The following is a 57,671-nucleotide window of genomic DNA, read 5'->3' on the forward strand; positions in this document are numbered from 1 at the left end:
GCGAAGCCGTGACGATTGAAGGTCCGGAGGACGCAGCGGATTTCCTGCGCGATCATTGCCCGCAGAAGGAAGGCCGTCATTACCGCAGCGCTTCCGGCCTTTGCGCGGAAGCCGCCGGGCACAACGGCAGGCTGGAAGTCTCCCGTGAGGCGTTCATCGCCGCCATGCTGGAAGCGGGTCTGATGCAGCCGGTTCAGCGCGCTCCTGCAGCGAAAGCGGTGGCCACTCCACGCAGTTATGCCTGATCTGCAAGCGCCGAAGCGTTCATCGAGCGCCCGCCTTCCGGTTTTCCGGAGGGCGGGCGTCTTTCTTTCTGGCCTGTTGCGGCCCGGCGCTATCCCTGGCCTTTCGGCCGAAGGTCCTGCCTATCGGAGGATCTGGAAAAAGATCGCGGATACGGCGGCAATGCCGGTGGCCGTGACGAAGATATTGCTGATGTGGCCCTTATACTTCGCCATGGCCGGAACCTTGTGGATGGCATACATGGGCAGCAGGAACAGGATCGCCGCGATAAGCGGTCCGATGAGCGCCTCGATAAGTCCGAGAATGGAAAGATTGAAGATCGCGACGATCCAGACGCTCAGGATGAAGAACAAAACAATGAAAACATTGAGCGCCTTCGGATTCGTCTCGAACCCCATGTTGCGGGCCTGCTGGTTAATGATGCCGCGCATGCCTTCTCTCGCGCCGAGATAGTGGCCGAAAAACGAACTCACGATCGCCGCGAAAGCCACCACCGGTCCCAGAAACGAAATGACCGGATTGTCGAACTCGTTCGCGAAGAAGGAGAGGACGGAAATGTTCTGGCTCTTCGCCTCGGCAAACTGTTCCGGCGTCAGGCACATGATGCATGAGAAGACAAAGAACATCACGAACACCAGAAGCATGGATGCCGTTACGCCGAGAATGGCGTCGCTCTTCCTGACGGCATTCGCGCCATGGTCGCGCCGCTGCAGCTGCGCAAAACTGGATATCGCCGGGCTGTGATTGAATGAAAAAACCAGTACCGGAAGCGTAAGCCAGATCGTGACGATAAAATCCTTCGCGGACGGAACTTCAAAAAGCGCGCCAAAATTCCACCGCGGAATGAGGTAGACGGAAAGGCCGAACAAAATGAGGATCAGCGGATAGACGAGGAATTCCGTGACCTTGAGCATGATATTTTCGCCGGCCATCATCACGCTCATCATCAACAGGATGAGCGACAGGGACAGAAGCCAGCGGGGCGGGGGCTGAAGATGCATCTGGTTGACGATGAAACTGTCAACCGTATTGGTGATGCCGACGCCATAGATCAGCACGATCGGATAGATTGCGAAGAAGTAGAGCACCGTTATCAGGTTGCCGGCAATCAGGCCGAAGTGTTCGTCGACCACATCCGTAATGTCGGACGTCTCGACGCGCGATGAAAGGACAAACCGGGCAAGGGCGCGATGCGAGAGGTAGACCATCGGTCCGATCAGGATCGTCACGGCCAGCAATGGCCAGAAGCCCGATTGCCCGGCGCTGATCGGCAGGAACAAGATGCCTGCGCCCACCGCCGTTCCGAAAAGGCTGATGCTCCAGAGCGTGTCCTTGTGTTCCCAGGAAACCGGTCCCGGGGTTGATATCGGCTGTTGTTTGTCGGCTGGTTCGGGTACGACGGTCATTGTCGGGGTCTCCTTTCGTTCGTCGACTGATCGACGGGTTGGAAGAACCCGGGCGAACAGTCCTGTGCCGGCGGTATCGGGCTGACGAAAGTGGGATGCTTCCGGTCAGCTCTTGTCTTTTTCGATCCGCCGGAGCCGCTTTTTCTCCAGATATACGGCGTTTTGAAGGCAGGCTTTCAAGTCGGCCTGCAAGCGCAATAAGTGCGCCTCTGGTCGCGGCGCTTGATGGATTGGATCAAACGCGACGCTGCCGGTCTCTCGTGTCCGGTTCTTGCGATCACACTCAAAGATTGCGAATGCCTGAACGTCTTGAGGCGCCGGGAATCGGCACGGCGCGCGACGCTTCCGCGCCCCCGGGCCGATGCCGATCCTGTCATGCGTTACCGCGTTCACTGACCCGTTCAGGTCACCAGGCTCTGCCCGCCATCGACGAAGATCGGCGTGCCCGTGACGTGGCGGGCCTTGTCTGAAGCAAGGAACGACACGACGTCGGCGATCTCTTCGGCAGAGCCAGCGCTGTCGCCCGTCAGGGGGATGTGCGTTTCGGCGTCGATCCCGCTCTTTTCGGCGTTGCGGATCTCAGTATTGTCGCCGATCTCGGTATCGATCGCGCCGGGGCAGATGGCATTGATGCGGATTTTCGCCTGGCCGAGCTCGGGCGCAAGCTGTTGCATCATGGCAAGCTGCGCCGCCTTGGTCGCCGAATAGGCGGTGGCGCCGGGGGAGACGAATTTGCGCGTGCCGTTGATCGAGGAGATGATGGTGATGGAGCCGCCGCCGGCCTTCCTCAGATGCGGAACGCTTGCCCTTATGGTCAGGAACGTGCCGCGCAGGTTGACGGCGATCGTCTTGTCGAAATCATCCGGCTCAAGCTCGTCGACCGGGGCCCAGACGCCGTTGATGCCGGCATTGGCGACGACGGCGTCGAGGCGGCCATAGTTGCAAACCAGTTTGTCGAGCGCTGCATCGATCTCTTCGGCGCTGGTTATGTCAGCCGAAAGCGCGAGCGCGGTACCGCCTTCCGCCGTAATCGCGTCGACGGTTTCCTGGTTTTCCTCTGGCGTGTGACCGAGGACGCCGACGACCATGCCGTGGCGTGCCAGCGCGATCGCCGAAGCGCGGCCGATGCCGGAACCCGCCCCTGTCACGAGTGCCACCTTGTTTGTCATGTCTGTAACTCCGCCTGATTGGACTGATGCCCGATCAACTGCGGAGGCGGTGCATCTGTTCCCGCTTGCGGGTCAGGAGATGACAAGCCGTCGAAGCCGTTCCGCCCGTTCGGCGATGGCCGCGCCGTCCAGCACACGACGGATGTATTCGCGCTGGTCATCGCCCTTGCCCATGAAGACATGGGGATTTCTGAAACGCATCGGGCTTTCGCCGTAACCGGTCGCACCGAAATGAAAGTCGACGGCCTTCGGGTCAACCGGGCCGTCAAACAACAGCGTCGGGTCCGGATCGCCGCAAACCATGACGATGATGCGGCCGTCTGCGCGTTTGATCATTCCTTTCAGGATATCGATCCCGTCCCGCGCGCTGGCGCGCTGGCCGGACGACAGAACGCGGTCGACGCCGCAGGCGATCAGATCGTCGATGGCCTCGTCCGGATCGCGGGTCATGTCGAAGGCGCGATGGCAGGTGACGCCCATGGGCCGGGCGGTTGCCACAGCCTCCCTTGTACGCGCGATATCGATGCAGCCCTCCTCGGTGAGAAAGCCGATGACGACGCCGTCGGCTCCGGCGGCCTTCGCTGCTGCGATATCCTCAAGGATCGCGTCAAATTCGCCGTCGGTATAGAGGAAATCGCCGCCGCGCGGGCGGATGATGACGAAGACAGGAATGGCGCATCGCGCCTTGGCCAGGCGGATCTGGGCGATGCTCGGCGTGATCCCGCCTTCCGAAAGCGCGGCGCAGAGCTCCACACGTTCAGCGCCTGCGGCCTCGGCGGCCAGTGCTTCCTCAAACCCTTCGACGCAGATCTCGATCATGCTCATCCGGCCGCGCCCTCAGCAGCAGGCACAACGGGTGAGGAACGGTTCCTCGAAAGGCCGCCGTCCCACCTCCATCGCCTTGCCGCCGAGATAGCAGGCTACGGGCTGGAGCATGCGATTGCCCGGCCGTTCCTCGCCGCGCACGTCCGAGAAAATGAAATCGGCCTCGCAATCATCGAGTACAGAGATATCGGCCGGCGCGCCGACGCCGAGATGGCCGAGATCGGGACGGCGGATCGAAAGGGCAGGGCGGCTGGTCGACATACCGATCACGTCTGGCAGCGACAGTCCGCAATTGTAGAGCTTGCTCATCACATGCAGGAGATCGTAGCCGGGGCCTTCCACGGCGACGACATGCACGTCGGAAGAGATGATGTCGGGCAGAAAATCCTGGCGGATCGCTGGTTCCGCCGTTTCGTAGGAAAAGGCGCCCATACCGTGGGCGATGTCGAACAACACGCCGCGCTTCCTCGCAGCCGTGATCTCGGGAAGGATCTCGCCGTCTTCCGTCAGCGCCGAATTGGGCGAGGGGCGGTAGCAATGGGTGAGGATATCACCGGGTCTCAACATCGAGACAACATCGGCATAGCTTGGCGGCGGGCCGCCGATATGGGTCATCAGCGGCAGGCCGACCTTGTCGGCGGCTTCCAGCGCCAGTTCCAGCGCGCCAAGCGCCAGTTCGCCGGTCGCGGGGCCGCCAATGCGCACCTTCACGCCGATGATCTTGTCGCGGTTTTCTTCGATCTTGGCCACGCAGCGATCCACGGGCAGCATTTCGCGCAGCGTCGCTTCGCCGATGAACAACCCCTTGTCGAAGCCGAAAATGCCGGGAAATGAGATGTTGAGGAAAGCCACGATGCGATAGGGGGAGTTGGCCATGACATAGTCGCGGAACCCGTCATAATTGCCCGCGCCCGCGCTGCCCGCATCGACCAGCGTCGTTATCGCCGAGCGCCGGGCGATCATGTTGGGATCGACGCTGAGCGAGGTTGCCTTGTGGTAGACATGGGTGTGGAGATCGATGAGGCCGGGGGCAACGATCTTGCCTTTGACATCGTGTACGGATTTTGCGCCGGCGACGGGAAGATCGGCTGCGACTTCGGCGATCTTTCCATCTCTGACGGCAACGTCGAAGACGCCATCCAGACCGTTTCTCTCATCAATCACGCGCCCGCCCTTCAGGACGAGGTCATAGGCGGCAGGCGCTGCGGGTTCTGTCATTTCAAAGGACTCCATATCGTGTCCGCCAATTGCCCGCGGCGGATCATTCTTGTTCGTTCGTGGTGCGCGGAAGTTACAAAGGCTTGTAGGCGACGGCCTCGATCTCGACGAGAATATTGATCATCAGCTTTGCTTCGCTTGTCGTGCGCGCGGGGAATTTTCCCGGCGTGAAGAAGGCCGAATAGGCCTTGTTGAAGCGGCCGAAGTCGCGGGCATCATGCAGCCATGCGGTGGTCTTGCAGACGTCCGCCATTTCACAACCGGCAAGCTTCAGCGCCTTTTCGATGTTCTTCATCACCTGCGTTGTCTGCGCCTCGATATCATGGGCGGCCACCGAGCCGTCGTCCATGACTGGCACCTGACCGGAAACGAAGACGAAATCGCCGGCACGGACGGCAGGGCTCAAGGGAGCAGCGCTCGGCGAGGTCTCGGGCGCATGAAAATGTTCGATCTTGGACATGGTGTGTTTTCCTTTGTCTGTTGTCTTTCAGCCCTTCACCGCGCCGCCGGACAGGCCGGTGATCATATGGCGCTGCAGCCACATGAAGACGATGGCGACGGGAATGGTGGCAACGAAAGTGGCCGCCATCACATGATGCCATTCGACCTGGTAGCGGCCAGACGAGAGAGCGGCGATCTTGAGCGGCAGGGTGTAGTGTTCAGAAGAGCGCAGGATGGCGAGCGCCAGCGCATATTCGTTCCAGGCGCCGATGAAGGTGAAGATCGCCGTGACAGCCACCGCAGGCGCCGCCATGGGCACGAAAACGGTTCGGATGGCGTGGAGGGCGGATGCGCCCTCAAGCCAGGCGGCGTGTTCCAGTTCCGCAGGGATGGAGGCGAAGTAGGAGCGCAGCATCCACACGGCAAAGGCGATGTGGAAGCAGCAGTAAAGTACCGACAGCGCGACCAGCGAATCGAGCGCGCCGATGCCGACGACCAGCCGGAAAAGCCCGATCACCAGCACGACCGGCGAGAACATCTGGGTGATCAGCAGGAAGGTCTGGAACGCCGTCTTGCCCTTGAAATCAAGCCGAACCATGGCATAGGCGGCCGGAACCGAGACGAGGATCGTCAAAACGGTGGTCAGTACGCCGACAACCAGCGAGTTCATCAAGGCCGTGCCGAAATCGACCGTCTGCCACATGTCGACGAAGTTTTCCCAGGCGAAGCGGCTGGGGATCCATTGCGTGTCGCCGGAGAGAACCTCGTCGGCCGGCGTCAGCGCCGTGGAAATCATCACCGCGAAGGGAAAGAGATTGATCAGCAGCAGCGGCGAAAGAACGATCCAGTAGATCAGCGAGCGTCGTCTGTCAGGCATTGGCCTCATCCTTTGAAACGAGCCGCAGGTAAAGCGCGGCAAAGGCCAGAAGGAAAACGAACATCAAGAGCGAGACGACGGAGGCTTCGCCGAGCTTTCCGTATTTGAAGGCGATCTTGTAGAGATAGGTCACCAGAATGTCGGTAGAGTTCGCCGGCCCGCCTTCCGTCAGGATCCAGATGATCGGGAAGGAGTTGAAGACGTAGATCACGTTCAGAACAATCGCGATGTTCACATAGGGCTGCATCATCGGCACGGTGATGGTCTTGAAACAATGCCAGTGCGAAGCGCCTTCCATGCGCGCTGCCTCGTAGAGATCGCCGGGAAGCGAGGAGAGGCCGCCGAGGAAGATCGTCGTCGTGAACGGGATCGAGACGATGATGCCGATCAGGATCATGACCGTGAAGGCGGTCGAGCCGCTGGCAAGCCAGACGACGGGGCCGTCGATGACACCGAGTTGTTCCAGAAGGTGATTGAGGTAGCCGGTCTCGCCATTAAGCGCCCAGCGCCAGACGACCGTCAGCAGCGACAGCGATACCGACCAGGGCAGCATGATGATGACGCGGGCAATGGCGCGGCCGTGGAATTTTTCATTCAGGATCAGCGCGATGCCGGCAGCGCAGATCAGCGTTCCGCCGACGACGAGAAGCGTCCACCAGACGGAGCGGATGGCTGCTTCCTGGAACAGATTGTCGGAAAAAACGGCCTCGAAATTGGCGAAATCATTGAGCTTCGTCACCTTGCCGAAGCGGGTGACCTTGCGCAGCGACGTCTGGATCAGTTCCCAGACCGGATAGATGATGATGAAAGCGGAGAGGATGAGGCCGGGCAGGATGAAAAGCACCGGCACCATCTTTTTCTGCCAGGCCGAAAACGGCCCGGCTTCATATTCGGCGGTGGCCGCAATGCCAGCGCCATTCACCCTGTCCGGATTGGGGGCGGAGTGTTGTGAAGAACCTGGCATTGCGGGTTTCTGCCTTACTCGAGGATGTCGTTGACCCGGGTTTCGATGTCGGCAAGCGCCGCCTCCGGTTCCATCTGGCCGAGATAGGTTGCCTGCAGATCGGTGATCGTGCTGTCGGCGATTTCTTCCCAGCCTGCGACGAGGGGCGCGAAGTGAGCGCCGGCGAGCAGGTCGGTGAACACCTTCAGGTCTTCATTATCGGCGAACATCGGCATCGCCGCCTCTTCCTTGTTGACCGGCAGGAAGCCCTCGGCCTCGTCGAACTTGACGCGCTGGTCGGTGGTGAAGAGGAAATCGAGGAAGGCCCAGGCCTCATCCTTCACATCGGAGTTTTCGAACATCACGATCGAGTCGGTCACGCCGTAGGTGGCAGAAGTCGTGCCGGCGGGTACCTTGGCAAGGCCGTAGTTCAGGTCCGGCGCCTGTTCCTTGATCTGGTTGGACAGGAACGGGCCGGTGATGACCATGCCGAGCTTGCCCTGCTTGAACAGGTTTTCGATATCGGCGCGCTGATAGTCGGTGACGCCCGGCTGGGTGAGGCCCTCGTCAATGAGGGTCATGTAGATGTCCATGGCCTTGGCGCCGGCTTCGGTGTTGACGCCGGACATGCCGTCTTCGGTCAGGATCGTGCCGCCATAGCTCCACATCGGGTAGTAGAAATAGACGTCCGTTTCCGTGCTCTTGCCCTGCAGGCCATAGGCAAAGACGCCATCCTTGCCGAGCGCCTTGATCGCCTTGGAGGCTTCGATCATCTCGTCCCAGGTGGCCGGCGGTTCGGAATAACCGGCCTCTTCGAGCAGGTCCTTGTTGTAGAACATGGCGCGCGCCGAGGCAGCGATCGGCAGGCCGAAGGTCGTGCCGTCGACGACCGACGGCGTCAGAAAAGTCTCGAAGAAGCGTCCCTTGAACGCGTCATCCATATAGTCATCAAGCGGTTCGATCACTTCCTGCTCGGCATAATCGAGTATCCAGCGCGTGCCGATGACGGCGAGGTCTGCGTTCACGCCGCCGGAGATGTCGGTCACCAGCTTCTGCTGCAGGCTGGCCCAGGGCACCATTTCGAGTTCGATTTCGGTGTCGGGATTTTCCGCCATGAACGCGTCGGCAGCCTGCTGGAAATACGGCATGGTCTTCGACGAGTATTCCGGGATGGTGACCCGCACCGTATCGGCGGAGGCCGCGCCGGCCGTGATCATGGCAAGCGAGGATGCGGCAAGCGCAAGGCGCACTGCGCGCGGCAGTGCCTTTCTGGTCTGATGCATAATTGTTCTCCAGTTGGTCCCGGCTTTCTGCCGGTGTTCCCCTACAATCGAAAGCGTATGACGAAGCTTCGAAGTTCGTCAATGCAAAAGATACAAAAAAGTGCAAATTGCTATATTGCGCAAATTCGGGTGCTGTGTAAGCTTTCGAGAAAAGAATTGCTCGATCAAGCGGGACAATAATGAAGAGACTGAAGACGGGAACAGAAACGGCAGATTACCGCGCCATGTTTGCCTATACATGGGACGTTGCGGACTGGAACGACGACGCATTTGTCGAGGAATTGCATCGGCTTGGCATGAATACGCTGACCCTTGCCGCAGCCTATCACGCAGGCAAGTTCACCCGGCCGAAGGGCAAGGGATCGAAGGTTTTCTTTCCGCAGGACGGCCATGTCCATTTCCGCTCGAGACGCGAGAATTACGGCCGGATTGCGCCGGATACAGGCGATCTGGCGCAGCAAAACGACATCTTCGAACGGTTTGCGGCGCGGAATGACATCGCGCTCAATGCCTGGACGGTGCTGCTGCACAACAGTTATCTGGGGGAGAAGTTTCCGGACTGCACGGCCGAAAACGCCTTTGGCGATCGCTACCCTTACTCTTTGTGTCCTTCCCACCCGGATGTGCGCGAGTATGCGGTCAATCTCTGCCGCGAAATCGCCGGCAATCCGGGCGTCAGCGGGCTGTCGCTCGAGACGCCCGGCTTCCTGCCGTTCCGCCACGGCTACCATCACGAATTTGCGCTGCTCGGGTCCATGCCGGGTACTGAAACCTATCTGGGGCTTTGCTTTTGCGCAAAATGCGCAAATAATGCGCAAAAGGCTGGTGTAGACTTCGATGGGCTCAAGCGTCGGGTTCAAGGCCGCATCTGCCTTGCTCTGGAAGCCGATTACGAGCCGGACCCCGAAGCCAATCGGGCGCGCTTCGAGGGCGACCTTGTTACCGATCCCGATCTATCCGCTTTTCTGAAGATGCGCTGCGATGTTGTGACCTCGCTTGTCGGTGAAATTCGCGCCGCCGTGCGTGAGGATGCTGCCGTCTACATCATTCCCTCGGTCAACCAGCCGCTCGGTCTTTCCTATCTGGAAGGCTCTGACCTTGCAGCGCTGTCGAAGGCGGCGGACGGGCTGGAGGTGTGTTTCTACCGGCCGCCCCGGCGAACGGCCATGACCGAGTATGACGAGATCCGTCTGCGTTGCGGATCAGACGCCTCCATTCGTGCCGTTTTGCGGCCGGCAGCGCCTGATTATCCGGAGGAGGGCGGGTTTGCCGCGACCGTTGCGGCACTGGCTGACGCAGGCGTCGATGGATTTGGCTTCTACAATTACGGACATGTCCGCCAGAGCGGTCTCGAATGGGCCGGCCGGGCGATGAATGCTTATAAAAACGGGGAACTGACATGAAGAGACTGGAAGGGCGCGTCGCGCTTGTCACAGGCGGCGTCGGTGGTATCGGCACGGCTGTCGTCAAGGACTTTCTGGCCGAGGGCGCCAGGGTGATAATCGCCGATATCAAGCAGGAGGCCGTTGATGCGGCGGTCGCGGGCTACAAGGCTGAAGGCTATCCGGTCGCCGGCGCTGCCGCGAGCATTACCGATATCGACGCCTTGCAGGCTGCCGTCGATGCGGCGGTCGCGGAACTGGGAGATGTCGATATCGTGGTCGCCAATGCCAATACCGGCGGCGCCACGACCACGCTCGACAAGACCTCGCCCGACCGTTTCCGTCAGGACGTCGCCGATAATCTTGCCGGCCAGTACAACACGGTGCGCGTGGTGATCGATGGCATGAAGGCGAAGAAGCATGGCTCGATCGTCATTGTCGGCTCGGTCAACGGGCTCGCCACTTTCGGACAGCCGGCCTATAGCGCGGCAAAGGCCGGGCTTGTCTCGCTGACCCGCACCATGGCGACGGAATATGGCGAGCATAATATCCGCGCCAATATCGTCTGCCCCGGCACGGTGCAGACGCCGGCCTGGGACCATCGTATCGCGCGAAAGCCCGATGTGCTGGACGGGCTGAAGAAGTGGTATCCGCTTTTGAGGGTCGCCCAACCGGTCGATGTCGCCAAGGCGATCACCTTTCTGGCGTCCGACGATGCCGGCTTCATCTCCGGCGTCACGCTGCCCGTTGATGGCGGACTGATGGCCGGCAATCTCGCCATGTCGCGCGAACTGACCCTGGAGGACCAGTAGCATGGCCGATCTCGTCCTCAACCAGATCAACAAGCAATACGGTGACAATCAGGTCCTGTTCGACATCGACCTGCGTATTCCCGATGGCGAATTCGTCGTTCTCGTCGGCCCGTCGGGCTGCGGCAAGTCGACGCTTTTGCGCATGATCGCCGGACTGGAGGACATCTCCTATGGCGACCTCCTGATCGGCGGGCACCGCTCCAATGCCGTGCCGCCGCAGCGGCGCAACATCGCCATGGTGTTCCAGTCCTACGCCCTGTTCCCGCATATGACGGTGCGCGACAACATCGCCTATGGCCCCAAACTGCGCGGCGAAAAACCGGATGAAATCGCCGCCAAGATCGAGCGGGCCGCCGAGATCCTCAACCTGCAGCCCTATCTGGAGCGCTATCCGCGCCAGCTCTCCGGCGGCCAGCGCCAGCGCGTTGCCATGGGCCGCGCGGTGGTGCGCGAACCCTCGCTGTTTCTCTTCGACGAGCCGCTCTCCAACCTTGATGCGCAGTTGCGGGTTCAGATGCGCACCGAGATCAAGGCGCTGCACAAGAAGGTCGGGCGCACTTCCATTTACGTCACTCACGACCAGATCGAAGCCATGACGCTTGCCGACCGGATCGTGGTGATGAATGGCGGGCATATCGAGCAGATCGGCACGCCGCTTGAGCTTTATGATCGGCCGGAAACGCTGTTTGTCGCCCGTTTCATCGGTTCGCCTTCGATGAACCTTCTGGATGCCGAGGTAGTGTCTTCCGATCTCGGGCCCATGGCCGTGCTGGATGATTCGGTGTCGATGACGCTGCCGGAGGGCATCAGGGCCGAGGTCGGCGAGACGATAAAGGTCGGTATCCGACCGGAAAATGTGGAGCTCGCCGACTATGGCGAGGGCCTGCCGCTGGTCGTCGACCTGATCGAGCAGACGGGGGCTGATACTTACGTTTACGGAAAAATCGCCGGCCAGTCGGTGGTTGCGCTTTTCCGCTGGCGTCTGGAGGCTGAATCCGGTTCGACGCTTTATGTGAAGCCGCAGGCTGGCAAGGAACATTGTTTCGATGCCACAAGCGGCAAGCGCATATGACGGGCATGCAGGCGGCCGAAAGGCCGAAGGAAGGACTGATCCATTGAAGACCGAAGACCTCGATACGCCCGTTCCCGTTATTGACCTTGCAATCGTCGATGCCAATCTGAAGCGGATGCAGGATTATTGCGACCGCCACGGCATTGCGCTTCGCCCGCATATCAAGACCCACAAGATCGCGAAGCTGGCCGAGCGTCAGCTTGCACTCGGCGCAAAGGGCATTACCTGCCAGAAGCTGGGCGAGGCCGAAGTGATGGCCGATGCCGGGATTGAGGATATCCTTATCTCCTATCCGCTGATCGGCCCGGTCAAGGCGAAGCGGCTGGCTGCCCTTGCCGGGCGCGCAAAAATGAGCGTGGCGATCGACAGTCTCGTTGCGCTTGAAACCGTGGCGTCTGCGGCGCAGATGGCCAATGCGGATATCGGCGTTCTGGTCGAGTTCGACAGCGGGCTTGGTCGAACTGGTGTCGTCACTGTCGGCGAGGCTCTGGACCTTGCGCAAAAGGTCACGGATACGCCGCATCTCAGTTTCGACGGTCTGATGACCTATCCGGCAAGCGAGGCTTCCGTGCCCTTCATCAAGCAAGCGCGTGATGCCTTCGCCGCGGCCGGCCTCTCCATCCCCAAAGTTTCCGGCGGCGGCACGGCAAATGCCTTCAGGACCCATGAGTTCGGCGTGATCGATGAATTGAGGGTCGGCACCTATCTCTATAATGACCGGATGATGATGGGGGTTGGCCACGCCGAGCTCGAGGATTGCGCCTTCGACGTCGTCGTCACCGTCGTCAGCCGCCCGACGCCCGATCGTGCCATCATCGATGCCGGCACGAAATCGCTGACCAGCGATCCGGCAGGCAAGGGCGGCCCCGGTCACGGCCTGATCCGCGAATATCCCGATGCCGTGATCGAGCGGCTGACCGAGGAGCATGGCATGGTGGATCTTTCCGCCTGCGAGACGAAGCCGGAGATCGGCGAGCGGTTGCGCATCGTTCCCAACCACGTCTGTCCCGTCTCAAATCTCCACGATTCTGTCCTGGTGCTCGAGAACGGCAGCCTCTCCGAATGGCGCGTCGATGCCCGCGGCCTGACGCGATAGGGGAAGTCATGTCGGCAGCCACGGATCTGCGCACGCTGTTTGCCCGGCGCAATTTCGCGCTTTATACGCTGGGAAACGCGTCAGGTCTGCTGGCGCAGTGGATGTTCAAGACGACGATTGCCTGGCTCGCCTGGGAACTGACGCACAAATCGGTCTGGGTCGGCCTCGCGGTGACTGCCGAGATGATCCCGACGGTTCTTGTCGGGCTTTATGCCGGCGTGGTCGCCGACCGGGCGGACCTGCGCGGCCTGTTGATGCGGATCCAGTTCTCGACGGTCTGCATCTATTCAGCGCTTGCCTTCCTCGCGATGCAGGGGGGGCTGAGCATTCCGCTTCTGCTGTCGCTGATGGCGGTCAACGGCATCGTCGTCGGCTTTGCCCAGCCTGCCAGCCAGGCGGCGATCACCGGGCTTGCCGACAACCGGGAACTCGGGACCGCGATTTCGCTCAACTCGATCCTGTTCAACCTTGCCCGCTTTGCGGGACCTGCGATAGCGGGCGGTCTGATTGCTGCCTTTGGCGGAGCGATCTCGCTCGTCGTGACGGCTGGTTTTGCCGGGGTCTTTTTCGTGATGCTGATGGTCGTGCGGTTCAATGTTCTGCCTCGGCTTTCGGCAGACGGCTCTATCTGGATGAAAATCGCCGAGGGCATGCGCCAGATTTTCGTGGAGCCGACGGTCGCGTTCGTGTTCATGCTCTATGCGACGGCTGCCTTTCTTATCCGTCCGATCAGTGAGCTTCTGCCGGAACTCGCCGATCGCGTTCTTGACGGCGGGGCTGAAACGCTTGCTCTGCTGTCGTCCGCCATGGGCCTCGGCGCCATCATTGCCGGTTTTGCCAACATGATCGGCGGCGCGCGCATGCAGGTGCCGCTTGCAGTGTGGGGCACGCTGCTGGCCGTTCTCGGGGCTCTGGTTCTGGCTTTGACCGCGAATACCGCGATTGCGCTCATCGGCGCCGTCATCTTCGGCGGTGCGCTTGCGGCCGGCGGTGTGGCCTCGCAGACGGTGCTGCAACTCGGAAGCCCCGCACATCTGCGTGGCAGGGTCATGTCCCTGCATGGTATCATTTTCAGGGTCGGGCCGGCCCTGGGGGCGGTGACGCTGGGCGGTCTTGGCGATTACCTCGACTTGCAGCAATCCCTGTTGATCGGTATTGCAGCGATGCTGCTCGTTTGGGTCCTGCTGATGAAGCGACGGGGAGCGGTTCATGGCTGGCGGGGCCGGTTGCGCTAACGCGAGACGGGGAGGGTTTCGATGACGATCAGAGGCAAGAGAATCAGTCAGGCGGACATCGCGCTCAGGGCCGATGTTTCGATAAGCACGGTGTCGCGTGCGCTGGGCGGCGCGACGCGGATCAGTCCCGTGGTGCGCGAAAGGGTTCGTCGCATTGCCGAGGAGCTTGGGTATAGTGAAAGGGAAAGGGCGCAGCCGACCCGCGCTTCCGAAGCCGCAATCAAGACCGTCGTCTACCTGCCGATGCATCCGGTGACCGGCGGTCTGCACCCGATCTTCCAGGAAACCTATGACGGCATGGTCGCTGCCGCCGCCGATATCGGCCTGCGGTTGTTTCCAAAGCTCTTGCCGGAGGAGGATCTGGATCTGGCCTTCGTAACGCGTCAGGCGGAGGAGCACGGGACCGCGACTGCTTTCATGTTCTATGTTGACCCGATACCGGAAGTTGCTGAATTTTATCAAGAAAATGGAAGCCTCGTACTCGTCAACAATGTTGACACGCGGATGCGTTTCGACAGCATCATCGTGGACAATTACGCCGGTATGAAGCTTGCCACACAGGCGATGCTCGATGCCGGGCACCGGCGGCTTCTGTTCGTTGCGGGCAATCTGCGCTACAGCCCGCGCGAACGCATGCGCGGCTTTTTCGACGCCGTTTCGGAATGTCCGGATGCAAGCGGCGAGCAATTGGTGATCGGCCATGACCGCCACGAAACGGCGCTTGAATATTTCAAGCGTTATTTTGGCGAGAACGAAAGCTGGGACTGGACGGGCATGGTCTGCGGCAATGACCTCATGGCGATCGGCGCGATCCAGGCCGCGCGCGAGAACGGGCTGACCGTCCCGGACGATTTTTCGATCATCGGTTTCGACGACATAAGCTGGTCGGCGATGATGGCGCCGCGGCTCAACACGATCTGCTATGATCGGATCGGGATGGCAGAAGAAGCGATCCGGCTTCTGCGGCGGCGCGTGGAAAAACCCGAGGCGCCAGTGATCAAGGCGGTTCAGGGCGTCACCTATACGCCCGGCGGGACGATCGGCCGGATCGGCGCCTGAGCCATCGCGCCATGGAGCGGTGGGCAAGCCGCTCGAGGCTTTCATTTCGCGGTTTGTGCGTGGATATGACCTCGATCATTGTCGCTTTCTTGCTTCCATCAAGAATGGACTTGATGAACAGCAGAAGCGAGGGCCGGAGGGCCCGCGAAAGGCGCATGCCATGATGTCCCGCGAACAGATGAGGCGACTGCTCGTCGCGTTTCCTCTAGTCGGCCTTACGACGGGCCTTGTTGCCCGCTATGCAGGGTATTCCGACCTGTCGGTTGCAGCCTGGTTCGCGGCGACCCTGCCTGTGCTTGCCTTCTTGATCGTTGACGCGGTCGCGTCCTTGAAGCGCGGCGAATTCGGTATCGATCTTCTGGCAGCCCTGTCGATGAGCGGAGCGCTTGCCTTCGGCGAAACGCTGGCCGCGTCGATTGTTGCCCTGATGTATGCCGGTGGAAGCTATCTCGACGTGCTTGCCGACCGGCGGGCGCGACGCGAAATGACGGCGCTTCTGGCGCGCGCTCCGCGCACGGCGCTGCGTTATCGCAACGGACGCACCGAGGAGGTGCCGGTGGGGACGATCCTGCCGGGCGACAGGCTGATGATCCGGCGGGGCGATGTCATTCCGGCCGATGGCGAACTGCTTTCCGGCTCGGCCGTTCTCGATCAATCGGCGCTGACGGGCGAGGCCGAGCCTGTGCGCCAGTCCTCGGGCGGCAGCCTCTTGAGCGGGGCGACCAATGTCGGCAATGCCTTCGACATGACGGCTCGGCGGGCTGCGGCCGAGAGCACCTATGCCGGTATCGTCCGGCTTGTCGAAAGGGCACAGGCCGCCAAGGCGCCGATGGCGCGGCTCGCCGATCGCTATGCGTTGTTCTTTCTTGCTGCGACACTTCTCGGCGTGGCTGCCACCTGGTGGCTCACCGGCGATCCGCTGCGGGTTGTCGCCGTTCTGGTGGTCGCCACGCCGTGTCCGTTGATCCTGGCTGTTCCGGTTGCCATGATGTCCGGCGTCTCCTGCGCGGCCCGGCGCGGCATTCTGCTGAAAGGCGGCAAGGTGATCGAAGCGATTGCCTCGGCGCGTTCAGTGGTTCTGGACAAGACCGGGACGCTGACTGTCGGAAGGCCCGGACTGACGGCCATCCACGTCTCCGATGATTACGGCGAGGACGAACTGCTTCAGCTTGCCGCATCGCTGGATCTTGCCTGCAAGCATCCGATGGCTTCGGCTCTGGTTTCGAACGCCAAGACCAGGGGCCTTTCGCTCAGCCAGCCGGAGAAGGTCGTCGAGACGCCGGGCGAGGGGGTCGAGGGCGTCGTCGAAGGGCGTCGCGTCGTCGTTGGCGGCCGTCATTTCATCGAAACTCACTGTCGTGGCGGAGGGGGCTTGCCGCGTGGCCAGAGGCGCGCGGTGGCGGCCGGCACCTCGGTCGTCAATGTGCTGGTTGACGGAAAGTTCGCCGGTGAGATCCACTTCTCCGACCGGGTTCGCGCGGGCGCACGGGCCGTGTTCGACACATTGCGCGCCAATGGTGTTGAAAACATTTTGCTCGCAACGGGCGATGCAGGCGCTGCCGCACGGCACATGGCTGCCGGACTGGGTTTCGACCGGGTCCTGTCGGACCTGACCTCCGACCAGAAAGTCCTGACCGTGCTTTCCGAACGCAAGAACGGCCCGGTGATGATGGTGGGCGACGGCGTCAATGACGCGCCGGCGCTGGCGGCCGCCGATGTCGGCGTTGCCATGGGCGCGCGCGGTTCGGCTGCTTCCATCGAGGCGGCCGATGCCGTTCTGCTGCTCGATGATCTCGGACTTCTGGTGCCCGTCTTCGCGATTGCCCGGCGCACCATGCGGATCGCCTATCAGAGCATGATCGCCGGCATAACGCTTTCGGTCGTGGCAATGGGCTTTGCCGCAGCCGGCCATCTTGATCCCGTCGCCGGTGCGCTTCTTCAGGAGGCGATCGACCTGGCCGTGGTTCTCAACGCGCTGCGTGCATTGTCTTTCGGGCTAGCGGGGGCCGAAGGCGATGGAGCTACCAGCCGACGGTGACGAAGGGAGCCCATATGCCGGGGTGGCTCCAGGATGGGGCGTCTGGATTGTCGATCATGGCAAGGATAGCCCTGCGCAGCGCTTTCGCGCCGCTGTCATTCCCGTTCGCTTCAGTAAGCGCTTCGAACATGCCGGTTGTCAACGCCACGGTCGCGTCGCTCTGAACTGCCCAATGCGAAACGACGAGACGGCGCGCGCCTGCATAAAAGAACGCGCGCGCTAACCCGGAAAGGCCCTCCGAGCCTTCGCCATCTTCGCCCTGAGCGGTGTTGCAGGCGGAAAGCAGGACCCAATCGGCATCAAGATCGAGCTCCGCGATTTCGCTTGCCGTCAACAGGCCGTCGCGCATTCCCGCCATGCCGTCAATCGCATCGTCAAGCGGGGTCAGGGCGAGAGCCGGCTCCTGCAGCCCGTTGGCTTCGCCGCCCATCAGTCCGTGAGTTGCAAAGGCTATGATGGCGGGGCTCTTGAGGTCGGCTGCCGCAAGCGCGCTTTCATTGGCCGCATCCCCCAGAAGCAGATTGCCGCCGTCATCGGCAACGATTGCGTTGAGGGTCTCCAGTTCGAACCCGGTCTCAGGCAAGGGCGCAAGGTTCAACCAGGCCGGATCCTGGCGGAAATGCGGATTGCCTATGCCGAGGAACGAACCGCCCGTCGCTTCCGGGGCGCCATCGGCGCGAAGCGCGCGCAGTGTCGAAGGCAGGGGCAATGTGGCAAACGCATTGTCGCGGATTGCCCAATGCGCTGCGCGAAAACGCTCCGGTCCGGTCAGTTTTTCCTCCGGCGCTTCGGCAACCATTGCCGCAAACGGTATCGCCTGCAGTGGCCCGTCGGGCGCGATAAGCAGGGTTGTCCCTTCGGGAAGAAGCGTCAGCACCGGGCCGAGCGCCTTTTCATAAAGTGTATGCGCCAGCGCGAGGTCGAAACCGTCCTCGGGCGACGCGGTAGGCGTTTCGCCGAGATCGAACGGCGTCATCGCGCCGCGAACCGGCGCGCGCAGCGGCCCGCGCGGATCAAGCGCCTTGCGCAGTTCGCGTACTGTTTCGTCGAGCCAGTCCCTGTCAACGAGAGTCCGTTCCCAGATCACGTTTTCGGGCGTCACGACGAAGACGTGCAGGCCGCGGTCTGTCAGGAGATAGGTTGCCAGCGCTTCGTCTGGGTGCAGAAACCCGCGCGCCTCGTCAAGGGCAAGCGGCCGGAAGGCGATGTGATCGCGGAATGCCGGATAGGCGGCGTCAAGCTCGGCCTCAACTGCATCCAGCCTTGGTTCGATGTCCGCGAGCAGGTCGTACCGGGTGATCGCCTCGTCGCCGGCGCGTTCCAGGATGCGGTTGCGCTCGGCTATCAGGGCATCGCGCCTGCGCAAAAGCAGCGCCAGCTCATCAGAACCGGCGCTCATCCGCGCCGTCATCGCGGCGATCGCGCGTGCGGCGCTGCTCTGGCGCGCAAGCTGGATCTGCCTGAAGGCGTCATCGAGCATCTTTGCGTAGTAGCCCTCGCCGGCGGATGAGGCGTAGCCCTTGTCGAGCGCATTCTCGAAGGGGAAGAGATATGGTCCGGTCTGGCTGAACCCGTCATTTACATTGACGGCATCCATCGGCCCGGCAATCATGCTCTCCTCCAGAAGGTCGAAGCCGAGATCGACGCCCTGTTCCATGATCTCGGACAGGCGCGCGATCTGTTGCTGCAGAAGGCCTTCGGAGCGCGCAGGAATGCCGGCAAGAAAGGCTTCGGCCGAGCCCGCGGCTGTTTCGGAAAGAGACAGACGCAGGCTGAGATCGTCGCGCAGTTCGCCTTCCACCGTCAGGCCGAGCCGGGCAAGGCCGGCGGCGGCTTCCGCCGTCTCCAGAAGGGAGGCGGCTGTAGAGTAATACACATCTTGGTAGAGCGTGCGCGCCCTGTCGTGCATACGGAGCGCCTCCGCCGTCCGGGCCAGCATCAGCCGCGTATCGGAAAGCTTGTGCTGGGCGAGCGTGTCGGAGGTGAAGACAGCGCCGATTTCGGAGAGGGTGGCAAGCGTATTATCGACGAACTCCAGAGCTGACGGATCATCAAGCACGCTGTCATCGAGGGCGCTGACCATGATCGATACGATCTCGAGCAGGTCGACGCCGTCTTCGTAGACGAGGTTGTCGCCCTTCGCCGAAATGACGGCCATTTCGTTCATCAGCGCGCCGACTTCCGCTTCATCGATCTCCGTCGCACCGGCGACAATCAGAAGCGAACGCAAAACGGCGACGCGGGCCTCGTCGAGGCTCTCGGAATTTTCAAGGGCCGCACGCGCCGTGCCTGAAGCGGCATCGTGGTCGCCAAGCTCCCATTCCAGCACGGCGAGACGGGCCAGCGCCTTTGCACGGAGGCTCGGCGGCGCCGCTGCTATGAGCGCAAGATAGGCGGAACGCGCCTCGATCTCGAAGCCCTGTGCATTGAGCGCCTGGGCGAGAAGATAGTGATAGTCGTAGTTGGCCGCTCCAGTGATCTCTTCGTATTCGGCGATCGCCAAGCGCAGCGGATCGATCGTCAGTTCCGGAGCGGGCACGCTGAAGGAGCGGCTCGTCAGATAGGCATCCTGCACGCGCGTGGCCGCGATCGTCTCGGGCGCGAACCGGTCGGGTTGGCTGGCATTGTAGCTTTCGGCGAGCCCTGTCGCAGCGGCATAGGATGATGCGGCCTGAGCGAGGAAGCCCAATCTCGCCTTGGCCCAGCCCTCGATCCAATAGAATTCCGGATAGCGCGTCACAAGTTCCGGGCGGTGCGCCAACGCGGCCTGGCTCGCATCGAGAGCTGCGGACGCATCGCCCGCATTGACGTAGGTGAGCGCCAGGTAATAGGCGAGGCTTGCGCGCTCGACCGGATTTCCAGGAGCCTGGTCATAGATCTCGATCGCGTCTTCCATTACGTCAGCGGCCGCGATGTAGTCGCCGTCCTGAAACAGGGTCGAAAACCGCTGGAACAGAGACTGGAAATGGGCCGGTTGCTCTTGGGCTCGCGCCGGGTGAACCAGGACCAGGAGAGCGAGGAGCCAGACGGCAAACGGCAACAACCGGCCCGGCGGAGACAAGGGCGCAGGCCTCAATTCGCGCCCTGTCCTTCTGGCGCGATATAGGTGTCGAGCCGGCCTTCGATCTCGCTTGCGGCCGCCTCGTCGGTGACAAGTTCGGAAATCAGGGCGGAGATGTCCTCGCGGGTGATCTCGGACTTGCTCCACAGATGGCTGATCATGCCGATCATCATTTTGTCGAAGCAGCCGCCCTTCCGGTATTTCCAGGCCGTTTCTCCGGCCTCGGTAACGGTCTCCGTCATGCCGCAACGCACGCCCGGCGGCGGATTACGCCAGATCAGCGAAACGATGTCGGCAAGGGCGGAACTGTCGTCTGCGAAATAGGTATGCGCCAGCATGTCCTCGCCGAGATCGGACATGTCGATCGTGTCGAACAGCTCATCCGTCGTCACGCTGTCGCCGCCCTGTCCGGCACGCGGCGCATTGCCATGCAGCTTCTTCGAGGCGACCAGCGCCCAGTCATTCTCCGAGGTATAGAGGGTGAGACGTTCGGCCAGCGGATGAATGGTTTTCATCATCTCCTTGAAGAGGCCGGCATCCACATCGGGCGCGGCGAAGAAAACCTGGCCGAAGACCGGATCGTTGCCTTCCGTGACGCTGTTTCGAAGCGCCATCAGCTCCAGTGCATCAGTCAGTGCGCGGTTACCCATGCTGTGGGCGACGATATGGATCGTATCTGCGCCGGATCGGTCGCGCAGGTCCTCCAGGAACATGGAAAGCCGCCTGCCGCTGAGCCTGACCACGGCAGTATCGGCGACATAGCGCACCGTCTGGCCGGCCGACGGCCAGGAGTAGAGCACCGGAACGCCGCGATAGTCCATATCATAGGCAAGCTGGGCGGCGCGCTTGGCGGCGGCATCGAAGCGGGTGTTGAACCCATGGATGAAGACAACGATCTCCTTGCGCTCGCGCGCCTCGAGTTCACTGTTCATCCGGGCGAAATAGGCGTTCGCCTGCATGGGGTCGACCTTCTGGACCATCACATGCTTGGCGGGCGAGGGGCCGAACTCCAGTTTCCAGATCGAGGGCGTCTCGATCGCGCCCGGCACATGGGTATCGGGAATGGTGACGGTGACGACGCCATATTCGAGGTCGCCGCGACCATAGCCGTAGAAGTCGGCGGGATCGGTATTGCCAGTGCGCGCCCGGTCGGTTGCATAGAAGACGTCGACGGCGCTGAAACCGCCCTCCAGGTTGCTGCGCTTGTTCATGCGCATCGACATGATCGCGAAGTTGGCCTGGCCGGCGAATTCCTCGGCGGCAGCCGTGTCGCCGCGCAACCTGGCGATCTCGGCCTTGCGGTTCAAGAGTTCGGCCAGCACCTGGCCGGCCTGTCCGCCGTTCCGGCGATAGGCGATCTGCGTGTCGAGAACGCGCAAGGCCTCGCGATAGGCTCCCGCCTCGCCGTAGAGATCGGCGGCAAGGTCCAGATAGGGGAGCGGATTGCGATCAAGAACGGCGCTCATCCTGATCGCAAAATCTGCGAGCCCCTCGGCGGCGGCCGCCGCCGCCGCCGTTTCACCCGCTTCCTGCAGGATTTCGAGCCGGAGTGCCGAAAGGTCAAAATAGATCTCCGGATCGGGATCCGGCATTTGCTCAAGCGCGGCGATTGCCGTTTCCACCATGGCGAGCCGCTTAACGGGCTCTTCGACTGCAGCCAGCTCAAGCTCGAAACCGATCGGGTCGAAGGTTTCCGTTTCCTGGGCGAAAGCTGGCGGGGCCGCAAGCAGCGGCAGAAGGGAGAGGAGGGCAATTCGCGCAAGACGCATGTTTCAGGCCTGTGAAATTGACGATTGAACATCTGCTAGTCTATCGTCAGCGATGACTAAGTAAACAGCCGATCTCCTCCGAACGGGCGCAGCGTCGGCCGCCGCTTGATCTGTGAATGCATATTGTTGTTCTTGTTCGGAGAAATCGCATGAAACACCTGTTCCGCCTGTGCTTGCTGGCATTCGTTCTCGGAGCATCCGCAGCGCATGCCGAATCCCGCGCGCTGATCATCGGGGTGGCAGGCTATGACGACCCGAACATTCCCGATCTTCTCGGACCGACAAACGACGCCTTGCTGATGCGCGACGTGCTCGCGACATCCGGTTTCTCCGACATCACGCTTCTGGGCGATATGAACGAGGCGGACGGGCGGCCGACGCGGGCGGTGATTCTTGACGGTTTTTCAGGGCTTGCGGCGCGCGCAAGACAGGGTGACCAGGTCTACATTCATCTCAGCGGCCATGGTTCGCGCCAACTCGATCCCGAGGGCGATGAGACCGACGGGCTGGACGAGATATTCCTGCCAGCCGACACCGCGATCGCCGAAGCCGGATCCGGCCTGGTGCCGAATGCAATCACCGATGATGAAATCGGATCGCTGCTTGCCGAAATACAATCGACCGGCGCCGATGTCTTCTTCGTTATGGATAGTTGCCATTCGGGCAGCGGTACGCGCGCCTTTGCACGCGGCGTGGCCGATCGACAGGTCAGCCCGGCGCTGCTCGGAATCGATCTTGCGGCAGCGCGCGCCGGAGGCTCGGTCCGATCGGTAGATAGCGGACCGGATGCGGTCGGGCAGGCGGAGGGAAGCGGTCGCTTGATCGCCTTCTACGCGACGCGCTCGAACGATGTCGCCCGCGAAGTCGATATGAGCAACGGCACGGTCGCCGATGACAGCGAATGGTTCGGACTTTTTACCGCCGCGATCGCCTCGCGGCTTGAGAGCGGGCAAACGCTCACCTACCGCCAGCTCTTCCAGTCCGTTCTCTCCGAACTGAACAGCGGCAGCGGTTTCGGAATGGGCGCGGTGCAGACGCCGCTCTGGGAGGGCGATATGATCGACGAGCCGGTCTTCGGAAAGGAAGGCCGCGCCGGCCCGACGCGTTTTCTCGTTGACGGAGACGCTGTTGATGCCGGTCGGCTGCATGGACTGGAAGAGGGAACGCTGCTGGCCCTTGTCGCCGATATCTCCGACCCGCAAGATGCCGTTCTCGGCTATGCGCAGGTGGAGGCTGTCGAACCGCGCCGCGCTTTTCTGCGACCGGTTGCCGATGACTGCGTGCCGGAAGCGGGCACGCTTTGCGCCTTTGCCGGCGGTCTGCCCGAGGCGGCGCGTTTCGCCCAGGTCGAGCTGAGCCCGGTCACGCTGACCATCGCCTTCTCGCCAGTGTTCGACGCGGAAACCGGCCAGCCGCTTTCGCCCGACGCACCGGAAAGCGGAATGGTCGCGGCGGCTCTCGAAGACGCATCCGCAAGAACCGGGATCGGCGCGGAATTTCCGGCCGAGATATTCGATGTGCAGATTGCACTCTCGCAGAACACGCTCTGGTTCGGCCCGGCTGCGACGATCGATGGCGCGCCGGCGGGCCTTGCCTTCGGCCTTGCGGAGGATGAGCCGCGCCTCGTGCAGCTTCTCGGGCGCGTCCTGAGGGCGGAACGTCTGGCGCGCACGCTCGATGCGCTCGGGGAAGAGGCCAGCCCCTTCAATCCCTCGCCGGTCGCCGTCGATGTGGAACGCAATGCGAGCCCCATCGAAGCGCTGTCGAAACCCGGCGCGCGGGTTGATCCACGCCGCGAGTGCCAGGCAGCGTTGCGGTCGATGAGGGAAACGGGTTTTGCGCCTCTTCAGGGCATGGACGATCTCAAGCAATGCGATCTGTTGCGGTTCCGTGCCGCCGGCGAGCGAGACGGCCAGCGCGACGTCAACCGGATCCATATCGACGCGCAATACTGCGTCAATGTCGACTATGAGCTTGTGGAAGGCGATCAGGCCCTGCGCGACCTCGGCGATCCCATGGTGATGTGTTCGGACTGTCCGGGACCGGTGCCCTATTCGGCGGGGTATGAGCGGCTTTATGTCCTTGTCAGCGAGCTTGAGGAAAATGCCGAAGCGCTGAACCTGTCCGGCGTTCTGGAAAACTGCACGGGCCGGGAGGGGACGCGCTCGGCCGCCGCCAGTGCGCTTTCCGGCGTTCTCGAAGATGCCGCCCGGCGCGGCAGGACGCGCGGAAGCATGGGGCTTGGCGGCGCCTTGTCGGATGTCTGGGTCGATCGCTATGCGTGGCGGGTCTTGCCGCGCGCTTCCGTCTTTGCCCGTGGTGAGGGGGGTACGCCGTGAGGAGAGACAAGTCGGTGAGGCTTGCCGTATTCACCTTGATCCTGCTGGCCTTGCCGGCTGCGGTTCAGGCCCAGGGGACTGTACAAACGCCCGTTCAGCTTTCGCCGCTGGAGCGCCTGGGCGCCGTCCTGTCTTTCTTCGCCGACAATGCGACGGCGGCCTCCCAGAGGCTGGAGGCCCTGATGTGGGGGCTCGGCGACTTTCCCGCCGAAGTGTCCTTCTTTCTGCGTTCACTGAGCGAAGATGGATTCAGCCTCGCTGCGATCATTTTTCGGGTGGTTCTCTGTCTCGGTATCGGCGCTGCTGCCGAGGCAGTCTTCCGAATGATCTTCCGCAGATTGAGGACCGGCCTCGACCAGAAGAGCCCGGTGCAGAGGGCCATCCATGTTGCCGTTGATTGCGCGGGCATCCTGATCTTCGCGATGGTCGGCGGCTGGCCGCTTTTGATGAGCGTGCAGGCGGATCCCGGTGCACAGCTTTTCGTCGTCACCTATCTGACGGCGTTCTTCGCCATGCGCGGTTTCGCGCTGCTGGCGCGCATACCCTTGTCGCCGCGCCGGCCCGATCTTCGCATCGTCGCACTTTCCGATCAGTCTGCCGGGAGGCTCTACTGGCAGTCCGTCGGTATCTTCGCGCTGGCGATCTTCTTTCTTGCCACCACCTCGCTTCTCCGCCAGGCCGGCATGCCGGCCGATGAGACGCTCACGCTTTCGCTCGTCTCGCGATCTGCGGTCACGCTGCTGCTGATCTTCGCCTGTCTTAGCAATCGTTTCTCCGTGGCGGCGATCCTTGCAACCGATCCGGCAGGGCGCAGCCGCGGCCTGGGGTGGAAATCGCTGAGCGCAGTCTGGCACCTCTTCGCCATCTTCTACATCTGTCTTTCCTGGTTCGGCACGTCGGTGCTCTTGCTGTTGAACCGGCCGCAGGCCGGAACGCTTGCCGTCTTCAGCTTCATGGTTCTGCTGGGGCTCGTCATCGCTTGCCTGCTGATGGATGACTGGGCGGCGCGCGCCGATGCCCGCGATCGAGCAAGGCGGCGGGCAGCGCTAGCGGCAGAGCCGCAGATGGCGCTGCCGGAAGACGTGCCGACCTTCGCCCAGTTCTTCGCGCGCCTCGGGCAGGCAGCGGCGGTGCTCGCGGCGCTTCTGGCGCTGATCCGGCTCTGGAGCGGACCCTGGCAGGGGTTGTCCAATCCGCGCATCACCGCCATCATGCCGTCGCTGACGCAGCTTCTCGTTACGCTGGTTCTCGCTTATGTGGCCTGGCACCTGGTGCTGATCGGCTCGCAGCGCATGCTGCTCAAGGCAGCCTATGCGCAAGGGGAGGCCGAAACCGCGCGCGCCGCGCGTCAGAGCCGGGTTGCGACCGTGCTGCCGCTGGTGCGCAACACATTGCTGATCACGATCGCCTCCATTGCGACCATCATCGCGATCTCGGCGCTCGGCATAGACGTTCTGCCGCTGCTTGCCGGCGCCGGCATCGTCGGTATCGCGATCGGCATGGGCAGCCAGACGTTGGTCAAGGACATCATCTCCGGCATTTTCTTCCTGGTTGACGACGCTTTCCGCGTTGGCGATCTCGTTGATGTTGGCGTTGCCAGCGGCACGGTCGAGCGGGCGGGCATCCGCTCGGTCCAGATTCGTCATCCGCTTGGGGCCATCCACACCGTTCCCTTCGGCGAGATCCGCACCATTGCAAACAAATCCCGCGACTGGGCATCAATGTGGCTGGAGTTCCGGCTGCCGCTGGAAACGGATCTCGACGGGCTGGAGCCGCGCTTTAGGGTTTTGAACGAGAAGTTGCTTGCAGAACCCGTGCATGGCCAGAGCCTTGTCGCGCCGCTCGAAAATGCCGGCATCGTGATGATCGACGATAGCGCGATGGTTTTGCGCATCGTCTACAAATGCAAACCGGGAACGCAGTTCGCGCTGCGTTCGGTTGTCTACGATGCCGTCCGGCGCATGTTCCGCGAGGCCGGCATTTCGATCGCGCCGCGTGAGGTGCGGCTGAGGGCGGAGCCGGACTTCTCCTATACGCGTACCAAGGATGTTGCGCCTGCGGCGAGGAACGACCAGGCGGAGGGTGGCGGAGGCTGAGCGTCGGCCTTCGTTTCGAGTGTTTCCTTCCGCAAAGGCGGATGGCAAAGTGACATTTGGCAGATCTAGATAGAAGCCGGAGGCGGGAATGCGCAATCGACGGGAGCGATCGGAAGACAAGACCGCGCGGCTTGCCGCTGCGGCGACTGCTCTTTGGCTGGTGCTCGGTTCTCTGGTTTTCGCGCCAGCAGCCGGAGCCCTGGAGATATACCGGAACGGAGTGCGCTATGACATTGATGCCACGCTTCCGGACGGCGCCGACTTCGAGGTGGACGGTGTCGACCGAAAGTTTTCGATCGGCCCGGTCGAAGGCAATCTGCGCCTGATTCAGGATACCGGGTATGATGATTGCGCCCGGCTTGTCGATGAGCGCGTGGCGAATTGGCGCAAGTATGGTTTTACGTTATCAGATCAACGCTTTACTTCTGACAGTGAATGTAGCGTCACGATCGGAACCCCCGCTAGCGACGCGTTCGCCAGCTCCTATTATATCCGGATTGACGATTGCGACTGCTTTTCAGCGCTGCATTTTCGCTATTCGCGCGACGACCGGGACGCCTATGAGGCTGCCTTTCCGGAGATCGTCGCCAGCATTCGCGCCAACAACGCGGCCTTGCCGCCTTCGTCAGGGGCAGGCCGCCCCGGCGATGCCGGTTCCGGGCATGCAGCGAGTGCGCTTTCGGGCCTTTCCTGCATCTCGGAGGACCTCTTCGCCCGTATGGACTTGGGCACGCGCAACGAGTTCATGGTAACGGCATTTTCGGCCTGGTCCGCGATGAAGGTCGACGATATCGCCCGCGGTGCCGGAATCTGGGAGAACGAGGGCTACAGTCTCGATCTGGCGGATGGCAGGCTTGAGCGCGTCGCCGGGTTTCTGCCCGAGGCACTCGGTGCCATGGCGGAAGATGTGGAACGTTATGGCGATCGCCTCTGCCCGTTGGTCGTCAGCATGACCACTCAGGATCTGAATTACGGCTATGTCGGGCTCAGCGATCTCCGCTTCACCCAGCGTGATTTCAATTCGCTTTTTCACGACTACCTCCGGCTCGCGCAATCGCTGATGATGCGTCACGGCTGTTATGCGGGCGCACTCGACGGCGCCTTCGGCCCCGCCAGCCGGGCGGCGTGGAACCGCATGCGCCAAGGGTTGGGCCTGCAGCCGCGCGACGGAGAGTTCACCCCCACGGTTTCCGATCTTGCCGCCATTGCCGATATCCCGGTGACGGGCAGGGCCTGCGAAGACGGGGGAGGCGTTGTCGCCGAAAATGGCGAGGGAATCAGGCTTCTCGATTTTCTCTACCCGGCCCACCAATTGCCGCCGCTTGACCGACCGTGGGTGCGTGAAACGCTTGGGCCGGCCTTCGACCAGATGACTGCGCGCGGACGTTTCAGCGGACTTGAGCGGGAGGCTGTCGTCTCGCTTCTGCCGGAAGGGGCGGCGACAGCATCGACGGGCGCGGAAAGTCATGTCAGCGCCGTCGCGGAGCTTTTTGGTTATGACGGTCCGGCCTGGGGGGAGGCGGACTATTTCGCGGCCATGGAATCTGAACGCGCCGCGATCCCCTTCACGGTAGAGGCAGCGGCGCGCCAGAGCCAGTGGCGCGAGGTGCAGACCTATGACGTGCCTATCGGCATGTTTACCACGAGCGATTTCGGCCTCGTCCTCTCAATTTCCGACCGTGACGAGACAAGCCGTGTTGCCAATGTCGTGCTTGCGCATCCAGGCGCATTCGAGGCGCTCAAAGCCACGTCCGGGCCCGCCTATGAATATGTGCTTGCCGAACGCATGCTGCAGGGAGCGACCACCTTCGGCAAGTCCGCCGCAGGCGCTCGTGGTTTGCTGGAGGATGCCGCCGACAAGGGAGCGCCTTACGCCATGGCTCATCTCGCGCTGATGCTGGAATACGGGCAGGGCGGCGCGAAAGATCCGGAGCGCGCCTTGCGGCTTTACGAGGAGGCCGCCGCTGCCGGCGAGGGCTTTGCGATGGCGCAACTGGCAGTGAGGACTGACAAGAACACGTCCGAGGCTATCGCGAAGGCACTCTTTTGGTACGAGGCGCTGATTGGCGTGGCTGAGGAACGGATCGCCGACAGGGGGCCGGACGCCGACTGGGCGTCTGTTTATTCCTGGATCGCAGATTTTCTCGCCAATCGGATGATGGACGGCAGTCCGGCGTTGTTGTCGCCTGCCGGAGACGCGTTGATCACGACTGCTGCGGAACAGTCTGCGGCGTTCGCGGCAAGGCTGGCCGAGACGAATTTGTGCGCTGAATGCGGTGCGGTGCTCGATGAGGCCGAGGGCGCCAAATGGCTGGCGATCGCTGCGGACAACGGCGATACGGACGCGCTTTTCAAGCTGGTGCGGCTGATCGAGGCCTTTCCGCAGCTCTCCGACTACGCTGCGGAAAATTCTCTCAAGTTTTTCAAACAGCGCTATGAGCAAGCCCCGGATGACTTTGACGGCGCGCAGGCCCGGCGAGAATCGGCCGTCGGGGCGGTAGCGTATGATGTCAGGCTGGCGCGGGCGTCGCTTGCCGGTCCCGAAGTGGTGAAAGCGGCGGAGGCGGCGCTGGAGCGCGTCTGTGACGATGATTGGGAAAGTTGCGAAAATGTCGCCAAGCAGCTTTCCGCCGGGCGTTACGGCGCCGATCTCGTATCTGTCGGGTTTGATCGACTGAAGGCTCTGGACTCGCTCGAACTTGTCGATGTCCTTGCCGCATATGGTGATTTCCGAGGGGCTGCGGAGCGGGCTCAGCGCGCCGAGGGTTACGAACTGAGCGGACTGGCCGATCCCCGTTTCGACGAGCAGGCAACCAATCTCCGCGACGCCACGATCCGGCGCCTGGTCGAGAACCGCGCGCCCGGCGACCTGCAGTCTTTGCCGGAGGGGCTTGTTGGCTTTCTCGGCCTGATGGCAGCCAATGGAGACAAGGCGGCTGCGGACTTTCTGAGACTGATCCGCGCCGCCGACCCCGAGGTCGAGCCGCCCTTGCCGGATCTTCAGTCGGCCGCTGAAACCTTCGCCGAGGTGCGCGCGCGCGGCGGGACCAGCCTCGGTCTCGTCAATTCAGCCCGCCGCTACGGCGATGCGCTGCAAGCTTCTGGCGACAATCGCGAGGCTCTCGCGATGGAACTGACCGCGCTTTCCGCAGAGCTGAGGCTCGACCGGCTGCGCGAACTTTCCGACGGGCCGCTTTCCGCCGAGCTCACCCGCGTCTGCCATCTTTCCAATGCCAGCGAACGGGCCTTTGCGCTCGGCTCGGATTCGCTTGCCGTGCTGCTTGCTAAGCAGGCGATCAACCGGCTGCAGGTCGTGCGGGCGGACCTCGCGACTTTGCCGGAGGACCTGCGCGGCTGTTTCCGCGACCTGATCGCCGACAATTATCGCTGGCTGGCCGATCTCTTCATTCAGCAAGACCGGCTGAGTGACGCCGAATTCGTGCTCGGCCTCCTGAAGGATTTCGAGGCTTTCCAGTTTACCGATCGCGATCTCGATTTCGTCGGCGACGCCTTTGCGACATTGCCGCTGACGGAAGAGGAAGCAGTGCTCCAGGCCGCCATCAACGCGCTTCAGCCGCCGAGCATTTCGGATGTACGCGAGCGCGATGCGCTGATTTCTCGGCAGGAGGCGGGAACGCTGACAGATGCCGAGGAAGAGCGCCTCAACGCCCTGAACGCCGATCTTGCTGCGGCGAACGCTGCCTATGAGGCCGGTCTCCAGACCATTTTCGCTGCGCTTTCCGACCTGGAGGAAAGCGCGCCGGCAAGCGAGACCCCGCTTGCGGAGCAATCCGTGCAGGCCACCATCCTTTCAGGACTTGAGACGAATGCGGTAGCGCTGCACTATCTCGTCATGCCGGACCGGCTCAACATTCTGCTGACATCGCGCGATGAGCAGTTGAGCTATACGATCGATAGCTGGAACGGGGAACCGTTTTCCGAGGCGACGCTCAACGGCGCGCTTGCCGATCTCCATCTTGCCTTCAATGATTTCTACAGCGATCCGCGCGCCGAGAGCGAGTTGCTCTACGATCTCCTGATCGACCCGGTCGCCGATGATCTTGCCCGCATCGATCCCGATCTTCTGCTGGTCTCGCAGGATCGGCGCCTGCGCTATCTGCCCTATCAGGCGCTTTATGACGGTGAGCGCTATCTGGTGGAACGTTATGATGTTGCGAGCCTGACCAGCAGCGAGAGCGAAATCACCGGCGTCGCCGTGGCCGAGACGCCCTTCGCTGGCTTGGGACTGACACGGGCGGTCGGCGATTTTTCCGAACTTCCTGGCGTGGCGCTGGAATTCGGCGGACTCTTGAGCGGCGAGGAACGTTATGGCTTCATGGAGGGCGAACTGGCGCTCGACGAGGCCTTCGACAGGGCGGCGCTTTCCGAGGCGCTGACGATCGGCGGGTCGTCGCCGGTCGGGGCGGGAACGGTTCATGTCGCCTCCCATTTCGTGCTCGGCAACACGGAGGACGATTCCTATCTGCTTCTGGGCACCGGCGAGCACCTTCCGATCAGCGAAATCAAGGGCGGAGCGGGGGATTTCGACTTTTCCAATGTTGATCTGCTGACCTGGTCTGCCTGCGAGACGGGCCGCGCCAATCCCGGCTCCGACGGGCGCGAGATCGAAAGCCTCGCCAAGATCACCGGCGAACGCGGCGCCAAGGCGACGCTGGCCACGCTCTGGCCGGTGCTCGATATATCGACGCCGCTGATCATGCAGCGTTTCTACGAGCTCAGGGAGTTCGGCGGATTGTCGAAGGCGGAGGCGCTGGCAACCGCCCAGCGCGAATTCATTCAGCGCCGGATCGGCGATCGTGACGTGCTCGACCGGGAGAGCGTCGTCTTCCAGACCGCGGGCCGCCTCGGCCTTCCCGCCGATCCGGGGTCGCCGATCACCTTTGATTTCGACCACCCGATCTTCTGGGCGCCCTTCATGCTGATGGGGAATTGGCGATGACGATAAGAAGAATGATGCAATTTTCGGTCATTGCATCGGTTTCATTGTTCACCGTTCTGGCCGCTTCTGCAGCCTTCAGCCAACAAGGCACGGCCGAGGCGATCAGCGGGACGTGCTTTGCCGGGGAATTCGAACGTGGCGACAGCAAAATCCGCAACATGATGGTCAGGCTCGACCCTTCGGACAGCGACAGCCCCTACCTGATGACGCTCAGTCTCAGCTATTGGGATGTGCCTAACGAGCGGTTCGGCACCCTGGCCAGTTGTTCAGACGGTGAAGAAGTTCATTGCAGCATCGAATGCGACGGCGGCAATGCCTTTCTGACCCTTGTTGATGGCGGCGGCCTGAATTTCAGAAGCGCACGTCTGCGGCTGGAGGACAACGAACTGATCGATAGTGCGCTTGCCAACGTGTTTGACGCCGATGGCGGCGAGCTTCGGGGCGAATTCAGGCTTGCGCCCGTGGAGGACGAGGCTTGCATTGCCGAGCCGGAGGTGATCTTCGCCGAACTTGAGATCGGCGACATGCTGCCGAGGGTGACGGCGCTGGAAGCCTCGCTCAACCGGTTGGGCCTGTTCCTTGCCTATCCGGACCCGGTCTTCGACGAAAAGACGAGGGCAGCGGTGATCGCCTTCCAGACGCAATACGGCTTTGCGCCGACCGGCGTCGTCGATCAGGCGACCGATCGGGCGCTCAACACGATCGTGCGTTCGACCATCGGCGGCTGCTGAGCCTTACATCTTCTCTTTGATGCCCTTGGAAACGAGCCACCAGTTGACGGGATAGGCGGTGATGAACCCTGCCCACATCGCGATCTGCATCATGAACCAGAACTCCACCGTCGTCACTTCGAGCTTCACGCCAAGCAAGTGGCGGAACAGGAAGAACTGGGCAAAGGCCATGAAGCCGTACATGCCGACCTGCCAGGACGTCAGCGACAGGAAATCGGCCTTCACCGCCTGGATAAGGCCCTGAGCGGGCGTCAGGCCGCGCATCGGCTTGATCGTGAAATACTGGAAGATCACGCCGAAGGAAAAGGCGAAGATGAAGTCGAGGATCCATACGGCGAACATCTTCTCGGCAAAGATCGTCTGCCAGCCGAACCAGACGGCGATGGCCGGGACGAGGAAGGCGAGCCATTCGGCGACCAGATCGCCGAGCGCGCAGCCCGAGCCGCAATGGGCCGCCCCCTTGCCAACCATTACGGCGAAGGGTGTGTCAGTCATGTTCGGCGGCTTCTCATGGTTCTGCATGGCCCGGTGATGGGCTGCGCGGGTGGCGAGCCGGCCATAGCGGAAATAGGCCCACAACGCCGCAGCCGAGCCGAACAGCGTGACAAGGGGCCAGACCACATTCATGATCCACATATGCTGGGGGTTCCTGAAGACATCGACAGCGATGATGATCGCGGATCCGAGGCCGGCGAGGAGGGAAATGATGGCGAGCAGATGAAGCCATCCGGGCATGTTTCATCTCCTTTGGCATTTGGCGCGGTGAAAATCCGCGCGCTTTGAATGAGCATCCTTATGTCTAAAAACCTCCGGGCCGGTCTTGTTCCGAGACGCCTGGCAGGTCCATTCGCCCGACTTCGCTCAAAAGGGGAGAACATTTGTCGCTCCCAGCCGTTTCTTCCGCACAGACATCTGAAAGGAGAAACGCCATGGCTGGTTCAAAGACGAAGCCGCATGAAACGCCGCGCGAGGAGGATTATCGCGATTACGAGGACCGCAATCTCGATGACGGCTGGCCGTATTCGGATGAGGAAAACCGGAAGGGCGAACGCAATGCGCCCTATGACGCCAATCCGGCCAATCTGGATCGGCGCGAAACGCCGGGCGCTCAGGTCTCGGAGGATACCGCTGTCCACACCGCCCAGCGTCTGGCGCCTGAGCCGGACGATACGACGGTTGACGATGACGGCCTGTCGGATGCCATCACCCGGTTGATCGACGAAGATGAGCGCTTCAACGCTGATCTTGTAACCGTCACGGTGCGCGATGGGGTGGCGATGCTGAGCGGCGAAGTGGAAACCGAGCCGGAGCGCCTGAAGCTCGAAACCCTGGTGCTCTCGGTCAAGGGCGTGCGCGATGTGGAAAACGCGATCGTGCTGATCGGCGTCGACAGCCATGTTCCGTCGGATTTTGATGAGTAGCCGAACTTCGTCCGTCAGATGCGAAATAAGAAGCCGCCTCACTGAGGCGGCTCAGACTGCTGTCGTCTGCCAGAAGAAAGGCCGGTCATGAAACCGGCCTTTCTCCGTTCTAGTCAGTTTGGGCAGGCGGCGACGTAACGTTCGCCATTGGCATCGCGATAGTAGCAACGGCCCGGCTCGTTTGCGCGGCCGATCAGCGCGCCGGCAGCAGCACCCACAGCGCCGCCAAGTGCCGCGCCGCCGACATCGCCCGTGACGGCTGTGCCCACGGCTGCGCCGGAAAGTCCGCCGACCGTTGCGCCCTTTTCGGTGGCCGAGCATGCGGTCAGTGCGCCCAGTGCGATAACGAAGAACAGTCGTTTCATGATTTTTCACTCCAGTTGCGAGTTTCGTCGTGACTGGCAGGCCCCACGCCGAAGAACCGAAGAAGCGCCTCCCGATCGCTCGACGGCGGCGGAGATCCGGCTCGGCATAGCGGCTGCTCATGGGCCAACCTGTCGGGGCTGCGATTGTTCCATATTTTTCGGTTTTGAATTCTGGACTGCGTGAAATGACGGCCCGGATGCCGGGAACGCGCCGCACCGCCAAAGGCTGATCAGACAAGATTGATTCTGATCTGCTAGTCTGGCAGAGTTGAAATCTCAGTCTCGTCGCTTCCCGATTCTTCCGGACCTGCGGGTGTTTTGCCCGGCTTTGTCAGAATGTCGGCGCCGGATATGCGGTGCGGATGGAAGGGTGTTGCGCGCGGGATGCGTTTGGGAGGCCGGAGCGCTTGGGAGCGCGCTATCGGCGGGGCAGGAAAACCGACGGCTGGAGCCGTGCGGACAGAAGGGCAGGATCATGAAATACGCCATCGTTGGAACCGGATCGCGGCACAAGATGTTTCGCGGCGCCGTCGCCGAAACCTATGCCGATCGCAACGCGCTGGTCGGGCTCTGCGACATCAACGAGAAGCGGCTGGCGCTCTCGGCAAATGCCGTGCCTGCCGAGGGAAATGGCGTTGCGACCTACCGTGCGGCGGAGTTTCCGCAGATGCTGAGCGAGCAGAAGCCGGACACGGTGATCGTCACGGTGCCAGATTATCTGCACCATGACTATATCGTCGATGCGATGCGTGCCGGCTGCGACGTGATGACCGAAAAGCCGATGACGATCGACCTTGAGAAGCTGAAGGCGATCCTCGACGCGCAGAAGGAAACCGGCCGCAAGGTGACGGTCACCTTCAACTACCGCTACACGCCGGCCCGCACGCAACTGAAGGACATCCTGATGTCCGGCGCGATCGGCGACGTCACCGCCGTCAGCTTCCGCTGGTATCTCGACCGCGTGCACGGCGCCGATTATTTCCGCCGCTGGCATCGCTACAAGGATCAGTCCGGCGGTCTTCTGGTGCACAAGTCGACCCACCATTTCGACCTCGTCAATTGGTGGCTCGGCTCCTCGCCGGTCTCCGTCGCCGCCCACGGCTCCCGTTCCTTCTACCGGGCCGAAACCGCCGAAGCGCTCGGGCTTCACCGGCGCGGGCCGCGTTGTCACGACTGTCCGAGCGCCGGAAGCTGCGACTTCCGGCTGGACCTCGAGGCAGACCAGGCGCTGAAAGCGCTCTATCTCGACGCCGAAGACGATGATGGCTATCTGCGCGACCGCTGCGTCTTCGATGATGACATCACGATTGAGGACACGATGCAGGTGCAGGCGGTCTATGGCACGGGCGCAAGCCTCAACTACACGCTCTGCGCCTATTCGCCCTGGGAAGGGCTGGAAGTGAAGTTCTACGGCACAAAGGGCGAGTTGTCGCACCGCCATGTCGAGGTCCACGGCGTCTTCGGCGGCAAGCGGGAAAAGGCCGCCGGCTCTGAAACGATGACCACGACGCTACACCTTGCCGGAAGGCAACCCGAGACGCTGAAGGTCTGGGAAGGTGAGGGCGATCATGGCGGCGCGGACCCTGTCATGCTCGGCTATCTGTTCGATCCCGACGCCGGAGATGACCGCTACGGGCGCTCCTCATCCCATATCGACGGGGCCTGGTCGATCCTGACCGGCATCGCCGCCAACCGGTCGATCGAAACCGGAGAGACGGTTCGAATCGACAGATTCCTTGCCGAACACGGCATCGATCTTCCGCAGAAGCAGTGGTGATCTCTCGATGAAGCGCGGGGTTTTCGCCCTGTCGGGTCAGCCGACCGGGTCATCCGCGCGTGCCAGCTCGAGCCGATGCAGGAGGTCTGCGATCGGCTCCGGCTCGTGGATGTAAAAGCCCTGGGCGAAATCGACGCCGTAGTCCTTCAGCTTCGCACAGGTGGGCTCGTCGCCGACATATTCGGCAATGGTCTCGACGCCCAGCACACGCGCCACCTCGACGAAACACTTGATCGTCGCCTCGTTGAGCGGATCGCTCAGGAGTTCGCGGATGAACTGGCCGTCTATCTTCAGATAGTCGAGCGCGAAGTGCTTGAGATAGCCGAAGGAAGAGGAACCGGCGCCGAAATCGTCGAGCGCGACAGAAATGCCGCGGTGGCGAAGGTTTTCGATGAAGGAGGAGGCCTCCTCCATATTGGTGATGACTGCAGTCTCCGTGATCTCGATGCAGAGGCAGTGGCAGGTCTCGCTTCCGGCCTCGTCCAGAAGATCGAGCGCCATCTTGTGGAAGGCGCGGTCACCGAGCGATTTCCCCGAGAGGTTGACGCAAAGCCGGGCCCTTTCGCTCGAAAGCCCGGAGGAGGCGATCTTTTCGAGCGCCTTTGCAAGAACCCATCGATCGATATGGGAGACGAGATTGAACCGTTCGGCAGCCGGCATGAATGCGCCCGGCAGAACGATCTCGCCATTGTCGTCGACCATGCGCAGCAGCAGTTCGATATGGCGGATTGACCCGTCCCCATCGATCGGCGCGATGGCTTGGGCGTAGAGAACGAAACTCTCTTCCTGCAACGCTCGTTCGATCCTGGAAGCCCAGCGGGTTTCGCCCGACCGCATCTTCAGGGTCTCGTCGCTTTCTTCCCACGCATGCACGCGGTTGCGGCCTCTCTCCTTGGCGACGTAGCAGGAGGTGTCCGCTGCCTGCAGAATCGCCGAAACGCTGGTGGAGCGCCGGTCGATCGGGACCAGACCGATACTGGTGCCAACCCTGAAATGCTTTTCATCGTGAACGAAGCGGAACTCGCTCATCCGGTCGCAGATTTTCTGGGCAATGCGCTCGCCGTCCGCCGGGCTGCAATGCTCGAGCAGCACCGCGAATTCGTCGCCGCCGAGCCGCGCCAGCGTGTCGCGCTTGCGCAGACAGTCCTGCATCAGGCTGGAAACCTTTTTCAAAAGTGCGTCGCCGACGGTGTGACCGCATGTGTCGTTGACGATCTTGAACTGGTCGAGGTCGATATAGAGAAGAACATTCGCCGTGCCGGCCTCCTGGGCCGTCTCGAACGTTCTCTGCAACCTACGGTCGAATTCGGAGCGGTTCAAAAGGCCTGTCAGCGGATCGTGACTGGCACGGTAGGTCATTTCCCGCGAAAGGCGTCTTTGCTCGCTGACATCGTGGAACACCAGGACCACGCCGAGGATCTGGCCTTCGGAACTTCGGATCGGCGCCGCGGAATCCTCAATCCCGTATTCGAGTCCGTGACGCCCGACAAGAAGCGTATTCTCCGCAAGTCCGACGACGCGTCCGTGTTCCAGGCTTGCGGCGATCGGGTCCGGTGCAATTTCGCGCGTTTCCTCATTGATGATCGAAAAAACCTGGGCGGAAGGCTTGCCCGCCGCCTCATCCGCGCTCCAGCCGGTCATCCGCTCGGCTGCCGGGTTTAGCCAGCGGACCCTGCCTGCCGCATCGGTCGTGATCACCGCATCGCCGATGGAGTTGAGCGTCACCCTCATCAGTTCGTGTTGTTCGGCGAGATCGAGGGTCATTTGCCGCCTGGCGGTCACATCCCAGGCCGCGCCGATGACGCGGCTCGGGCGGCCGGACTTGTCGCGCACCAGATTGGCGGCGATGTGGAGATGGCGATAGGCGCCATCGGACAGCATGACGCGGTATTCCTCATCAAGATGGTCACCGGTTTCGATGGTTCGGTGCACGGCCTTTTCCACTCGCTCGCGGTCTTCAGGATGTACGGCGCGCCTCCAGATATCCCCGATATCGTCCTCGCCCGAAGCATCGAGGCCATAAAGCCGATACATGAGCGCATCCCAATGGGCGACCCGACGATCGATTTCCATCTCCCAGATGCCGATCCCGCCGCTGTCGGTGGCGATCGTCATGCGCTCGCTCATCAGGAAACGTTCTTCCTCGGCGCGTTTGCGGGCGGTGATGTCGGTGTGGGTTCCGATCATGCGCATCGGCGAGCCGTCCTCGGCGCGCTGGACGACGCGGCCGCGATCCAGGATCCAGATCCAGCGCCCGTCCTTGTGGCGCATGCGGAACTCCTCCTCGAAGAAGGGAGCCTCGCCGCGAATGTGGTCGGCATCGGCTGTGCGTGCCCGTTCGACATCGTCGGGGTGGATGTAGTCCAGCCAATGGTCGCCACTATCGGCAATCTCGTTGCGGCGATAGCCGATCAGTCCGCACCAGATGTCCGAATAGTAGGTCTTTCCCGATGCAAGATTGGCGTCCCAGACCCCGATCCGCCCGTTTTCGGTGGCGATGGCCATCCGCTCGTTGACCCTTTCCAGCTCGAGGCGCTGGAGCACCTGCTGGGTCACGTCCTGGGATGCGCCCAGGAGGCGCACCGGTCGGCCGTCCTCAAACTGGACGGAACCGTTGACCCGCAGCCAGATGCGGCGGCCGTCGCCCCGCGTCATCGGCAGTTCCATGTCCCAGCTCGTGCCGTTTTCTATGCTCGAGCGCAAGGACGTCTCGAAAGTTTCCCGCACCTCCGGATCAAAAAAAGAGACCACTTTTTCAAGCGAGGGCTCGAAATCGGATGCAACGCCATGAATGCGGCAGGTCTCCTCCGACCAGTAGACCTTTGCGGTCTCAAGGTCGACTTCCCAGCCGCCGACGCCGGCAAGATTGCCGGTGCGCTCCAGAAACTCGCGGTTCTGGCGCAGTTCCTCTTCCTCGTCCTTCTGGCGTGTGACGTCCTGCAGCGTGCCAAACACCCACTCAGGCTTGCCGCTTTCGGTCCATGTAAGGGCGCGGCCGCGGCCGGCGACCCAGATCCAGTCTCCGGATTTGTGGCGCAGCCGCATCTCGCAGTCATAACTTTCGGTCTCCCCGCGCAGGTGTGCGGCAAGCTGCCCCTCGTGAAGAGCCAGATCATCAGGGTGGATCCGATCCTGCCATGTGCGGATGTTGGGCGATCCCAGCTCTTCACGCTCATATCCGATGATCCGCGCCCAGAGGTGATTGAGCCTGAACTCGTCCGTCTGGGCATTCCATTCCCATGTGCCGGAACGCGTTGCCTCGATGATCTGCTGCAGACGGCGCCGTTCCTCGATCAGTGCGTTCTCCGCTTTCCGGCGCTGGGTGACATCCTCGATCGTGGATATGATCCGCAGCGGATTGCCCGCGCCGTCGCGTTCGAGAATGGCAGAGAGCAGTACATCGAGGACCTGGCCCGACCGCGTGACCATCTGGTAGCGGACGTTTTCGCAATGGCCGTCGAACAGGAAGGCGGGCAGCACTTCCGTTCGCGAAATTCTGGCCGATTCGGGCGTCAGGAAATCGGCCAGCTTGCGGCCGATCACCTCCTCGCGATTATATTTCATCACGTCGAGCCAGCGGTCGCTGACGCTCAACAGCGTTCCCGAGGGATCGGTCGAATGCAGCATTGCCGGCGTCGCGCGGTAAAGCCGCTCGATCTGCCGTTCGGCCGCTTCGAGTTCCCGGTGGGTTTTGACGACATCGCCGATGTCCCGGATGATTTCGGTTGCCCCTGTGACCGCGCCGCTGTCGGAGACCACGGGGCCAAGCGAGACGGAGACCGCCAACCGCGTTCCATTTTTATGCACCCGTTCGGTCCGCAGGTTGCGGTTGGCGCTGATATCCCCGAGCCGTTCCGCAAGGTTGGTCTGCGCGTCGCGGTGTTCCGGCGCGACGATCAGCGAAAGCGGCCTGCCCACGGCTTCTGCGGCTAGGTAGCCGAAAAGTCGTTCGGCGGCGTCGTTCCAGTGGCGGATCGTACCGTCATTATCCATTGTCAGGATTGCGTCGGGACTGTTCTCGAGAATGGAGCGCGCCTCGGCCTCGACGGCTTGCAGCTCCCGTTCGCGAAGAGCCATCAACCGGGCCTCGAGCGCTTTCGCCGCGGCGCGGGCCAAATGGCTCAGAATATCTCTCTGGTTCTGAGAGAGGGTCTTCGGCTTCTGGTCGATGACGCAGAGCGTACCGACCCGCTCGCCATCGGAAAGCTCAAGCGGCACGCCTGCATAAAAGCGGACGCCGATACCGTCAGTGACGAAGGGGTTTTCTGCAAAGCGACTGTCCTGCGTCGCGTCCTCCACCTCCATCAACTGCCTGCCCTCAAGGGCGTGCGTGCAGAAAGAGACGTCGCGCGCGGTCTCCTCCACGCCTTCAAGGCCGTAATTGGCCTTGAACCATTGCGTGTCCTCGTTCAGGAGTGTGATCAGCGAAATCGGCGTGCCGCAGACCAGCGCGGCGGCCTTGGTCAGCGCGTCGAGTTCAGCGGACGGGGCGGTGTCGAAGCGCCTCAACCGATCATAGGTCGAATGCTGGCCCGCACCCGTTTCTTTCGCTCGCTCGGTCATCTCTTGTTTCGTGACCTCCGTCTTCTGCGGCCGGCGCACCCGGCTCTTGCGATCTCCTTTTGAGCTCCGCTCAATATTAGGACGTTTTGGTCGTGTAAACGACCCGTCAGGCCCGACAGATTTGCCTTCGGCGGAAAACAGTCGTCCCGTCTTGCCGCTCCGGCCGGGCCAAAGTGATATTTATCAATGGAGTAGGGGGATTTCTTAAATCCCTGATCGGAGTGGAGAAAATCGCTGTCAGGCTGCAGATTGCCTAGATTTCGATCGGTTCCTGGACCAGATCGACCCCGAAACGGGTGCTGACCTGCTCGCGCACAAACGCTGCGAAGCGGATGACATCCCGGCGCGTCGCGCCGCCATGATTGACCAGGACCAGGGCATGTCCTTCAAAGGTGCCGACAGGGCCGAGCCGCTCGCCCTTCAGACCGCATTGCTCGATCAGCCAGCCGGCTGACAGCTTGACGCTGCCGTCGGGTTGCGGGTAGCGCGGCGCGTCCGCGAAATTCTCGGCTTGGGCAGCGCTGACGACGGGGTTGTGAAAGAACGAACCGGCATTGCCGAGCCTGCGCCAGTCCGGAAGCTTCGACCTGCGGAGCGCCAGAACATGCGCCATGACCTCGCCCGGCAAAGCCCCGGCGGAAAGACGCTCGAGACCGGCATAGACGTTGGACGGCCGCCAGTCTCGCGGTAGCGCCAGGGTCAGCGACAGGATGACGTGCCGGTCCGGTTCGGCCTTGAACCGGCTTTGGCGATAGCCGAACCCGCATTCCTCGCGTGTGAAAACCCGGGTCTGCCGGGTTTCGGTGTCGTAGGCCTCAAGACGTTGAAAGAAATCGGAGAGCTGGGCGCCATAGGCGCCGATATTCTGGACCGGCGCCGCGCCGACCGTTCCGGGAATGCCGGCAAGATTTTCCAGCCCGGGCATGCCGCTTTCGACGGTCCAGGCAACGAATTCGTGCCAGTTCTCGCCGGCGCCGGCCGTGACGATATTGTGCGTTGCGGTCTGGTCCGCCTGGTTTCGCCCTTCGATCTTCATCAGGCCGACAAGGGCCTCGACGGTTTCACTGAGGACGACATTGCTGCCGCCGCCGAGGATCTTGAGCGGCATGTCGCGCTCTCTCGCCTCGTCAACAAGCGCATCCAGATCGTCGGCTGCGTTGATGCGGGCGGCGAGCCTGGCGGCAGATACGAGGCCGAGCGTATTCTCGCGCGTCAGGTCGAAATCGGCAATCAGGTCCATCAGGCAGTCGGTCCGCTTCACGTGGGCTTGGCAATGCCCGTCAATAGTCTCAGCGTCGCCGCCGCGCAAGCGTCGGCCGTTCTGCAAAGCGTCAGATCGTGTCCGGCCGGCACTGACGCTCGTCAGAAAAAAGTCCTGCTCCCCCCAAATGGGGGGCGCGTCTGCAGGGGGCGTTCGCTACTTCTCTTATCCTGAACGCGCGAAGGTCGCGCGGACTGCAACCGGACGAAGACTTCTTCGCGTATAATGAGGGTGAATACCGAATGTCGAAAATGAAGATGCTGCTGTGCGCGGCGCCCCTGATGCTTCTCGCTGCATGTACCGAATCGCTGGATTATGATGCAGAGGACGACGCCTATATCAGCGGCGCGAATACACCTTCGTCCAACGCGAGCGCGAAATCCTCGATCCTGCAATGTCCGTCATCGTGCACGACCACCAAGGGCGGCAAGGTCAACGTTCAGGTCGCCTCGACCTGCGATGCCGCGCGCAGCTATTACAATGAGTACAAGCTTGCCGTTAACAAGTATGGCTCCGCCGGAGCGGAACCCTACTGGGACGCCTATGAGCAGACGGCCGATCTGGCAAACGAGATGTACTCCGCATACGGCTGCCAGCCGGACTACTAAAGCATTCAAAGTGCGGGACCGTGCGGCGTATGCCGCGGCACGGTTCCCTCAGGGCAGAACTGCCGATGTCTGAAATGCTTCTAGATGTGCGGGGTGTCGGAAAAAGCGTCACTTCGTCATCGCAGACGATCGAAATCCTGAAGGCCGTCGACCTCGCGCTTCGACCCGGGGAGCGGCTGTGCATTATCGGGGCATCTGGGTCGGGCAAGTCTTCCCTGCTTGAAATTCTGGGAACGCTTTCGATCCCCGACAAGGGACGGGTGCTGATATCGGGTCGGGACGTGATTGCGATCGGTGATGCGGAGAAGACGCGTCTTCGTCGCCAGTCCATCGGATTCGTGTTCCAGGGCTTCAACCTGATCGATCATGTGAGTGCGGCGGACAATGTGGCCTTGCCCTTGCGTTATCAGGGCATCGGCCGGAAAGCGGCGCTAAGGCGCGCGCTGGCGGAGCTGGACAGGGTCGGGCTGTCCGCGCGCGCCGGCCTGCGCTGCAGCCGCCTCTCGGGCGGGGAAAAACAACGGGTCGCGCTGGCCCGCGCGCTTGTCACCCGGCCAAGACTGATTCTTTCGGATGAGCCGACGGGCAATCTCGATGAAGAGACCGGACGTCACATTCTTCGGCTTCTGATGGACAGCGTCAGCGAAGATTGCGGGCTGGTCATGGTCACCCACAATCTGGAATATGCCCGCCGTTTCGACCGTGTCGTGAAACTTTCGGGCGGATGTTGTCACGATGTCAGTCCTTGAGCCGCTTCTCGCGCGATTGCGGGCCTTCGGGCTCACCCGTCTGTTCTTCGCCGTGGTGACGTTGTCGATGACACTTTCCGGCACCATCGCCAACTATGCTTTGTCGGGCAATGCGCTCAGGCATTTCGACATGCTGCTGGAACTCAACGAAGCGGATACATTCGTGGTGAGCGGCGCAAATGCCGAGGTCGGCACATTGACGGATGGCATGTTCGACCCGGCGGGTCTTGCGCGCTTCGCGCCCGCAGCGCTTGAAGGCCTCCTTCCGCCCGGTTTCGAGGTCGTTTCCTTCCGCAGTTTCCCGGTCGCCATCGGCAGCGGAGGCGCGACCCAGCGCGCCAACGCCTATGCGGTGGGGCGTGGTTTCATGCGGCTTGCCGGGCTCGACATCGGCGCGGCCGGCCGGCTTTCGCTCTCCGATCATATGGAGGATGGCTGTCTCGTCGGCCGGAGGCTCGCCGAGCGGATTCAGCTTGATGCAAACCTTCCGCTCTGGGTGGAGGGCCGGGTCTGCCATGTGGCTGCCGGTTTCGACGCGCCGGCGCGGCCGCCCTTCGCCAATCTTTCCGATTCGATCCTGATCGCAGAGCACGAGGATTCTTTCGAGCAGGTGACTGCGGGCGCTTTCAGCCTTCTTGTTTCGGGGCCGCCGTCAAGCCTCGCCGAGGACCGGCTGGAGGGCCTGCTCTCCCTGATTTTCGACACTTCACGCCTGTCTTTCTGGTCGAGCCTGCCGATCGTCGAACAGGCCCGCGAACTGAAATTCATCGCGACGGCCATATCTGTCGGTCTCTCGGCGATCATTCTTCTTGTCGGCGCGGTCTCGATTGCGGCCCTGATGTCGTTTTCCGTGACCGAGCGCCGCCGCGAGATCGCGATCCGGCGCACGCTCGGCGCAACCCGCAGCCGGATCGTCATCGAGATCGTTCAGGAAACGCTGCTGATCGCTGTCCTCGCGCTTGTGATCGGCATTTTCGGTGGGTTGGCGCTTGCCGACATCTTGCAACAGCCGTTGAGCCGCTATTTCCTTGCCGGGCGCGCAACGGGGGCGGGGATCGATATCACCCGTATTTCGGAAGCGATCGCCGGTTTTCTGGCGGTCACGCTGGTCGCCGGCATCATACCCGCGCTGAATGCGGCGCGCACGGATCCGGCGACCGTGTTGCGGGAAAGCTGAGGGAAAAGACCATGCGCATCATATCTGGGGAGAGCGGCCTTGCCTAAGTCTAGGGAAACGCTGGCAGTTCTGGTTCTGGCGGCGGCGGCCCTTGCGGCCGGGCTTTGGACCGCGCGCGCCAACGTCTGGCCGTTCGCCGGCGACAAGGCGCGTTCGACGACCGCCGACTTGCGACGCGTCGCGATCGGGACGCATGCGTTTGTCCGCCAGGTCGTGCGACACTGCCATGTCGATTATGGCGCTCCCCGATCGATCGAAGTGACCGCGGATGGGCGCGTTGAGGCGCTGGAGAAGCAGAATGCCGCAGTGAAGCGAGGCGATCCGATCGCACGCTTCGATGCGACCAAGCTCGAAAGCGAAAAGAAGAACGTTCTCCTGGAGCTGTCAAACCTGAAGGAGCGGCTCGCGTTTCGCACCGGCCCTTACCGGGAGCAGACCGACGCGATCGCCGCGATCGAAAGACAGGATCTAACTGAAAAACGCGACCGGCTCAGCCAGGCCCTGACGGAAATCGTGGCACTGGAGAAGAGGGGACAGATCGCTCCGAACCGGGTCGAGGAAGCAAGGCTCAAGCTCGGCGAGGCCAAGACCGCGCTTGGTCGTTTCGAGCACCAGCAGACTTTGCGGAAGGCGCAGGACGCGCTGGATGTCAGCCAGTTGCGCTATACCGTCGACAAGACCAAGCAGCGCCTTGGCGATATCCGGGCGGAGCTGGAGCGCGCGATCATTCGCGCCCCGGCGGATGGACGGCTTGTCTGGACGGATCCCGGTTTTGCCTTGAAGGGCGAGGGGACGGTTCGATCCGGCATGACGATCGGCTCCATCGTTGATCCCGAGGTCTATGGCGCGCGGCTGCGTTTTATCGACAGCGACATGAGCGTGGTGGATGGCTCGGCGGTAAGTGTAAGCTTCGGTTCCGGCCGGCCGGAGGCCGCCGCGACAATCGTCGCTACGCAGCTTGTCGACGACCCGCTCGAACAGGCGCGCGGCCGCTTTGAATATGCCGTCGAAATCACATTTCCGGCGACAAGCCATGATGGTGTGCTGCATTCACAGGCCGTTTGCAGCTTCTCCAAGGCGCTTGGTGAACCGGCACCCGCCATTCCCGCAGCGGCGATCATGTTCGACAACGGCAATCCCTATGCACGCAGCGTCGAAGGCGATCAATTCGGGCTGGTCGCTCTTGAACTTGGAGAGGTCTCCGGCAGCTATGTCCGCGTCCTCTCTGGCCTTCAGCCGGGTGATATCGTCCTTGAGCCGTAATTCCTGCCATAAACCCGACTTGGGAGGCCGTATCCGTGCGCCTTCGACCGCGCCGCGCGCTGGCCGCGCCCCTTTCTCGCGGTTTAGAGCCTTCATTGTCAGCGTCATGTTTCTCGCCGCGCTTGCCGGATGTGCCTCGCCGGAGCTGAAGGCGACGCGCGATGACATCGACATGCTGGCAAAGAAGATCGACGGGCCGGTCCCCGCGCCAGCGGCAGGCGCGACGCTTAGCCCGGAGGCGCTGGTCGCGACAGCGAGCGAGCGCGGCCAGGATGTCATGAAGGCCGAGATAAAGAGGGCCGAAGCTGAACTCGCGCTCGACGAGACGAAATCGCGCCGGCTGCCGCGTATTTCGGCCGAGGCACGCGATTATGTCACCTTCCAACGCCAGGGCGGCGTCGCCAGTGATGCCAATGTCATCCTCGGCGTGAACTGGGATATCGCCTACGCGCTGCTCGGTCTCGACAAGCATAATGTCGAGATCGCCGAAAAGCTTATCCCTGTCCAGTATCAGATCGCCCGGCGCAACGCGCTCTCCGGGCTGCTCTCTTCCTACGCCTCGCTGAGCGACCTCGATTTTCAGCGCAGACGCACGCTTTTGGAGGCCGACAAGCTGTCCTGCCAGCAAACCGTGATGCGGGCGGAGAGCCAGCTCGGCAATGTATCGGAGGCCGAACTCAAGGCGCTTGGACAGAAAATCGTCGCCGTCCGCAGGGAGGTTGGCGCGATCACAGCGGCCATGAAGGCGCAGGAGGCAAAGGTCCTTTCGCTCGCCGGGCTTGGCGATGCCGGCTACAGAATTCGCCCGGCGGCCTCCGTCTTGCCGGCGCTCTCCGCCCTGCCTCAGGCCGCCGACACCGACGGCGATGCCTGTTTCGAGCGTTCGGGCAACAAGATCCTCGAGAATCTTCTGGTGGAAGCGGCGGGCGCACAGCTCGATCTTGCAAGGAAATCGCGCTTCACCAAATTGACGGCGGCGTTGCCGACCTTCATGAGCCAGAATGGCGGCCTCAGCTTCCAGTTTCTGGTGGGTTACGTGCTCCCGCTGATCGACCAGGGCGACGCGATGCGCGTGACCCAGAGGGCGCGGTTGAACCTCTTGAATACCATCCTCGTTGCAAAGGAGAACCGCCAGGGTTTCCTGAACCGCTATAATGACATGGCGCTGAACGCGGCGGGCCTCGCGCGCGAACAGGCTCAGGCGCAGCTTGCCGTCGAGACGGCGCGAACGGCGCTTGCCTCGGCGCCGGAGGCCGGTCGATGCGAGGCGGAGGTGGTGGTGCGTCAGGCGCGGCTTGCACGCGAGGAGGCCCTCTTCAAGCTTGATCTGGCGCGCGCCGGGCGCAGGCTCCTGTGCGCGCCGCTTGACGACGAGGCAGGCGCTGAGCCGGTGCTGGCCGAGGCAGAGCGCTAGAAAATATCGCAGTCAAGTGGCAAGATCTGACGTTCGAGAAATGCGTAAAACCAAGTAGAGGAAGTGAGGTCGCGTTTCCGTGCAAGGCGGAACAGTCTTAGTGCGGGCCGCTTCTGGCGGCCGTCACGCCTTCGACCGGTTTGTCGATCGTCTTCTCCGGCACGGCTGATGAGGTGGGCTCATCCCGCAACAGGAGGTCACCGGCTGCAAGCGCGCACAGGCGGGGAAAATGGCTTGCGGCGACGTGATGCCCGGCATCCGGGACGAGCTGAAGTTCGGCGCGCGCGATTCCTTCGCAGAACCGGGCGATAGCCGCCGGCGGGCACATCGTGTCCTGGCCGCCGTGCAGAAAGGCGAGCGGTTGCTGCAGGTCTGCCGCCTCGTGCTCCCAGCCCCGTTCGTTGACGGCGAGATCGGCGACGACGCTGGCCGTCGCCCGCTCTCCGATCAGGCGAAGCCACTCAAGCGCCCAGCCGGTTTCGATATAGCGGTCGATTGTGGCGAGATCGGCCGGGCAGTCGCGATAGGCATGACGATAGGCCCGGGCTGCGAGCGCGGGCGAACGCGTCAGCATCGCATAGGATCGGACCAGCGCCGAGAGCACGAAAGGGCGCTGGCGGATGGCGTTGGAAAGGGCCGCCTGCATGCTGCGATCGGCAACCCCCATGGAGTGCGATGGCGGGTAGGGCGCGCCGGCAATGACCAGGCGAGAGGCAAGTTCGGGATGCCGGTGCGCGAAATGGACCGCCCAGGACACTCCGGAATTGACGGCAACGCAGGTAACCGGCTCACCGATGAAATGCCGCACATATTCCGCGAGCGCGTCCGAATAGGTCTCGAGAAAGCCGAGGGGATGGGTATCCGCTGCGCCGGGTACGAAGAAGCGCGGCACGACGATCCAGCGCAGTCCGTGGCGGCGAAGAAGCGTTACCTTGTCCTCGTAGAAGGTGGACGGCGAGAGCAGCCCGTGGAAGAAAACCAGGGGTCTGCCCCTGCGGTCGCCGAACTCCCAGACCGGCAATTCCTTGCCGGATTCGAGTGCCACGGCGTGCACCAGGACATCCCTGCCGTAGTGGCGGGCGAGAAGCTTGCGCTCCGGCCTGTCATCCAACGGGCGGCTGAGCGTCTCGATGAAATAGGCCATCAGCCTGGTCGAGACGAGCCGCGTCAGCGCGGCCTGGCTGGTGACTTCGAATTTCTGGAAGATGACCTGCAACTGTTTCCGCTTGGTATCGTAGGACGTATTCAGCCTCTCGGCCGCCTGTTTCAAGTCGTGTCCGGCGAGCAGGCTCGACAGAAGGGAGTATTCGCTGTTGGTCAGTCCTGTTTCCGGGTTGGCCGTCAGCGTGTCGAAGAAACGCGGGCCGATGTTCAGCGCCAGCCAGGCGGCGCGAGGCGGAGGATCGGACCAGTAGCGGCTGACGTCGAGCAGCAGAACGAGATCGTTGTTGTGCTCGGAGATGAAGACGCCGTGTTCGTTTACTGCCGGCAGTTGCAGTTCTTGGGGCCGGAAGGCCTCGTCGCTGCCGTAGACGGCGTGCCCCTCGCTGTCGAGAAGGCAGCACGGCATGTCGAAGGCCGGCAGCCGTGTATGAAAAAACTGCTGGACCTCGATCTGGCTCCGGGCCTCGCGGATTTCGGGGTCGTCTTCTTCCCAGCCGCGCGGCAGCGCTGCTGAGCCCAATAGTTTCGGAATTTCGGCGAGCCGGGAAAGATGCCGCCTGAGAGCCGCGCGTGGTAAATTCATGGCGCAGACAGTTGAGCAAATCTTGAAAAAGATCAACGATAAAGGCGAGAACAGGGCGGTCTTTGCTTACCGACCGTTGCGTTGGCGGTACACCGAACGCCGGCCCCTGATGGTCACCGCATTGCGCGCCGGCGGCCGCAGTCGATCTTCAGCGAGAACACGGTGAGCAAGGCGGCGGCCCCACGCGGCCATCCTTCTCTTATCGCGCATCCGCGAAGGCTTTCGACAATAGTTTGCACGCCGCGACGACGTCACTGCCTGCAGGTTTGAGAGGCTTGTATTCAAGCCCGATCCGTCCTCTGTAACCGGCACCGACCAGCCACCTCAGTCGTTCGGCAAGATCGACCGTGCCCGACCCCGGATCGTTGCGGCCGGGGTGATCAGCGACATGGACATGCACCACCTTGTCGATATGTCCGGCGAGAACGGTTTCGATCGACTCGTCCATGACCGCGGAATGATAGAGGTCGTAGAGAAGGCCGATCTCATCGCGATTGACCGCATCGATGATCTCGAAGCCCTCGAGCGTGGAGTGCAGGAAATAACCGGGATGGTCGATCCTTGTGTTCAGCGGCTCGATGCCCAGCCTGACATTGCTTCCGATCAGGATGTTTGCGGCTTTGGAAAAGGTCTCGATCAGAGACGCCTTCTGGTCGGCTCTTTCGATCTGCGGAAGGTCATTGCCGGTCTGGGCGATCAACACCGGCGCCTCAAGTCGGTTGGCGACCTCAACGGATCGCTTCAGGCCTTCCAGCCATTCATTCCGGTTGACCGGGTCCGTGACTGCGATCAACGGTTCGGCCACGAGGCCCGATACGGCGATCCCGCAGGCTTTGGCGATCCGGGCGATCGCCTCCACATCCTTGTTTGACCAGAGCCAGAATTCGAAGGCAGGGAAACCAGCGGCCGCCGCTCGCTCGATACGGTCGGTGAACGTGTCGTCGGGCTCGGCGAACAGCCATTCCAGGCAGGGCGAAAATTCGAGCTGCGGCACGGGATTCTCCTAGATTGCCGGATGCCAGCCGCGTTCTGACAGCGGACGGTCGGGGGCTTCGATGGTGATGAAACTTGCAAGATCGGGGCCGAAGGTGGGCAGCGCCATCGGGCAGGAAACTCCTGGCAGAACCCGCACGTCGAATAGCTCCTTGATGCCGCCTTCGATCCTCAGCCACTCGACGATGTCTCCGTTTGCGGTGTTCACGATCTGCAGGCCGCACCAGGCTTCGGCGCGGCGCTTTTCGAGCTCGTCCTGGAGATTGAGGCCGGAGAAGACCCCCTCGCGACGGGCAAGCGAAAGCCCGACAATGGCATGGCCGTCATGGAAGGAGAGGCCGCGCAGGAAGCCAGGGCAGAAAGCGACGCGTTCACGCGTCCTGTTTTCGAGATCGAGGCGGGTCAGATAGCCGTTGCCGGAATCAAGGAACCAGAGTGCGCCTTGATGAAGGCGCGGCGAGTGTGGCATCGACACGCCCTCGGTGACGATCTCGTCGGTTTCGACATTGACGATGACGCCGCCGTCGCGGCGCTCGTTGCGCCAGCCGTCGACGATATCGGTGGTCGAGACCGACGTTACAAAGCGCGGCACGCCGTTTTCCATGGCGAGCCCGTTGAGGTGACAGCGGTCCTCCGGCGCCAGCTTGGAGATGAAGGGCGGACGCCACACCGGCTTGAAGGAGTGGACCACGCTGTCTGTGGCGAGGCAGGAATATTTGGTGTTGACGAAGAGCAACCGTCCGGCGGCATCAATGCCGAGTTCGTGGACATCGAGATCGGCGACCGTCTGCCCGCGCCGCGGTACATAGAGCTTGTCAAAGGCCCCATTGGCGCGCTCGTTCGGACCAAGCACGTTCTCGAACCGCCAGATCTGGGCAAGACCCGCAAGAAGAAGCCGCTGCTGATCGCCGATCAGGCCCATGGCGCGCACGAAATTGCGCTGGTGAAGCGACAGCGAGCCGTTGGGCAGAACGCCGACGAGAAACAACTGACCTGTCTGGTAGGAGGTGAAGGCGAGCGAGCAATTGTGGAGCGAAAGCCATTGCGCAAACCCGCGTGAACAGGTCACCTGCGATCGGATTTCTTCGGCCTGCGGTGCTGCTGCTCCAGGCGCATCGGCGGGGGCGAGCCCCTGGTCGGGCGCTGTCGCGTCGGTGGTCTTTGCGTCTGTGCCTTCCAGACGCGGTTCGTTTTCTCTGTCATTCATGGGGAATTCCCGGCGCCTGCTTTTCTTGTTGCCGGCGGCATGGCCTCGTGGCCTGCAGCACGGTGCCGGCTACTAGACATGAGGAGCCGCGCGGGAGCAAGCCGCAGCGACCCCGCATGAGAGCGTTTCAGTGCAGCAAGGCCCGGAATTCAGCCGCGAACATGACTGAAACCCCAAAAAAAGTCCGCGTCCTGTCAGTGACGCGCCCATTGCGGCATCCACGCATCGTGAGCAGCAAGAAGATCGTCGACTTGCGACCGGATCTGGTCGAGGTCAATCTCTGCGGCGGTGTGGGGTCCGTCATGCGACGTGATAGGGGTGCTCGCGACTTTCCTTCTTCAGCGCCGGCCCTTCATCAACGCTGCGACGGTCAGTTCCTGCACGTTGATATTGGTCCTCATCAGCGCGGCAAGCTGCGAGGCAACATTTTCGGTAAGTGAGATTGCACTTATATCCGGTTTCCCTCGCTCCAAATTCTCGCGCGTCTTCGCGTGCTTCAAAGGCATGCCGCCGGCGGAATGAGTGGTCTTGCGGCGGCTTCGCCATGCAGCCGAACTGCTTGCCGGAAGCGAACGCCCGGTCAAGGAGATCGCCGAACTCTCCGGGTTCCCCGATCCGAACTATTTCGCCAAGCTGTCTCGCCGCTATCTGCGCACGAACCCGACGGATTTCCGGCGTATCGGCGCTACCGCGAGCTTTGTCGTCTCTGATGCGGCGAGCGGTTCATCTCTTTCGAAAAGGCAGGCGGGGCGGTTTGACGCTTCGGACAGAGCACCGTGACAATATGGGCCTTGATTCGTCTGGTGAGCCGTCTATGTCTTGTAGCAGGGCGCAATTACCCTGAGGACATGGTCTCCCGCGAACCCGAGAGGGCAGGCCGGAGGTTTCTCAAGCCCCGGGAAGAGTCGACTTGATTTCCCGTATCGGGGGATCGTAAGCATAAATGCACGCAATGCGCGCCTGATTGACATGGTTTTCATCATGGTCGCGCGATAAGTTGACCGATATCAATGCATGCGCGCCTTGATTATGTTTGTATTATCAGTTTGCAATTGTATTTTGTCATTTGTACTTGAAAAATAAGTAAAAATGTCAATTTCTTGTGGACTTTATACGCCTTTGGTACCATATAGAGGTCGTCAAAACGAGAAGCGTTGACGGTTGGCGTCAACATTCGACGCGATCTTTCGCAGGCTTAAGCCCAAGACCAGCGCCAGGCGCCAAAGTCAGCCATCGGAAGCGATCGGAGATCGCTAGAATTGGTGGAATGAAATGTCCCGCAACTGCCTGCCCAAGAATGGCCGTTTTGGTCGGAAAGATTCCGACCGACATTTTGCCGGATAATTCGTTCGCCGAACCCAGCGCCTTTTGCCGAACATCCTCCTCGGTCCCGGCGCTGGAACCCTGAAATGTTCCTCTTTTTATGGTGAGGGCTGAAACCATGGATATGTATGCCAAACACACGAACGTTCACGCCGACCCGTGGAGCGGGTTCAGCGATGGTGCATGGCGCACCGCAATCGACGTTCGCAACTTCATTCAGGAAAATTACACGCCTTATGAAGGCGATGCTTCCTTCCTCGCACCGGCCACCGAGCGCACCAAGCAGCTCTGGGACGAGCTGAGCGACCTCTTGAAGCAGGAGCGCGACAAGGGCGGCGTCCTTGATATTTCGGCAGACAAGCCCTCGTCGATTACCGCGCATGATGCCGGCTACATCAACAAGGACCTCGAAATCATCGTCGGCCTGCAGACCGATGCGCCGCTGAAGCGCGCGATCATGCCGAATGGCGGCCTGCGCATGGTTGAAGGCAGCCTGAACACCTATGGCTACAAGGTGGACGAAACCGTCCATGATGTGTGGACCAAATACCGCAAGAGCCATAACCAGGGCGTGTTCGACGTCTACAGCCCGGACATTCTTGCCTGCCGCAAATCTGGCGTGATCACCGGTCTTCCTGATGCCTATGGCCGTGGCCGCATCATCGGCGACTATCGCCGCGTTGCCCTTTACGGCACGGACTTCCTGCGCGCTGAAAAGCAGAAGGAATTCCACGAGCTCGACGACGCCGTCTTCAACGACAACAACATGCGTCTGCGCGAAGAGATTTCGGAACAGTTCCGTGCTCTCGATGAACTGCGTGAAATGGCTGCCAAATATGGCGTCGACATTTCCAAGCCCGCCCGCAATGCCCGCGAAGCCGTCCAGGCCGTCTATTTCGGCTATCTGGCTGCCGTGAAGGAGCAGAACGGCGCTGCCATGTCGATCGGTCGCATCTCGACCTTCCTCGACATCTACATCGAGCGCGATATCGAAGCCGGTTACATCTCGGAAGACGATGCCCAGGAAATGGTCGACGACATGATCATGAAACTGCGCATTGTCCGCTTCCTGCGCACGCCGGAATATGACGAACTGTTCTCGGGCGACCCCGTATGGGTGACCGAAGCAATCGGCGGCATGGGCGAAGACGGCCGTACGCTGGTTTCGAAGAACAGCTTCCGTTTCCTCAACACGCTCTTCAACCTGGGTCCCGCGCCGGAACCGAACCTCACGGTTCTGTGGAGCCCGAGCCTGCCGGAAGGCTTCAAGCACTTCTGCGCCAAGGTTTCGGCCGACACCTGCGCCATCCAGTACGAGAACGACGAACTGATGCGTCCGAAATGGGGCGACGACTACGGCATTGCATGCTGCGTCTCGTCGATGCGGATCGGCAAGCAGATGCAGTTCTTCGGCGCCCGCGCCAACCTCGCCAAGGCTCTGCTCTATGCCATCAACGGCGGCGTTGACGAAATGAAGATGAAGGGCAAGAAGGTTGCCGACGGTCTTGAACCGATCACCGGCGATGTTCTGGAATATGACGAAGTCGTCGAAAAGTTCGACAAGGCCATGGACTGGCTTGCCAAGACCTACGTCAAGGCTCTGAACGCCATTCACTACATGCACGACAAATATGCGTATGAACGTATTGAAATGGCCCTGCATGACCGTGATATCCTCCGGACCATGGCTTGCGGCATTGCCGGTCTGTCGATTGCGGCTGACGCGCTTTCGGCGATCAAATATGCCAAGGTCGAAGTCATTCGCGACGAAACCGGTCTTGCCGTTGATTACAAGATCACCGGCGACTTCCCGGCCTTCGGCAACAATGACGACCGTGTCGACTCGATTGCCTCGTGGCTCGTCGAGACCTTCATGAACAAGGTCAAGGCACAGCCCTACTTCTACCGTGACTCGATGCCGACGCAGTCGATCCTGACGATCACGTCGAACGTCGTTTACGGCAAGAAGACCGGTAATACGCCGGATGGCCGCCGCGCCGGCGAACCCTTCGCACCGGGTGCGAACCCGATGAACGGTCGCGACAAGAAGGGCTTTGTGGCCGCAGGCGCTTCGCTTGCCAAGCTGCCCTATGACGCTGCCCTCGACGGGATCAGCTGGACTGCTTCGGCAACGCCTGGCAGCCTTGGCCATACCGACGAAGACCGCATCAAGAACCTGTCGAATTGCCTCGACGGTTACACGGCGGCCGGTGGTTTCCACGTCAATGTCAACCTCCTCAACAAGGAGACCCTTCTTGACGCCATGGACCATCCGGAGAAGTATCCGCAGCTGACGATCCGTGTTTCGGGTTATGCTGTGAACTTCATCAAGCTGACGAAGGAACAGCAGCTTGACGTCATCAACCGGACTTTCCACACCTCGATGTAAACGAGAAGAAGAATGCACAAGCGCGTTTCCGCACCAACGAAGCCAACCGGTGTCCATATCGACATCGACCACGGATTTCTCCACTCGGTCGAAACCGGCGGGGCGGTGGACGGTCCGGGAATGCGCTTCATATTCTTCATGGCCGGTTGCCAGTTCCGGTGCCTGTATTGCCACAATCCGGATACCTGGAAGCTCCACAATGGCCGCAAGGTCGATGTGGACGACATGCTCAAGGAGGTCCGCCCCTATGCGGGCTTCCTGAAATTCGCCGGCGGCGTCACCTTCTCCGGCGGCGAGCCCATGATGCAGGCCGGCTTCATCGGCAATGTCATGGGACACATCAAGAAGGAAATGGGTCTGCATATCGCACTCGATACGCAGGGCTATCTCCACACCGGCGTGGAAGACGAATGGTTCGACAATGTCGACCTCGTCATGCTCGATATCAAGCATATCGATCCGGAAAAATATCACGCCATTACCGCGCAATATCTGCAGCCGACGCTCGACTTCGCCGAGCGCCTGAAGCGGCTGAAGCAGAAGATGTGGATGCGCTATGTGCTGGTGCCGGGCCTGACCGATGATGCCGATGACGTCAACAAGATGGCCGACTACGTCGCCACGCTTGGCGATATCGTTGAACGGGTCGAGGTTCTTCCATTTCACCAGATGGGTATTTCGAAGTGGGATGCTCTCGGCAAGGAATACACGCTGCGTGATACGCCGACGCCGACGACCGAGCAGGCTGAAGCCGCCCGGGATATTTTTCGGGCGCGGGGACTCTACACCGCCTGAGGCCGGTTCTGGCCTGGCAGGCGAGGGGCGCTCGCTCTTCATCCGCTCTGATATCGTCAATTCCAGAGGCCGCCTTGGGGTGGCCTTTTTCGTATTGTTATATATTAATGCTGACGCTTGCGCCCGGTCTGCTTTTCACATAAAGATATGTTTATATCTTGATGAAGGCAGAGCATGATGACGAAACTTGATCTCGACAATCTGGTCGACGTCCTGAAAGCAGTGGGCGAGCCGACGCGGCTCCGGCTGATTGCGCTGCTTGCTGCCGGAGACCTTACGGTCTCCGATCTGACTGACATACTCGGACAGTCCCAGCCGCGCATTTCCCGTCATCTGAAGCTTCTGGCGGAGGCTGGTCTTATCGACCGTTATCAGGAAGGCGCCTGGGCCTATTTCCGCCTGAAGGAGGAAGGCGCGCCGGCGCGACTCGTCCGGGAACTGCTGCAGAATGCGTCCGAGAGCGATTCGGCCCTCGGCCGCGACGCGGCGCGCCTTGCCGCGGTCAAACAGGCGCGTTCCGAGAAGGCGCTGGCCTATTTTGCAGAACATGCCGGCGAATGGGACGAGATGCGACGGCTGCATATTTCCGAAACGGAAATCGAGGAATGCCTGGTCCGGCTGATTGGAGAGAAACGCGTGGAGAGCGTTCTCGATCTTGGAACGGGCACGGGCCGTATGCTTCTGCTGTTGAAAGATCTTTACCGCCGCGCCGTCGGCATCGACGCCAGCCGCGACATGCTGGCTGTCGCCCGCGCCAATCTTGATGCCGAAGGGGTGACAAAGGCAGCCGTCCGTCTCGGCGACATACTGAACCTGCCGCTGGAGAACGAGGATTTCGATCTGGTGATCATCCACCAGGTTCTGCATTTCCTCGAGCATCCCGAGCGCGCGATTGCCGAGGCCGTGCGGGTGATGCGTCCCGGCGGACGGCTTGTGGTCATCGATTTCGCCCCGCACGACCTTGAATATCTTCGGACTGACCATGCTCATCTGAGGCTCGGCTTCTCCCACCAGGCGATGTCGGACTGGATGACGGCCGCAGGCCTCGACGTCGACAAGGTCGTCGACCTTCCTTTTTCCGGAGCCGAGGGACGGTCGCTTACCGTCACCGTCTGGCTTGGCCGCGACCGCCGCGTCCTGATGGCCTCCGAAGCCGAAACACACTACGCGAGGAGTGTTTGAACCATGTCCGAAAGCAACGAGACGCGCGGACGCAAGCGCGATATTCATTTTTCCTTCGAGTTCTTTCCTCCCAAGAGTGCCGAGGCGGAAGCAAGCTGGTGGCGTTCGGTAGAAGAGCTCTCGACCTATGATCCCGGCTTCGTGTCGGTGACCTACGGCGCGGGCGCGACCAGCCAGGCGCCGACCTATGCGGCGGTGAAGCGGCTTGTCGACGAGACGCAGCTTCAGACGGCCTCGCATCTGACCGTCGTCAAGGCCAGCAAGGGGGAGGTGGACGACGTGATCCGCCGTTTCCGCGATGCCGGCATCCGCCGTTTCGTGGCGCTCCGGGGCGACCCGCCGGGCGGCATCGGCACGGCCTATAGTCCCCATCCGGGCGGCTATGCCAATGCGGCCGCGCTCGTCTCGGCGCTCAAGGCCATCGATCAGGATTTCGATATCTCGGTCTCCGCCTATCCGGAAAAGCACCCCGAAAGCGCTGACCGCACGGCCGATATCGCCATGCTCAAGGCCAAGGCGGATAACGGCGCCGATCGCGCGCTGACCCAGTTCTTCTTCGATAATGACGTTTTCGAGGATTATCTGAACGACGTGCGCCGTGCGGGCATCGATATTCCAGTCGTGCCGGGGATCATGCCGATCCAGAACCTTGCTCAGTTGAAGCGGTTTGCGGCCATGTGCGGCGCTGACGTGCCGGCCTTCGTGGAGCGTCGCTTCGAGGGGCTGGACGATGATCCCGACGGCCGGTTCGAGGCGGCGGCCGATCTTGCCGCCGAACAGGTCGAGGACTTGATCGCGCGCGGACTTGCCGACTTCCATTTCTACACGATGAACCGCTCGAAGCTGATGATCGCCGTCTTGAAGCGGCTCGGCATCAGCCCGGATGCCGCGATCTGCGATGCGGAGCCCTGCCGGCTGCGCGCTTGAGCCCGTGGGTCGCGCGCCGGACAGGATGGGGTGCGGCTCCATTAATTTCGAAGAATACTAATTTAGTGAAAACTATATTTATGATATTTACATGTATATTTAAATTATATTGAAGAATATCTCAATTTTGTTATATTCCGGCGTTATTGAGGCAAAAATAACGTCGGGACGGCATGGACTATCATGGCAATCTGATCACCGGAACGCCATCTGCTGCGTCGGCTGGTTCGCAGCTCTCGCTGCTGTGGAATGGCTATATCCGGGCCTATAACCTCTTCAATTATGGAGAGGCCCTTGAATATGCACGCGCCGCCAGCCGTTTGCAGCCGGGCAATGCCTCCATATGGTCCAATATCGCCGTGTGCTGCCTGCGGCTGAACGATTACGACGGCGCGATTGCGGCGGCGGAGAGATCGGCGGCGCTCAACGATCGGCATTTCGTTGCTTTCGACGCG

Annotated in this window: 43 protein-coding genes and 1 pseudogene (2 of these 44 only partly in view); 25 read left to right on the forward strand and 19 right to left on the reverse strand. The window is 61.7% G+C overall.

What is annotated here, in order from left to right; translation table 11 throughout:
* Positions 1–245: the 3' portion of a DUF982 domain-containing protein gene (locus tag GGR30_RS00800; RefSeq protein WP_183481215.1), read on the forward strand. 55 nt of this gene lie to the left of the window's left edge; the window shows 245 of its 300 coding nt (coding positions 56–300); its start codon lies beyond the left edge, outside the window; the stop codon is at positions 243–245.
* Between the two features lie 120 nt (positions 246–365).
* On the opposite strand, the gene GGR30_RS00805 is transcribed toward GGR30_RS00800, so the two are convergent.
* The 8 genes from GGR30_RS00805 to GGR30_RS00840 form a co-directional block, all read right to left on the reverse strand.
* Complete coding sequence (locus GGR30_RS00805; RefSeq protein ID WP_183481217.1) at positions 366–1,649, reverse strand: aromatic amino acid transport family protein; 1,284 nt, start codon at positions 1,647–1,649, stop codon at positions 366–368.
* 401 nt (positions 1,650–2,050) lie between these two features.
* A complete protein-coding gene (locus GGR30_RS00810) occupies positions 2,051–2,818 on the reverse strand; it encodes an SDR family oxidoreductase (protein WP_183481220.1) in 768 nt (255 codons plus the stop codon).
* 72 nt (positions 2,819–2,890) lie between these two features.
* A complete protein-coding gene (locus tag GGR30_RS00815; RefSeq protein WP_183481223.1) occupies positions 2,891–3,643 on the reverse strand; it encodes a copper homeostasis protein CutC in 753 nt (250 codons plus the stop codon).
* Positions 3,644–3,655: 12 nt separating this feature from the next.
* Positions 3,656–4,861, reverse strand: a complete 1,206-nt coding sequence (locus GGR30_RS00820; RefSeq protein WP_183481226.1) for an amidohydrolase/deacetylase family metallohydrolase — start codon at positions 4,859–4,861, stop codon at positions 3,656–3,658.
* Between the two features lie 73 nt (positions 4,862–4,934).
* Positions 4,935–5,321, reverse strand: coding sequence for a RidA family protein (locus GGR30_RS00825; protein WP_183481229.1), 387 nt, complete (start codon positions 5,319–5,321; stop codon positions 4,935–4,937).
* A 27-nt stretch (positions 5,322–5,348) separates the two neighbouring features.
* Entirely contained in the window at positions 5,349–6,179 is an 831-nt protein-coding gene (locus GGR30_RS00830; protein WP_183481231.1) for a carbohydrate ABC transporter permease, read from the reverse strand.
* Positions 6,172–7,032 (reverse strand): carbohydrate ABC transporter permease, encoded by an 861-nt coding sequence (locus tag GGR30_RS00835; RefSeq protein WP_183482608.1) that lies wholly within the window; start codon positions 7,030–7,032, stop codon positions 6,172–6,174. Before GGR30_RS00835 ends, GGR30_RS00830 begins: the two co-directional genes overlap by 8 nt.
* A gap of 125 nt (positions 7,033–7,157) precedes the next feature.
* A complete protein-coding gene (locus GGR30_RS00840; RefSeq protein ID WP_183481233.1) occupies positions 7,158–8,405 on the reverse strand; it encodes an extracellular solute-binding protein in 1,248 nt (415 codons plus the stop codon).
* 179 nt (positions 8,406–8,584) lie between these two features.
* On the opposite strand from GGR30_RS00840, the gene GGR30_RS00845 reads away from it, so the two are divergent.
* The 7 genes from GGR30_RS00845 (at position 8,585) to GGR30_RS00875 (ending at position 17,099) form a co-directional block, all read left to right on the forward strand.
* Entirely contained in the window at positions 8,585–9,808 is a 1,224-nt protein-coding gene (locus GGR30_RS00845; RefSeq protein WP_183481235.1) for a hypothetical protein, read from the forward strand.
* A complete protein-coding gene (locus GGR30_RS00850) occupies positions 9,805–10,599 on the forward strand; it encodes an SDR family oxidoreductase (protein WP_183481237.1) in 795 nt (264 codons plus the stop codon). The genes GGR30_RS00845 and GGR30_RS00850 overlap by 4 nt, the downstream gene beginning before the upstream one ends.
* 1 nt (position 10,600) lies before the next feature.
* Positions 10,601–11,671 carry an ABC transporter ATP-binding protein gene (locus tag GGR30_RS00855; RefSeq protein WP_183481239.1) on the forward strand — a complete coding sequence of 357 codons (1,071 nt, stop codon included), beginning with the start codon at positions 10,601–10,603 and terminating at the stop codon, positions 11,669–11,671.
* Between the two features lie 43 nt (positions 11,672–11,714).
* Entirely contained in the window at positions 11,715–12,767 is a 1,053-nt protein-coding gene (locus tag GGR30_RS00860) for an alanine racemase (protein ID WP_183481242.1), read from the forward strand.
* 8 nt (positions 12,768–12,775) lie between these two features.
* Positions 12,776–14,002: an MFS transporter gene (locus GGR30_RS00865; RefSeq protein ID WP_183481245.1), complete on the forward strand. Its 1,227-nt coding sequence runs from the start codon at positions 12,776–12,778 to the stop codon at positions 14,000–14,002.
* A gap of 21 nt (positions 14,003–14,023) precedes the next feature.
* Positions 14,024–15,061 carry a LacI family DNA-binding transcriptional regulator gene (locus GGR30_RS00870; RefSeq protein ID WP_183481248.1) on the forward strand — a complete coding sequence of 346 codons (1,038 nt, stop codon included), beginning with the start codon at positions 14,024–14,026 and terminating at the stop codon, positions 15,059–15,061.
* 160 nt (positions 15,062–15,221) lie between these two features.
* The gene (locus GGR30_RS00875) at positions 15,222–17,099 is read left to right on the forward strand and encodes a heavy metal translocating P-type ATPase (RefSeq protein WP_183481251.1); all 1,878 of its coding nucleotides are present in this window, start codon (positions 15,222–15,224) and stop codon (positions 17,097–17,099) included.
* Here the strand turns inward: GGR30_RS00875 and GGR30_RS00880 are convergent.
* Complete coding sequence (locus GGR30_RS00880; RefSeq protein WP_183481254.1) at positions 17,083–20,175, reverse strand: CHAT domain-containing protein; 3,093 nt, start codon at positions 20,173–20,175, stop codon at positions 17,083–17,085. The two genes, GGR30_RS00875 and GGR30_RS00880, sit on opposite strands and share 17 nt — an antisense overlap.
* Entirely contained in the window at positions 20,172–21,929 is a 1,758-nt protein-coding gene (locus tag GGR30_RS00885) for an alpha/beta hydrolase (RefSeq protein WP_183481257.1), read from the reverse strand. Before GGR30_RS00885 ends, GGR30_RS00880 begins: the two co-directional genes overlap by 4 nt.
* A gap of 149 nt (positions 21,930–22,078) precedes the next feature.
* On the opposite strand from GGR30_RS00885, the gene GGR30_RS00890 reads away from it, so the two are divergent.
* The 4 genes from GGR30_RS00890 to GGR30_RS00905 all read left to right on the forward strand — a co-directional run bounded on the left by GGR30_RS00890 (position 22,079) and on the right by GGR30_RS00905 (position 32,055).
* Complete coding sequence (locus GGR30_RS00890; RefSeq protein WP_183481259.1) at positions 22,079–24,268, forward strand: caspase family protein; 2,190 nt, start codon at positions 22,079–22,081, stop codon at positions 24,266–24,268.
* A complete protein-coding gene (locus GGR30_RS23635; protein WP_183481262.1) occupies positions 24,265–26,364 on the forward strand; it encodes a mechanosensitive ion channel domain-containing protein in 2,100 nt (699 codons plus the stop codon). The genes GGR30_RS00890 and GGR30_RS23635 overlap by 4 nt, the downstream gene beginning before the upstream one ends.
* Before the next feature lie 88 nt (positions 26,365–26,452).
* Entirely contained in the window at positions 26,453–31,324 is a 4,872-nt protein-coding gene (locus tag GGR30_RS00900) for a CHAT domain-containing protein (protein WP_183481265.1), read from the forward strand.
* Positions 31,321–32,055 carry a peptidoglycan-binding domain-containing protein gene (locus GGR30_RS00905; RefSeq protein ID WP_183481270.1) on the forward strand — a complete coding sequence of 245 codons (735 nt, stop codon included), beginning with the start codon at positions 31,321–31,323 and terminating at the stop codon, positions 32,053–32,055. Before GGR30_RS00900 ends, GGR30_RS00905 begins: the two co-directional genes overlap by 4 nt.
* 3 nt (positions 32,056–32,058) lie before the next feature.
* Here the strand turns inward: GGR30_RS00905 and GGR30_RS00910 are convergent, their stop codons facing one another.
* Positions 32,059–32,790, reverse strand: coding sequence for a DUF4396 domain-containing protein (locus GGR30_RS00910; RefSeq protein WP_183481273.1), 732 nt, complete (start codon positions 32,788–32,790; stop codon positions 32,059–32,061).
* 194 nt (positions 32,791–32,984) lie between these two features.
* Here GGR30_RS00910 and GGR30_RS00915 point away from each other — a divergent pair, with 194 nt between their 5' ends.
* A complete protein-coding gene (locus tag GGR30_RS00915; protein ID WP_183481276.1) occupies positions 32,985–33,476 on the forward strand; it encodes a BON domain-containing protein in 492 nt (163 codons plus the stop codon).
* 113 nt (positions 33,477–33,589) lie between these two features.
* On the opposite strand, the gene GGR30_RS00920 is transcribed toward GGR30_RS00915, so the two are convergent.
* A complete protein-coding gene (locus GGR30_RS00920) occupies positions 33,590–33,841 on the reverse strand; it encodes a glycine zipper domain-containing protein (protein ID WP_183481279.1) in 252 nt (83 codons plus the stop codon).
* A 475-nt stretch (positions 33,842–34,316) separates the two neighbouring features.
* Here GGR30_RS00920 and GGR30_RS00925 point away from each other — a divergent pair, with 475 nt between their 5' ends.
* On the forward strand, positions 34,317–35,618 hold the full coding sequence (locus GGR30_RS00925) for a Gfo/Idh/MocA family protein (RefSeq protein WP_183481282.1): 1,302 nt from the start codon (positions 34,317–34,319) through the stop codon (positions 35,616–35,618).
* A 36-nt stretch (positions 35,619–35,654) separates the two neighbouring features.
* Here GGR30_RS00925 and GGR30_RS00930 read toward each other — a convergent pair whose 3' ends face one another.
* Together GGR30_RS00930 and murB are read right to left on the reverse strand one after the other, a co-directional pair.
* Entirely contained in the window at positions 35,655–40,181 is a 4,527-nt protein-coding gene (locus GGR30_RS00930; RefSeq protein WP_183481285.1) for a PAS domain S-box protein, read from the reverse strand.
* Positions 40,182–40,434: 253 nt separating this feature from the next.
* Positions 40,435–41,421, reverse strand: a complete 987-nt coding sequence (gene murB, locus GGR30_RS00935) for a UDP-N-acetylmuramate dehydrogenase (protein ID WP_183481288.1) — start codon at positions 41,419–41,421, stop codon at positions 40,435–40,437.
* A gap of 263 nt (positions 41,422–41,684) precedes the next feature.
* On the opposite strand from murB, the gene GGR30_RS00940 reads away from it, so the two are divergent.
* The 5 genes from GGR30_RS00940 to GGR30_RS00960 all read left to right on the forward strand — a co-directional run bounded on the left by GGR30_RS00940 (position 41,685) and on the right by GGR30_RS00960 (position 46,653).
* A complete protein-coding gene (locus tag GGR30_RS00940) occupies positions 41,685–42,050 on the forward strand; it encodes a hypothetical protein (RefSeq protein WP_183481290.1) in 366 nt (121 codons plus the stop codon).
* A 65-nt stretch (positions 42,051–42,115) separates the two neighbouring features.
* The gene (locus tag GGR30_RS00945) at positions 42,116–42,799 is read left to right on the forward strand and encodes an ABC transporter ATP-binding protein (protein ID WP_183481294.1); all 684 of its coding nucleotides are present in this window, start codon (positions 42,116–42,118) and stop codon (positions 42,797–42,799) included.
* Positions 42,786–43,976: an ABC transporter permease gene (locus GGR30_RS00950; RefSeq protein ID WP_183481297.1), complete on the forward strand. Its 1,191-nt coding sequence runs from the start codon at positions 42,786–42,788 to the stop codon at positions 43,974–43,976. The genes GGR30_RS00945 and GGR30_RS00950 overlap by 14 nt, the downstream gene beginning before the upstream one ends.
* Before the next feature lie 39 nt (positions 43,977–44,015).
* Positions 44,016–45,239 carry an HlyD family secretion protein gene (locus GGR30_RS00955; RefSeq protein ID WP_183481300.1) on the forward strand — a complete coding sequence of 408 codons (1,224 nt, stop codon included), beginning with the start codon at positions 44,016–44,018 and terminating at the stop codon, positions 45,237–45,239.
* 106 nt (positions 45,240–45,345) lie between these two features.
* Positions 45,346–46,653, forward strand: a complete 1,308-nt coding sequence (locus GGR30_RS00960; protein ID WP_183481303.1) for a hypothetical protein — start codon at positions 45,346–45,348, stop codon at positions 46,651–46,653.
* 97 nt (positions 46,654–46,750) lie between these two features.
* Here the strand turns inward: GGR30_RS00960 and GGR30_RS00965 are convergent, their stop codons facing one another.
* The 4 genes and pseudogenes from GGR30_RS00965 to GGR30_RS23270 all read right to left on the reverse strand — a co-directional run.
* Positions 46,751–48,400 (reverse strand): alpha/beta fold hydrolase, encoded by a 1,650-nt coding sequence (locus GGR30_RS00965; protein ID WP_183481306.1) that lies wholly within the window; start codon positions 48,398–48,400, stop codon positions 46,751–46,753.
* 199 nt (positions 48,401–48,599) lie between these two features.
* Positions 48,600–49,394, reverse strand: a complete 795-nt coding sequence (locus GGR30_RS00970) for a TIM barrel protein (protein WP_183481309.1) — start codon at positions 49,392–49,394, stop codon at positions 48,600–48,602.
* A gap of 9 nt (positions 49,395–49,403) precedes the next feature.
* A complete protein-coding gene (locus GGR30_RS00975) occupies positions 49,404–50,600 on the reverse strand; it encodes a TIGR03032 family protein (protein ID WP_183481312.1) in 1,197 nt (398 codons plus the stop codon).
* A 194-nt stretch (positions 50,601–50,794) separates the two neighbouring features.
* Positions 50,795–51,016: pseudogene (locus tag GGR30_RS23270) on the reverse strand (alpha-glucosidase/alpha-galactosidase); the annotation flags it as partial.
* Positions 51,017–51,128: 112 nt separating this feature from the next.
* Between GGR30_RS23270 and GGR30_RS00985 the strand changes: the two are divergent.
* Positions 51,129–51,380, forward strand: coding sequence for a helix-turn-helix domain-containing protein (locus GGR30_RS00985; RefSeq protein WP_183481318.1), 252 nt, complete (start codon positions 51,129–51,131; stop codon positions 51,378–51,380).
* Between the two features lie 387 nt (positions 51,381–51,767).
* On the opposite strand, the gene GGR30_RS00990 is transcribed toward GGR30_RS00985, so the two are convergent.
* Positions 51,768–52,043, reverse strand: a complete 276-nt coding sequence (locus GGR30_RS00990) for a hypothetical protein (RefSeq protein ID WP_183481321.1) — start codon at positions 52,041–52,043, stop codon at positions 51,768–51,770.
* Here GGR30_RS00990 and pflB point away from each other — a divergent pair.
* The 5 genes from pflB to GGR30_RS01015 form a co-directional block, all read left to right on the forward strand.
* Positions 52,042–54,312, forward strand: coding sequence for a formate C-acetyltransferase (gene pflB / locus GGR30_RS00995; RefSeq protein WP_183481324.1), 2,271 nt, complete (start codon positions 52,042–52,044; stop codon positions 54,310–54,312). The two genes, GGR30_RS00990 and pflB, sit on opposite strands and share 2 nt — an antisense overlap.
* Positions 54,313–54,324: 12 nt before the next feature.
* The gene (pflA, locus tag GGR30_RS01000) at positions 54,325–55,107 is read left to right on the forward strand and encodes a pyruvate formate-lyase-activating protein (protein WP_183481327.1); all 783 of its coding nucleotides are present in this window, start codon (positions 54,325–54,327) and stop codon (positions 55,105–55,107) included.
* A 177-nt stretch (positions 55,108–55,284) separates the two neighbouring features.
* Positions 55,285–56,289, forward strand: a complete 1,005-nt coding sequence (locus GGR30_RS01005; protein WP_183482610.1) for a metalloregulator ArsR/SmtB family transcription factor — start codon at positions 55,285–55,287, stop codon at positions 56,287–56,289.
* Positions 56,290–56,292: 3 nt separating this feature from the next.
* Positions 56,293–57,216 carry a methylenetetrahydrofolate reductase [NAD(P)H] gene (gene metF, locus GGR30_RS01010; RefSeq protein WP_183481330.1) on the forward strand — a complete coding sequence of 308 codons (924 nt, stop codon included), beginning with the start codon at positions 56,293–56,295 and terminating at the stop codon, positions 57,214–57,216.
* A gap of 173 nt (positions 57,217–57,389) precedes the next feature.
* On the forward strand, positions 57,390–57,671 hold the 5' end (the start) of the coding sequence (locus tag GGR30_RS01015) for a tetratricopeptide repeat protein (protein ID WP_183481333.1). It continues 1,014 nt past the right edge of the window; 282 of the gene's 1,296 nt are visible here — the first part of the coding sequence; its start codon is at positions 57,390–57,392; its stop codon lies beyond the right edge, outside the window.

This window comes from Martelella radicis (assembly GCF_014196625.1).
GTDB lineage: Bacteria > Pseudomonadota > Alphaproteobacteria > Rhizobiales > Rhizobiaceae > Martelella > Martelella radicis.

Coding starts and splice junctions, on each gene's coding strand:
- GGR30_RS01005 (WP_183482610.1), top strand. CDS start 55,285: ATGACGAAACTTGATCTCGACAATCTGGTCGACGTCCTGAAAGCAGTG.
- GGR30_RS00940 (WP_183481290.1), top strand. CDS start 41,685: ATGTCGAAAATGAAGATGCTGCTGTGCGCGGCGCCCCTGATGCTTCTC.
- GGR30_RS00920 (WP_183481279.1), bottom strand. CDS start 33,841: ATGAAACGACTGTTCTTCGTTATCGCACTGGGCGCACTGACCGCATGC.
- GGR30_RS00830 (WP_183481231.1), bottom strand. CDS start 6,179: ATGCCTGACAGACGACGCTCGCTGATCTACTGGATCGTTCTTTCGCCG.
- GGR30_RS00870 (WP_183481248.1), top strand. CDS start 14,024: ATGACGATCAGAGGCAAGAGAATCAGTCAGGCGGACATCGCGCTCAGG.
- GGR30_RS00910 (WP_183481273.1), bottom strand. CDS start 32,790: ATGCCCGGATGGCTTCATCTGCTCGCCATCATTTCCCTCCTCGCCGGC.
- GGR30_RS00845 (WP_183481235.1), top strand. CDS start 8,585: ATGAAGAGACTGAAGACGGGAACAGAAACGGCAGATTACCGCGCCATG.
- GGR30_RS00855 (WP_183481239.1), top strand. CDS start 10,601: ATGGCCGATCTCGTCCTCAACCAGATCAACAAGCAATACGGTGACAAT.
- GGR30_RS00875 (WP_183481251.1), top strand. CDS start 15,222: ATGATGTCCCGCGAACAGATGAGGCGACTGCTCGTCGCGTTTCCTCTA.
- GGR30_RS00850 (WP_183481237.1), top strand. CDS start 9,805: ATGAAGAGACTGGAAGGGCGCGTCGCGCTTGTCACAGGCGGCGTCGGT.
- GGR30_RS00820 (WP_183481226.1), bottom strand. CDS start 4,861: ATGACAGAACCCGCAGCGCCTGCCGCCTATGACCTCGTCCTGAAGGGC.
- murB (WP_183481288.1), bottom strand. CDS start 41,421: ATGGACCTGATTGCCGATTTCGACCTGACGCGCGAGAATACGCTCGGC.
- GGR30_RS00810 (WP_183481220.1), bottom strand. CDS start 2,818: ATGACAAACAAGGTGGCACTCGTGACAGGGGCGGGTTCCGGCATCGGC.
- GGR30_RS00825 (WP_183481229.1), bottom strand. CDS start 5,321: ATGTCCAAGATCGAACATTTTCATGCGCCCGAGACCTCGCCGAGCGCT.
- GGR30_RS00925 (WP_183481282.1), top strand. CDS start 34,317: ATGAAATACGCCATCGTTGGAACCGGATCGCGGCACAAGATGTTTCGC.
- GGR30_RS00960 (WP_183481303.1), top strand. CDS start 45,346: ATGTTTCTCGCCGCGCTTGCCGGATGTGCCTCGCCGGAGCTGAAGGCG.
- GGR30_RS00865 (WP_183481245.1), top strand. CDS start 12,776: ATGTCGGCAGCCACGGATCTGCGCACGCTGTTTGCCCGGCGCAATTTC.
- GGR30_RS00915 (WP_183481276.1), top strand. CDS start 32,985: ATGGCTGGTTCAAAGACGAAGCCGCATGAAACGCCGCGCGAGGAGGAT.
- pflB (WP_183481324.1), top strand. CDS start 52,042: ATGGATATGTATGCCAAACACACGAACGTTCACGCCGACCCGTGGAGC.
- GGR30_RS00990 (WP_183481321.1), bottom strand. CDS start 52,043: ATGGTTTCAGCCCTCACCATAAAAAGAGGAACATTTCAGGGTTCCAGC.
- GGR30_RS00885 (WP_183481257.1), bottom strand. CDS start 21,929: ATGCGTCTTGCGCGAATTGCCCTCCTCTCCCTTCTGCCGCTGCTTGCG.
- GGR30_RS00805 (WP_183481217.1), bottom strand. CDS start 1,649: ATGACCGTCGTACCCGAACCAGCCGACAAACAACAGCCGATATCAACC.
- GGR30_RS00945 (WP_183481294.1), top strand. CDS start 42,116: ATGTCTGAAATGCTTCTAGATGTGCGGGGTGTCGGAAAAAGCGTCACT.
- metF (WP_183481330.1), top strand. CDS start 56,293: ATGTCCGAAAGCAACGAGACGCGCGGACGCAAGCGCGATATTCATTTT.
- GGR30_RS00965 (WP_183481306.1), bottom strand. CDS start 48,400: ATGAATTTACCACGCGCGGCTCTCAGGCGGCATCTTTCCCGGCTCGCC.
- GGR30_RS00900 (WP_183481265.1), top strand. CDS start 26,453: ATGCGCAATCGACGGGAGCGATCGGAAGACAAGACCGCGCGGCTTGCC.
- GGR30_RS00930 (WP_183481285.1), bottom strand. CDS start 40,181: ATGACCGAGCGAGCGAAAGAAACGGGTGCGGGCCAGCATTCGACCTAT.
- GGR30_RS00835 (WP_183482608.1), bottom strand. CDS start 7,032: ATGGTGCCGGTGCTTTTCATCCTGCCCGGCCTCATCCTCTCCGCTTTC.
- GGR30_RS00905 (WP_183481270.1), top strand. CDS start 31,321: ATGACGATAAGAAGAATGATGCAATTTTCGGTCATTGCATCGGTTTCA.
- GGR30_RS00975 (WP_183481312.1), bottom strand. CDS start 50,600: ATGAATGACAGAGAAAACGAACCGCGTCTGGAAGGCACAGACGCAAAG.
- pflA (WP_183481327.1), top strand. CDS start 54,325: ATGCACAAGCGCGTTTCCGCACCAACGAAGCCAACCGGTGTCCATATC.
- GGR30_RS00815 (WP_183481223.1), bottom strand. CDS start 3,643: ATGAGCATGATCGAGATCTGCGTCGAAGGGTTTGAGGAAGCACTGGCC.
- GGR30_RS00890 (WP_183481259.1), top strand. CDS start 22,079: ATGAAACACCTGTTCCGCCTGTGCTTGCTGGCATTCGTTCTCGGAGCA.
- GGR30_RS00840 (WP_183481233.1), bottom strand. CDS start 8,405: ATGCATCAGACCAGAAAGGCACTGCCGCGCGCAGTGCGCCTTGCGCTT.
- GGR30_RS00950 (WP_183481297.1), top strand. CDS start 42,786: ATGTCAGTCCTTGAGCCGCTTCTCGCGCGATTGCGGGCCTTCGGGCTC.